62 protein-coding genes and 1 tRNA gene are annotated in these 53,521 nt (G+C 69.5%); 43 read left to right on the top strand and 20 right to left on the bottom strand.

Annotated elements, in window-relative coordinates:
* The first annotated feature begins 185 nt into the window (after positions 1–185).
* The gene (locus ACFXJ8_RS38320) at positions 186–611 is read left to right on the top strand and encodes a hypothetical protein (RefSeq protein WP_379649568.1); all 426 of its coding nucleotides are present in this window, start codon (positions 186–188) and stop codon (positions 609–611) included.
* A gap of 6 nt (positions 612–617) precedes the next feature.
* Here the strand turns inward: ACFXJ8_RS38320 and ACFXJ8_RS38325 are convergent, their stop codons facing one another.
* Both ACFXJ8_RS38325 and ACFXJ8_RS38330 read right to left on the bottom strand, forming a co-directional pair.
* A complete protein-coding gene (locus ACFXJ8_RS38325; protein WP_379649570.1) occupies positions 618–1,439 on the bottom strand; it encodes an inositol monophosphatase family protein in 822 nt (273 codons plus the stop codon).
* Entirely contained in the window at positions 1,436–2,308 is an 873-nt protein-coding gene (locus ACFXJ8_RS38330) for a DUF5919 domain-containing protein (protein ID WP_379649572.1), read from the bottom strand. Before ACFXJ8_RS38330 ends, ACFXJ8_RS38325 begins: the two co-directional genes overlap by 4 nt.
* Before the next feature lie 154 nt (positions 2,309–2,462).
* Between ACFXJ8_RS38330 and ACFXJ8_RS38335 the strand changes: the two genes are divergently transcribed.
* The 10 genes from ACFXJ8_RS38335 (at position 2,463) to ACFXJ8_RS38380 (ending at position 10,026) form a co-directional block, all read left to right on the top strand.
* Complete coding sequence (locus ACFXJ8_RS38335; RefSeq protein ID WP_379649574.1) at positions 2,463–2,621, top strand: hypothetical protein; 159 nt, start codon at positions 2,463–2,465, stop codon at positions 2,619–2,621.
* Positions 2,622–3,058: 437 nt separating this feature from the next.
* Positions 3,059–3,790, top strand: coding sequence for a GntR family transcriptional regulator (locus tag ACFXJ8_RS38340; protein WP_379649576.1), 732 nt, complete (start codon positions 3,059–3,061; stop codon positions 3,788–3,790).
* 505 nt (positions 3,791–4,295) lie between these two features.
* Positions 4,296–4,715, top strand: coding sequence for a plasmid replication, integration and excision activator (locus ACFXJ8_RS38345; protein ID WP_379649577.1), 420 nt, complete (start codon positions 4,296–4,298; stop codon positions 4,713–4,715).
* Positions 4,715–4,987, top strand: a complete 273-nt coding sequence (locus ACFXJ8_RS38350) for a hypothetical protein (RefSeq protein WP_379649579.1) — start codon at positions 4,715–4,717, stop codon at positions 4,985–4,987. Before ACFXJ8_RS38345 ends, ACFXJ8_RS38350 begins: the two co-directional genes overlap by 1 nt.
* Complete coding sequence (locus tag ACFXJ8_RS38355; protein WP_379649581.1) at positions 4,987–5,274, top strand: hypothetical protein; 288 nt, start codon at positions 4,987–4,989, stop codon at positions 5,272–5,274. The genes ACFXJ8_RS38350 and ACFXJ8_RS38355 overlap by 1 nt, the downstream gene beginning before the upstream one ends.
* A gap of 86 nt (positions 5,275–5,360) precedes the next feature.
* A complete protein-coding gene (locus tag ACFXJ8_RS38360) occupies positions 5,361–6,779 on the top strand; it encodes an FtsK/SpoIIIE domain-containing protein (RefSeq protein ID WP_379649583.1) in 1,419 nt (472 codons plus the stop codon).
* Positions 6,776–6,925 (top strand): hypothetical protein, encoded by a 150-nt coding sequence (locus tag ACFXJ8_RS38365; RefSeq protein ID WP_379649585.1) that lies wholly within the window; start codon positions 6,776–6,778, stop codon positions 6,923–6,925. Before ACFXJ8_RS38360 ends, ACFXJ8_RS38365 begins: the two co-directional genes overlap by 4 nt.
* Positions 6,922–8,472: a replication initiator gene (locus ACFXJ8_RS38370; protein ID WP_379649587.1), complete on the top strand. Its 1,551-nt coding sequence runs from the start codon at positions 6,922–6,924 to the stop codon at positions 8,470–8,472. The genes ACFXJ8_RS38365 and ACFXJ8_RS38370 overlap by 4 nt, the downstream gene beginning before the upstream one ends.
* 1 nt (position 8,473) lies before the next feature.
* Positions 8,474–8,662 carry an excisionase family DNA-binding protein gene (locus ACFXJ8_RS38375; protein ID WP_364035368.1) on the top strand — a complete coding sequence of 63 codons (189 nt, stop codon included), beginning with the start codon at positions 8,474–8,476 and terminating at the stop codon, positions 8,660–8,662.
* Positions 8,662–10,026 carry a tyrosine-type recombinase/integrase gene (locus tag ACFXJ8_RS38380; RefSeq protein WP_379649589.1) on the top strand — a complete coding sequence of 455 codons (1,365 nt, stop codon included), beginning with the start codon at positions 8,662–8,664 and terminating at the stop codon, positions 10,024–10,026. The genes ACFXJ8_RS38375 and ACFXJ8_RS38380 overlap by 1 nt, the downstream gene beginning before the upstream one ends.
* Before the next feature lie 103 nt (positions 10,027–10,129).
* Here the strand turns inward: ACFXJ8_RS38380 and ACFXJ8_RS38385 are convergent.
* A tRNA-Gly gene (locus ACFXJ8_RS38385) sits at positions 10,130–10,203 on the bottom strand.
* Positions 10,204–10,302: 99 nt separating this feature from the next.
* On the opposite strand from ACFXJ8_RS38385, the gene dcd reads away from it, so the two are divergent.
* The 3 genes from dcd to ACFXJ8_RS38400 all read left to right on the top strand — a co-directional run bounded on the left by dcd (position 10,303) and on the right by ACFXJ8_RS38400 (position 13,257).
* Positions 10,303–10,878 (top strand): dCTP deaminase, encoded by a 576-nt coding sequence (gene dcd / locus ACFXJ8_RS38390; RefSeq protein WP_379649591.1) that lies wholly within the window; start codon positions 10,303–10,305, stop codon positions 10,876–10,878.
* 753 nt (positions 10,879–11,631) lie between these two features.
* Positions 11,632–12,249 (top strand): DUF47 family protein, encoded by a 618-nt coding sequence (locus tag ACFXJ8_RS38395; protein WP_354914137.1) that lies wholly within the window; start codon positions 11,632–11,634, stop codon positions 12,247–12,249.
* Entirely contained in the window at positions 12,250–13,257 is a 1,008-nt protein-coding gene (locus ACFXJ8_RS38400; protein ID WP_379649593.1) for an anion permease, read from the top strand.
* Here ACFXJ8_RS38400 and mshD read toward each other — a convergent pair.
* A complete protein-coding gene (mshD, locus tag ACFXJ8_RS38405) occupies positions 13,244–14,164 on the bottom strand; it encodes a mycothiol synthase (RefSeq protein WP_379649595.1) in 921 nt (306 codons plus the stop codon). The two genes, ACFXJ8_RS38400 and mshD, sit on opposite strands and share 14 nt — an antisense overlap.
* A gap of 108 nt (positions 14,165–14,272) precedes the next feature.
* Here mshD and ACFXJ8_RS38410 point away from each other — a divergent pair, with 108 nt between their 5' ends.
* From ACFXJ8_RS38410 to ACFXJ8_RS38420, 3 genes are all read left to right on the top strand, one after another.
* Complete coding sequence (locus tag ACFXJ8_RS38410) at positions 14,273–16,030, top strand: bifunctional metallophosphatase/5'-nucleotidase (RefSeq protein WP_379649596.1); 1,758 nt, start codon at positions 14,273–14,275, stop codon at positions 16,028–16,030.
* 89 nt (positions 16,031–16,119) lie between these two features.
* On the top strand, positions 16,120–16,647 hold the full coding sequence (locus ACFXJ8_RS38415; RefSeq protein WP_379649598.1) for a GNAT family N-acetyltransferase: 528 nt from the start codon (positions 16,120–16,122) through the stop codon (positions 16,645–16,647).
* A complete protein-coding gene (locus ACFXJ8_RS38420; RefSeq protein WP_379649600.1) occupies positions 16,647–17,297 on the top strand; it encodes a 2'-5' RNA ligase family protein in 651 nt (216 codons plus the stop codon). The genes ACFXJ8_RS38415 and ACFXJ8_RS38420 overlap by 1 nt, the downstream gene beginning before the upstream one ends.
* A gap of 9 nt (positions 17,298–17,306) precedes the next feature.
* Here the strand turns inward: ACFXJ8_RS38420 and ACFXJ8_RS38425 are convergent, their stop codons facing one another.
* Entirely contained in the window at positions 17,307–18,014 is a 708-nt protein-coding gene (locus ACFXJ8_RS38425; protein WP_379649602.1) for a response regulator transcription factor, read from the bottom strand.
* A gap of 217 nt (positions 18,015–18,231) precedes the next feature.
* Here ACFXJ8_RS38425 and ACFXJ8_RS38430 point away from each other — a divergent pair, with 217 nt between their 5' ends.
* The 10 genes from ACFXJ8_RS38430 to ACFXJ8_RS38475 all read left to right on the top strand — a co-directional run bounded on the left by ACFXJ8_RS38430 (position 18,232) and on the right by ACFXJ8_RS38475 (position 24,108).
* Positions 18,232–18,483, top strand: a complete 252-nt coding sequence (locus tag ACFXJ8_RS38430; RefSeq protein WP_379649604.1) for a MoaD/ThiS family protein — start codon at positions 18,232–18,234, stop codon at positions 18,481–18,483.
* Between the two features lie 33 nt (positions 18,484–18,516).
* Positions 18,517–19,182 (top strand): DUF2993 domain-containing protein, encoded by a 666-nt coding sequence (locus ACFXJ8_RS38435; RefSeq protein WP_379649606.1) that lies wholly within the window; start codon positions 18,517–18,519, stop codon positions 19,180–19,182.
* A gap of 37 nt (positions 19,183–19,219) precedes the next feature.
* Positions 19,220–19,732 carry a sigma-70 family RNA polymerase sigma factor gene (locus ACFXJ8_RS38440; protein ID WP_354914188.1) on the top strand — a complete coding sequence of 171 codons (513 nt, stop codon included), beginning with the start codon at positions 19,220–19,222 and terminating at the stop codon, positions 19,730–19,732.
* Positions 19,732–20,520 (top strand): anti-sigma factor family protein, encoded by a 789-nt coding sequence (locus ACFXJ8_RS38445; RefSeq protein ID WP_379649680.1) that lies wholly within the window; start codon positions 19,732–19,734, stop codon positions 20,518–20,520. The genes ACFXJ8_RS38440 and ACFXJ8_RS38445 overlap by 1 nt, the downstream gene beginning before the upstream one ends.
* Positions 20,521–20,574: 54 nt before the next feature.
* The gene (locus tag ACFXJ8_RS38450; RefSeq protein WP_379649608.1) at positions 20,575–20,979 is read left to right on the top strand and encodes a TlpA family protein disulfide reductase; all 405 of its coding nucleotides are present in this window, start codon (positions 20,575–20,577) and stop codon (positions 20,977–20,979) included.
* A gap of 176 nt (positions 20,980–21,155) precedes the next feature.
* The gene (locus tag ACFXJ8_RS38455; protein ID WP_379649610.1) at positions 21,156–21,557 is read left to right on the top strand and encodes a DUF4395 domain-containing protein; all 402 of its coding nucleotides are present in this window, start codon (positions 21,156–21,158) and stop codon (positions 21,555–21,557) included.
* Complete coding sequence (locus ACFXJ8_RS38460; RefSeq protein WP_379649612.1) at positions 21,554–22,393, top strand: sulfurtransferase; 840 nt, start codon at positions 21,554–21,556, stop codon at positions 22,391–22,393. The genes ACFXJ8_RS38455 and ACFXJ8_RS38460 overlap by 4 nt, the downstream gene beginning before the upstream one ends.
* Positions 22,393–22,698 (top strand): DUF1416 domain-containing protein, encoded by a 306-nt coding sequence (locus ACFXJ8_RS38465; protein WP_379649614.1) that lies wholly within the window; start codon positions 22,393–22,395, stop codon positions 22,696–22,698. Before ACFXJ8_RS38460 ends, ACFXJ8_RS38465 begins: the two co-directional genes overlap by 1 nt.
* A gap of 97 nt (positions 22,699–22,795) precedes the next feature.
* Positions 22,796–23,350, top strand: a complete 555-nt coding sequence (locus tag ACFXJ8_RS38470) for an RNA polymerase sigma factor (protein ID WP_379649616.1) — start codon at positions 22,796–22,798, stop codon at positions 23,348–23,350.
* Positions 23,347–24,108, top strand: a complete 762-nt coding sequence (locus ACFXJ8_RS38475; protein WP_379649618.1) for a methylated-DNA--[protein]-cysteine S-methyltransferase — start codon at positions 23,347–23,349, stop codon at positions 24,106–24,108. Before ACFXJ8_RS38470 ends, ACFXJ8_RS38475 begins: the two co-directional genes overlap by 4 nt.
* Positions 24,109–24,129: 21 nt before the next feature.
* Here ACFXJ8_RS38475 and ACFXJ8_RS38480 read toward each other — a convergent pair whose 3' ends face one another.
* Positions 24,130–24,666, bottom strand: a complete 537-nt coding sequence (locus tag ACFXJ8_RS38480) for a helix-turn-helix domain-containing protein (RefSeq protein WP_379649619.1) — start codon at positions 24,664–24,666, stop codon at positions 24,130–24,132.
* A 35-nt stretch (positions 24,667–24,701) separates the two neighbouring features.
* Here ACFXJ8_RS38480 and ACFXJ8_RS38485 point away from each other — a divergent pair, with 35 nt between their 5' ends.
* Entirely contained in the window at positions 24,702–25,886 is a 1,185-nt protein-coding gene (locus tag ACFXJ8_RS38485) for a benzoate/H(+) symporter BenE family transporter (protein ID WP_379649620.1), read from the top strand.
* Here ACFXJ8_RS38485 and ACFXJ8_RS38490 read toward each other — a convergent pair.
* A complete protein-coding gene (locus ACFXJ8_RS38490) occupies positions 25,841–26,200 on the bottom strand; it encodes a tetratricopeptide repeat protein (RefSeq protein WP_379649622.1) in 360 nt (119 codons plus the stop codon). The two genes, ACFXJ8_RS38485 and ACFXJ8_RS38490, sit on opposite strands and share 46 nt — an antisense overlap.
* Before the next feature lie 68 nt (positions 26,201–26,268).
* On the opposite strand from ACFXJ8_RS38490, the gene ACFXJ8_RS38495 reads away from it, so the two are divergent.
* A complete protein-coding gene (locus ACFXJ8_RS38495) occupies positions 26,269–27,582 on the top strand; it encodes a hypothetical protein (protein WP_379649624.1) in 1,314 nt (437 codons plus the stop codon).
* Here ACFXJ8_RS38495 and ACFXJ8_RS38500 read toward each other — a convergent pair.
* The 3 genes from ACFXJ8_RS38500 to ACFXJ8_RS38510 all read right to left on the bottom strand — a co-directional run bounded on the left by ACFXJ8_RS38500 (position 27,572) and on the right by ACFXJ8_RS38510 (position 29,660).
* Entirely contained in the window at positions 27,572–28,402 is an 831-nt protein-coding gene (locus ACFXJ8_RS38500) for a hypothetical protein (protein WP_379649626.1), read from the bottom strand. The two genes, ACFXJ8_RS38495 and ACFXJ8_RS38500, sit on opposite strands and share 11 nt — an antisense overlap.
* Positions 28,399–28,959: a hypothetical protein gene (locus ACFXJ8_RS38505; protein WP_379649628.1), complete on the bottom strand. Its 561-nt coding sequence runs from the start codon at positions 28,957–28,959 to the stop codon at positions 28,399–28,401. The genes ACFXJ8_RS38500 and ACFXJ8_RS38505 overlap by 4 nt, the downstream gene beginning before the upstream one ends.
* Positions 28,960–29,033: 74 nt before the next feature.
* Positions 29,034–29,660 (bottom strand): hypothetical protein, encoded by a 627-nt coding sequence (locus ACFXJ8_RS38510; RefSeq protein WP_379649630.1) that lies wholly within the window; start codon positions 29,658–29,660, stop codon positions 29,034–29,036.
* Positions 29,661–29,804: 144 nt separating this feature from the next.
* Here ACFXJ8_RS38510 and ACFXJ8_RS38515 point away from each other — a divergent pair, with 144 nt between their 5' ends.
* The 4 genes from ACFXJ8_RS38515 (at position 29,805) to ACFXJ8_RS38530 (ending at position 36,778) form a co-directional block, all read left to right on the top strand.
* Positions 29,805–31,739, top strand: coding sequence for a hypothetical protein (locus tag ACFXJ8_RS38515; RefSeq protein ID WP_379649632.1), 1,935 nt, complete (start codon positions 29,805–29,807; stop codon positions 31,737–31,739).
* A gap of 127 nt (positions 31,740–31,866) precedes the next feature.
* Positions 31,867–34,728 (top strand): ATP-binding protein, encoded by a 2,862-nt coding sequence (locus ACFXJ8_RS38520; RefSeq protein WP_379649634.1) that lies wholly within the window; start codon positions 31,867–31,869, stop codon positions 34,726–34,728.
* 57 nt (positions 34,729–34,785) lie between these two features.
* Positions 34,786–36,072: a MurT ligase domain-containing protein gene (locus ACFXJ8_RS38525; protein WP_379649636.1), complete on the top strand. Its 1,287-nt coding sequence runs from the start codon at positions 34,786–34,788 to the stop codon at positions 36,070–36,072.
* On the top strand, positions 36,062–36,778 hold the full coding sequence (locus ACFXJ8_RS38530; RefSeq protein ID WP_379649638.1) for a type 1 glutamine amidotransferase: 717 nt from the start codon (positions 36,062–36,064) through the stop codon (positions 36,776–36,778). Before ACFXJ8_RS38525 ends, ACFXJ8_RS38530 begins: the two co-directional genes overlap by 11 nt.
* A gap of 8 nt (positions 36,779–36,786) precedes the next feature.
* Here the strand turns inward: ACFXJ8_RS38530 and ACFXJ8_RS38535 are convergent, their stop codons facing one another.
* Positions 36,787–37,149 carry a DsrE family protein gene (locus ACFXJ8_RS38535; RefSeq protein ID WP_379649640.1) on the bottom strand — a complete coding sequence of 121 codons (363 nt, stop codon included), beginning with the start codon at positions 37,147–37,149 and terminating at the stop codon, positions 36,787–36,789.
* A 226-nt stretch (positions 37,150–37,375) separates the two neighbouring features.
* On the opposite strand from ACFXJ8_RS38535, the gene ACFXJ8_RS38540 reads away from it, so the two are divergent.
* From ACFXJ8_RS38540 to ACFXJ8_RS38555, 4 genes are all read left to right on the top strand, one after another.
* Positions 37,376–37,864: an FABP family protein gene (locus tag ACFXJ8_RS38540; protein WP_379649642.1), complete on the top strand. Its 489-nt coding sequence runs from the start codon at positions 37,376–37,378 to the stop codon at positions 37,862–37,864.
* Complete coding sequence (locus ACFXJ8_RS38545) at positions 37,861–38,157, top strand: DUF2470 domain-containing protein (RefSeq protein ID WP_379649644.1); 297 nt, start codon at positions 37,861–37,863, stop codon at positions 38,155–38,157. Before ACFXJ8_RS38540 ends, ACFXJ8_RS38545 begins: the two co-directional genes overlap by 4 nt.
* A 539-nt stretch (positions 38,158–38,696) precedes the next feature.
* Positions 38,697–39,116, top strand: a complete 420-nt coding sequence (locus ACFXJ8_RS38550; RefSeq protein ID WP_379649646.1) for a Fur family transcriptional regulator — start codon at positions 38,697–38,699, stop codon at positions 39,114–39,116.
* 4 nt (positions 39,117–39,120) lie between these two features.
* Positions 39,121–40,059 carry a YgfZ/GcvT domain-containing protein gene (locus ACFXJ8_RS38555; protein WP_379649648.1) on the top strand — a complete coding sequence of 313 codons (939 nt, stop codon included), beginning with the start codon at positions 39,121–39,123 and terminating at the stop codon, positions 40,057–40,059.
* A 143-nt stretch (positions 40,060–40,202) separates the two neighbouring features.
* Here the strand turns inward: ACFXJ8_RS38555 and ACFXJ8_RS38560 are convergent, their stop codons facing one another.
* The 4 genes from ACFXJ8_RS38560 to dtd form a co-directional block, all read right to left on the bottom strand.
* Complete coding sequence (locus tag ACFXJ8_RS38560; protein WP_379649650.1) at positions 40,203–40,646, bottom strand: hypothetical protein; 444 nt, start codon at positions 40,644–40,646, stop codon at positions 40,203–40,205.
* Positions 40,647–40,659: 13 nt separating this feature from the next.
* Positions 40,660–41,304 carry a response regulator gene (locus ACFXJ8_RS38565; RefSeq protein WP_379649651.1) on the bottom strand — a complete coding sequence of 215 codons (645 nt, stop codon included), beginning with the start codon at positions 41,302–41,304 and terminating at the stop codon, positions 40,660–40,662.
* Complete coding sequence (locus ACFXJ8_RS38570) at positions 41,295–42,518, bottom strand: histidine kinase (RefSeq protein ID WP_379649653.1); 1,224 nt, start codon at positions 42,516–42,518, stop codon at positions 41,295–41,297. The genes ACFXJ8_RS38565 and ACFXJ8_RS38570 overlap by 10 nt, the downstream gene beginning before the upstream one ends.
* A 77-nt stretch (positions 42,519–42,595) precedes the next feature.
* Entirely contained in the window at positions 42,596–43,021 is a 426-nt protein-coding gene (dtd, locus tag ACFXJ8_RS38575) for a D-aminoacyl-tRNA deacylase (protein WP_379649655.1), read from the bottom strand.
* An 81-nt stretch (positions 43,022–43,102) separates the two neighbouring features.
* Between dtd and ACFXJ8_RS38580 the strand changes: the two genes are divergently transcribed.
* Positions 43,103–44,020 (top strand): asparaginase, encoded by a 918-nt coding sequence (locus ACFXJ8_RS38580; RefSeq protein ID WP_379649657.1) that lies wholly within the window; start codon positions 43,103–43,105, stop codon positions 44,018–44,020.
* Between the two features lie 8 nt (positions 44,021–44,028).
* On the opposite strand, the gene ACFXJ8_RS38585 is transcribed toward ACFXJ8_RS38580, so the two are convergent.
* Positions 44,029–44,613: an ankyrin repeat domain-containing protein gene (locus ACFXJ8_RS38585; RefSeq protein WP_379649658.1), complete on the bottom strand. Its 585-nt coding sequence runs from the start codon at positions 44,611–44,613 to the stop codon at positions 44,029–44,031.
* Between the two features lie 266 nt (positions 44,614–44,879).
* Between ACFXJ8_RS38585 and ACFXJ8_RS38590 the strand changes: the two genes are divergently transcribed.
* Both ACFXJ8_RS38590 and ACFXJ8_RS38595 read left to right on the top strand, forming a co-directional pair.
* A complete protein-coding gene (locus ACFXJ8_RS38590; protein ID WP_379649660.1) occupies positions 44,880–45,914 on the top strand; it encodes a sensor histidine kinase in 1,035 nt (344 codons plus the stop codon).
* The gene (locus ACFXJ8_RS38595) at positions 45,911–46,531 is read left to right on the top strand and encodes a response regulator (RefSeq protein ID WP_379649662.1); all 621 of its coding nucleotides are present in this window, start codon (positions 45,911–45,913) and stop codon (positions 46,529–46,531) included. Before ACFXJ8_RS38590 ends, ACFXJ8_RS38595 begins: the two co-directional genes overlap by 4 nt.
* Before the next feature lie 10 nt (positions 46,532–46,541).
* Here the strand turns inward: ACFXJ8_RS38595 and ligD are convergent, their stop codons facing one another.
* Positions 46,542–47,507 (bottom strand): non-homologous end-joining DNA ligase, encoded by a 966-nt coding sequence (gene ligD, locus ACFXJ8_RS38600; protein WP_379649664.1) that lies wholly within the window; start codon positions 47,505–47,507, stop codon positions 46,542–46,544.
* Positions 47,508–47,662: 155 nt separating this feature from the next.
* On the opposite strand from ligD, the gene ACFXJ8_RS38605 reads away from it, so the two are divergent.
* Complete coding sequence (locus ACFXJ8_RS38605; RefSeq protein WP_379649666.1) at positions 47,663–49,258, top strand: DUF2207 domain-containing protein; 1,596 nt, start codon at positions 47,663–47,665, stop codon at positions 49,256–49,258.
* 87 nt (positions 49,259–49,345) lie between these two features.
* Here ACFXJ8_RS38605 and ACFXJ8_RS38610 read toward each other — a convergent pair whose 3' ends face one another.
* Positions 49,346–50,431, bottom strand: coding sequence for an FAD-dependent monooxygenase (locus ACFXJ8_RS38610; RefSeq protein WP_379649669.1), 1,086 nt, complete (start codon positions 50,429–50,431; stop codon positions 49,346–49,348).
* 29 nt (positions 50,432–50,460) lie between these two features.
* On the opposite strand from ACFXJ8_RS38610, the gene ACFXJ8_RS38615 reads away from it, so the two are divergent.
* Complete coding sequence (locus tag ACFXJ8_RS38615) at positions 50,461–51,366, top strand: TetR/AcrR family transcriptional regulator C-terminal domain-containing protein (protein WP_379649671.1); 906 nt, start codon at positions 50,461–50,463, stop codon at positions 51,364–51,366.
* Here ACFXJ8_RS38615 and ACFXJ8_RS38620 read toward each other — a convergent pair.
* Positions 51,358–52,092, bottom strand: coding sequence for an alanyl-tRNA editing protein (locus tag ACFXJ8_RS38620; protein ID WP_379649673.1), 735 nt, complete (start codon positions 52,090–52,092; stop codon positions 51,358–51,360). The genes ACFXJ8_RS38615 and ACFXJ8_RS38620 overlap by 9 nt on opposite strands.
* A gap of 140 nt (positions 52,093–52,232) precedes the next feature.
* On the opposite strand from ACFXJ8_RS38620, the gene ACFXJ8_RS38625 reads away from it, so the two are divergent.
* Complete coding sequence (locus ACFXJ8_RS38625; RefSeq protein ID WP_379649675.1) at positions 52,233–52,823, top strand: SGNH/GDSL hydrolase family protein; 591 nt, start codon at positions 52,233–52,235, stop codon at positions 52,821–52,823.
* A gap of 213 nt (positions 52,824–53,036) precedes the next feature.
* On the opposite strand, the gene ACFXJ8_RS38630 is transcribed toward ACFXJ8_RS38625, so the two are convergent.
* Positions 53,037–53,372, bottom strand: a complete 336-nt coding sequence (locus ACFXJ8_RS38630) for a DUF2516 family protein (protein WP_379649676.1) — start codon at positions 53,370–53,372, stop codon at positions 53,037–53,039.
* Positions 53,373–53,521 lie beyond the last annotated feature (149 nt).

Genomic DNA, 53,521 nt, shown 5'->3' on the forward strand with positions numbered 1-53,521 from the left:
TCAAGTCCCAGGCGCATACTAAGAAGCGAAAGATCGGCTAGGAGTGTCAAGCATCATCCGAGGCCAAAGCGTCAAGCATCAAGTGAGTTCAGACACTGGCCCAATGCCCGTGTGACCTGTGTTGGAGAGATCAGATGCATTTGGTGCTTGAGCCGCCGCATTCGGCTGGGCCGATCAGGATCGGTATGCCGATCGACGAAGCGGAGTCGATCCTCTACGGCATGCAGGGCTTTCTCTCCACCGGCAACTCGGTGGTTCCTACCAGGGGATTCGCTCACTTCGCTTCCGGGATGACGATCTCAGCAGCTCCAAGTACGCGCGGGCTTGTCGAGGCCGTAGAGATCTGGCGCCCCGAACCAGGTGCCGACGATGTTGTGACCTGCCTCGGCGTTGACATCTTCACCACCGCAGCCGACGACCTCATCGAGCTTTTCAGGCAGCGGACGCGCGTGGAGATCGAAGACGGTGGAGGGTCCATGATCGCCCCCGATCTCGTGGTCGGGCTCTGGCGGCCTTTCGTCCCAGAGTCCCCAGATGACGAGGACGGCCGTTACTTTCATTCGATCCTCATAGCCGCCCCTGGCTACTACTCCACTCCCGGGGACTTGTAGGGAGACTTACCGGGCGTGGCCATACCTCCGTGCGTCCTTTTGCGCCTCGGCGATGAGCTCGACGAGATCAGCCACGAGCTTCGGTGCGGTTGCGATCGTCGCTCTGGCGCCCATCGAGTGCAGTGACCCGTCGATGTCAACGACTGCGGCCCCGGCTTCACGGGCGATGAGCACACCCGCAGCGGTGTCCCACGGGTTGTTGCTGAGCATGATGCATGCGTCTGTCTTGCCGTGCGCGACCCACGCCAGATCGACCGCGGCTGAGCCGTACATTCGGACTCGTTGGACACGGGCGGCAAGCTCGTGGGTGAGGGCGAGACGAGGGCGGTTTCGCTCCTCCGCGTTGTTGCCCACGGCGTAATCGCCGATGGACACGATGGCTGCGTCAAGATCGCGGGTGTCGCTGACGCGGATCTCGGTCCCGTTGGCTTGGGCGCCTACTCCTTCGGCGGCGGTGTAGCGGGTGCTGAGGAACGGCAGGTCGATCACTCCGAGGATGGGCATGTCCTTGTCGACCAGGCCCAGGGAGACGCCGCAGAGCGGGATGCCGTGAAGGAAGTTCGCCGTCCCGTCCACGGGGTCCACTGCCCACATCAGACCCTTGCCGGTACGGCTGACGCCCTCCTCCTCCCCGAGAAATCCGATGTCGGGCGTTTCACTGGACAGAAACTCTCGTAGGGCGTGTTCGACGGCGTAGTCCACTTCGGTGGCCATATCCCGATCACCCTTGGTGGTGACGACGCCGGGGGCCTTGGTGCGGATGATCTCGCTGGCGATGGAGGCGGCGTGTTCGGCGATCGGGAGGAGGGTCCGGGTGTCGATGGTCATACGGGTCTGCTCCGCTCCCACATCGAGGTGAACACCTGGTCGAAGACAGGAAACAACCCGTCCGCGGCAGTGTTGTCGGTGATCACGAGCGTAGGCGAGTCGACTCCGCGCGCCTGCGGCAGGTACGGCTGGACGACGCAGAGCCCCCGATCGACGAGAAGGATGTTGAAGCGAATCGTCTCGTCGTAGACGTGCAGCTCAAGACGCTGAGCTGACTCGGGATCGAGCCGGTGACGCAGCCTGGTCAACATGCTGATGTTGAGCGCTGTCAACGTCGTCAGCGTTCCGTCTGTGTAGCACTCCTCGGCCTCACGATCACGGATGGCCTTGCCTTGCGGATCGAGGAACAGACAGCGAATCCTGGTGCCGGTCTCCAACAAGCGCTTGAGCTGGTGGTCCGGGTAGCTCTGGCAGATCACGTTGAGCGACAGCCCTGCGGCGTTGATCTCCTTCGCGCGGTCGAACAGCGTCGAGGCCGGGTAGGCGGAGGAGAAGGCGGCCCTGCTGCTGAACACGGCGCACACGTCGGCCAACTGCGGCACGGCGCAGACCTCGGGCAAGGGGCCGGCGCTTCTGGTTGGCTCCGGTTCGGTCCGGGGCGCGGGCACCTCGACACCGTTCGCCGAGAACAACTCGTGCGCGGAACGGCCGGGGAACATCGCCTCCAACACGCGGCAGTGATCGGAGTAGGGCAGGCCCTTGAGCTCCCCGGTCAACCAGCGGTGGAGCTGTGCGCGGCTGGGCCATCCACCTTGCAACGAGGGATCGACCTTCTTGGCCGCCTTGTCGTACTCCTTGCAGAACGTGCTGTACGTCTGCCAGTGGCGTTGCTTCAAGAGCGTCTTCAACAGGATCTGCTGGTCGGTCATGATCCGCGCCTCGGGCTGGGGTGCCTTGTTCCCCCAGGTTAGCGACGGAGACGGGCTCGGAGGAGACAAAGACGAGACGAACAGAGACCAGATGATCAGAGACGGCACTCATGGGTGGTCGAGACGTGACACCCGACCGGGCAATCCTCGCTGCATGACTGCGCGATGTGTCTCCTGCTCGGGGCGGGGCTGGAAGTACGTGAGCCTTCGCCGTTCCGTGGTGGCCGCTGAGAATCCCGGCGACACGAAGGCCGACGAGCGGCAGCGGGCTGCCTGCTGGCGCTGCGACGGCACGGGACGGGCGGCGTTGTGACAGTGATCTCCTGGTGCTTGAGCCCACACGTGTCCGCACCCCATCCCGATCACATGTGCCTCGTGTGGCGTCCGCCGTACCGCGCTGAAGACCGGGTTCGCGTGGTCGCCTGGACCTGCGATTGCCGCAGGCCGTTCTACGAGCTGTGCCATGCGGCGGGCGTCGCCTACATCAGGCGAACCCGCGGCAACGAGGTTCACGAGACCTATAGGTGGTCGGTCAGGGAGGCGGAATCCGTCTGGAGGGCACTTCTCGACGGCCAGGCCCGATAGGCGGGCGCGGCGGCGTGATCGACTCCGGGTGTCTCATGTCGTCGCGCCTCGGGACCGGCGGCGGACATGGTGAAGCGCAGTCACCATGTCCGCCGTCTCTTCCCTTCCGGGTAGCAGACAGAAGCGTCATCCCCAACTAGGCTTGCCGACAAGTCGAGTTGTTGGATGGTCGTCATGTCGTCTGAAGAGTTCGCACCCCCGAAGTACGCCCAGATCGTCACGGCGATTCGCCAGAAGATCGCGGACGGTACCTATCCGCCTGGGTCGCTGCTGCCGTCAGAGACGCAGCTAGTCCGCGACTTCCACGTCAGCCGTCCCACCGTGGTCAGAGCACTCCAGGTCCTTCAGCTCCGCGGCTTCATCGAGCGCGAACACGGCAAGGGATCCTTCGTGAAGTCGGCTCCTCCCGCGACAGAGCAGGAGAGCACCCGTCCGGGCCGCGCCGTCCTGGACCGCGTTGAGGCCGACGAGAACGCCTCACTCTTCTTCGCCGGTACGGCCCCCGCCCCCGCCCCAATCGCGAAGCTGCTCGACGTCCCCGAGGGCACTGAGGTGGTACGGCGAAGCGTCCTCTTCCGCGACGCCGACCGGCCAACCGACCTCGTGACCATCTGGGCAGCGGTTTCAGGCTCCGGCCTGGAGTCCCCTGAACTCCTCACCACAGGCATCCGCCAGCAGCTTCACCGTGCCAAGAGCGTCAAGCTGCAACACGTTGTTGAACGGCTGAGCGCTAGGCAACCCTCGACCGACGAGGCCAAGGCGCTCGAACTGCGCAAGACCTCGCCGGTTCTCGGCGTGCTCGCAAGCGTCTTCAATGGCGGCGGAAACCCGGTCCTCGTGGTGGACCTGGTGCTCCCCGGAGACCTTCACGAGCTGGAAGACGCCTACTCGCTATAAACCGTTTCGACGGTATTCCTCCGCTTTTCTCCTGGCTTGTTCCCGATAGCGGTTCTGGAGGAGTTGGCGTTCCTCCTTCTGGGTGAGCCGGTGCCTTGCCATTGCCCTGCTTCGTGCTCTGGCCCGGGCGAGGTTGTCGCTGTAACCGCCTGAGCTGCGGGGCGGTTCGATGGGCGGGTCTTCCTGTCCGCTGGGGCGGATTGCCATGTCGCGAGCGTGGTTCAGGTCAAAGCGGCGTTTTGAGATCTCGCACTCCTTGCACGGTCCCATTCGGCATGACTGCCACGTGATCCCCTGCACGCGATGGAGATCACGAGAAGTTAGCGGCATTAAATCCGATTGCCCGCTTTGTGGCAATGCCGTTTTTATGCATTTGCCCAGATTGCTAAAAGATCTTGAAATTACCTCGCCAACTTGTGTTGTCGAGTGCTCGAAAGGTGGGTACCTTCATGGCAACTCGACAAGACGAGTTAGCGACAAGACAACAGATTAAGGAGTGTGCCTCATGGCACTGCAAGGACCCATCCCCGTCACGTTCGACATGGTCTTCCCGCACGGCTGCTACATCGTCGGGGAGGTCGAGCCCGTCAAGGACTTCGACGCCTCGACGAACGGGCGCTTCGTCCAGGCACGCGACAAGCAGACGAGTGAGCTCGTCTGGCAGGTCTCGGTCATGGACGCCGACCCGACCGTCAAGGCCGCGCAGAAGACCGTCTCGGTCAAGATCCTCAGTCCGGTGCAGCCGGTTCCTCCGGCTCCGATGCCGGGGCTGCCGTTCACCCCGGTCGAGTTCGACCACGTCACCGCCACGCCGTACGTCAACGGAAGCGGACGGCTGGCCTACTCGATCAAGGTCCGTGAGATGCGGGCTCCCCGTACGGCTGGCCCTGGCAAGCCCGCTCCGGTCGCGAAGGATGCGGCCTGATGGCGCGGCGCAAGGCTCATCCCGCCAGCATGATCAACCTCAGGGTCGGGACCGGTGCGGAGGTGCTCAACCATCCGTACCCGCAGCGGTCGCCGGTCCTGGGGCTGATCTTCGGCGGTACTCAGGTGCTCGTCACCACCTCGGCGGGCGATCACGTGACGCTCGACGACGTCGAGTTCGCGCGGTCTCTGGCCCGTGAGGCGGAGAAGTTCGCTCAGGCGGTGGAGCGCATGTTCCACGGTCTGCCCAACGGGCTGGGGGTGGCGGGCTGATGGCCCTCGACCCGTACACCTACCTCACGCTCTCGATGCGTCCCGGCGAACCGTCGCGGGTGGGCGTCTCGTTCCACACGGTCGAGCTGCGCGCTCACTCCTGTGTGGGCGAGAACGGCAAGCCGTACTTCGACCTGTCCACCTCGGAGGCGACGGTCACCGTCTCGACGGCGGGGCCGGTTACCGACCAGGACCTCACGATCGCCCGAGACCTCTTCAACGCCGCCGCTCGCTACCTGGCCGACTGCGAGCGACTGCACTCCGCCGCCAAGAACGAGGCGGCCTGATGTACGGCGGGGCCGCCGGAAGCGCCAACTTCCCGCGGCCCCTTGATCTCCCGCGCACACCACATGCTTGGAAGGAATCCAGCCTAATGTTCAAGAGGATGCCCGGCGACGAGCCGCACCGCATCGTCTCGACCACCCCCGACACGGCGGTGGTCTTCAAACCGGCCGTGGTCCAGACCCCGGCCCTCATCACCTTCATCGTGTACGGCTGGCGCTTCGCCGCGGCGCTGGTCCGCACCACCTACCGTCACCCGGTCGCGGTCGCCTTTCCGGTCGCCCTCGGTGTGATCTGGACTCTGTACGGCTGGCCGCTCGCAGCGAGTGTGTTCGGCGTCGTGCTCCTGGCCCTCACCGGCTGGGCCTTCGTCGACCGCGACTCGTTCCAGAAGATCGCCGGGTTCCGGCTGCTGGCTTGGTGGCGGCTCATGTCCACCTACCGGCGTCACTGGCAGTCGGTCATGGATGTGTCCGGACTGGCCAAGCGCGTGCATGGCCGCGAGTACCTGCCCCGGCTGGTCAAGGTCACCTGCGACGGCTGGGCCGACCGCATCACGGTGAAGATGCTCAAGGGCCAGGCGGTCAAGGACTGGACCGACAAGACCGACAACCTCGCCCACGGCTTCGGCGTGACGAGCTGCCGCGTGGTGCTCGTGAAGGGCGGTCGGCTCGTGCTGACCTTCCCGCGCTCCGACCCGCTCGCCGCCCCGATCCCGGCCCTCCCCATCCCCATCACACCGACTGTCGGACCGGTCGAGATCGGCAAGCAGGAGGACGGCAAGCCCCTCAAGCTCAAGGTCCACGGCACCCATGTCCTGATCGCCGGGGCGACAGGGGCCGGCAAGGGCTCCTTCCTCTGGGACACCATCCGTGGCCTGCTCCCCGCGATGCAAGCGGGCCTGGTTGAGATCTGGGCGCTGGACCCCAAGCTGATGGAGCTCTCGTTCGGGCGAGAGCTGTTCCAGGGCCGGTACGCCGCTGACCCTGCGGACTGCGCCGACCTGCTCGACGAGGCCGTCAGCGTTATGCAGAAGCGCGCGGCTCGGTTCTCCGGGCTCCAGCGCTCCCATGTCCCGACCGTGGAAGACCCGTTCGTCCTGGTACTCGTCGACGAGGTGGCGTTCCTGACCGCCTACCAACCCGACAAGCAACTCCGGCAACGCATCTCCGCCGCCCTGGCCACCCTCGCCACCCAGGGCCGTTCGGTCGGTGTCGGCGTGATGGCCGCGCTTCAGGACCCTCGCAAGGAGGTCATGAACATTCGCAATCTCTTTCCGGACAAGATCGCTCTCCGTCTCGACGAATCCGAACAGGTGGACATGGTCCTCGGCGACGGCGCACGGGACCGGGGCGCACTCGCCGACCACATCTCGCCTATCCCGGAGCTGGGAGCTGGCATCGCGTACATGCGCCTCGAAACCAGCCCCGAACCCATCCGCGTCCGAGCCGCCTACGTCACCGATGCCGACATCCGCGACATGGTCGCCCAGTTCAAGGAGGCCGCGTGAGCCTCGCCCACTTCCTCGACGGGCTCCGCTGCTCCGACTGCGGCGCGTTCGACGCCCTATGGCTCGACCCCGTCCGCGCCCTGGTCGAGTGCATCGAATGCGGCTCGGCCGCTCTCACCGTCCCCGACGAAAGGAGGTCCGCATGACCGACCGCAAGACTCCACGCGCCATCCGCATGGCTCAGCCGCTCGCTCGCGACGTGGCCGAAGAGATCGCCAAGCTTCACGGCGTCTGCATCCGGCCCATCGCCCTCAAGCGGCTCGACACGACCACCGGCAAGACCGAGGTCGTTGATGTGCCCTGCGGCTCACCGCTGGAGAGCAAGTGCCCGAGCTGCGCCAAGCGGAACAAGCAGCTCCGCATGGCCCAGTGCCGGGAAGGCTGGCACCTCGACCACGAACCGATCATCACGCCCGACGAGGCCACCGACGAACAGACCTGGCTTGTCGAGTTCCGGGCTGACATGCAGGCGCAGCGGGACCAAGCGGTGAAGGCCGGTAAGGACACCGCCGATTTGGACGCGATCCTGACCGGGCTCGACATCGAGATCAACGAGGCTGGAATGCGGGGCAACGTTCTCGGCCGGACCTCCGCGCGGCGGTCCCGCTCGACCAAACGCCGCCAGGACGCTCCCGACCTGCCCAGGCGCAAGATGGAGAACACCACGCTCGGGCGGACCTACAACGGCTACCGGCCCTCGCTCTTCGTCACCCTCACCCTCCCGTCCTACGGCAAGGTCAACAACGGGTCTCCGGTCGATCCGGAGTCCTACGACTACGCAAGGGCTGCTCGTGATGCCCTGCACTTCTCCAAGCTCGTGGATCGGTTCGTGCAGAACCTTCGCCGGGTGGCGGGCTATGACGTGCAGTACTTCGCGACCGTGGAGCCGCAGAAGAGGCTCGCTCCGCACCTGCACATGGCGATCCGTGGAACGCTCCCGCGCGCGGAGATCAAGCAGATAGCCGCCGCGACCTACCACCAGGTGTGGTGGCCCTCGGCTGACGAGCCGGTGGACTTCGAGCCGGTCTGGGCCGAAGACGGCTACCTCGACCCGAACACCGGGGAGTACCTGCCCACCTGGGATGAGGCGATCGACCAGCTTGACGAGCCCTCGCACGTGATCAGGTTCGGCGACCAGGTGGACGTCAAGGGCGTGCTCGCGGGCTCCAAGGATGCCGACCAGTGCATCCGCTACCTGTCCAAATACCTGACCAAGAGTCTCGGCGATACCGCCGAAGGACGCTCCACCCACGCGGCCCGCTTCGCCGACGCCCTCCGCTACGAACCCTGCTCACCCACCTGCCCGAACTGGCTCCGGTACGGCGTGCAGCCCAAGGGCGCCAAGGCAGGCATGGTCCCCGGCTGCTGCCGCTCCAAGGCCCACAAGCCCGAACACCTCGGCTACGCCGGTCGCCGCGTCCTGGTCTCCCGCAAGTGGTCGAACAAGACGCTGGCAGAGCACAAGGCCGACCGCCGCACCTGGGTCATGGAGGCCCTCGGCGAACCCGACGAGATCCCGGACCCGCACCGCTTCGTCTGGCGACCAGTACGAGCCGGTGACCCCGACATCGACCCGATCGGCGTCCGCCTCCTCCGCTCCGTGGCCGAACGTCAGCGCTGGCGGGCGCACCTCCGCGAGCTGGAAGCCAGAGCCAGCGGCCAAGATCTTTCGGCAACTGGAGAGGCGGCCTGACATGGATCAACTCTTCACCGTCGATGAGGCCGCCGAGTCGCTCCACACCTCCACCCGCTTCGTCCGCCGACTGATCGCCGAACGCCGTATCGAGTTCGTGAAGGTCGGGCGGCACGTCCGCATCCGTGAAACCGCCCTGGTCGCCTTCGTCATCGATGGCACCGTCCCACCCATGAGAAGGGCCTCCTGATGGCTAACAAGGACAACCACCGCCGTTTCGGCAACATCCGTCAGCTTCCCTCGGGGCGATACCAGATCCGCTATCCCGGACCCGATGGACGCATGCGCACGGGGGAGGAGACTTACGAACGCAAGGGCGACGCGGACAGAGCGCTCACGCTCGTGGAAGGAAAGATCCTCTCCGGCACCTGGACCGATCCCGAGCGCGCCAAGATCAAGCTCGCCGAGTATTCGGCAACCTGGATCGACCAGCGTGCGGGCCTCCGTCCTCGGACAATCGATCTCTACAAATGGCTGCTCAAGAAGCACATCACGCCGTACCTCGGAAAGGTCCAGCTCGGGAAGCTCTCGACGGCGATGATTCGGCAGTGGCGGGCCGACCTGCTCGCCAATGGTGTTTCAGTGAGCATGGCGGCCAAGGCGTACCGGCTGCTGCGGGCCGTACTGATGACCGCGACCGAAGATGACCACATTCTCCAGCGCAACCCCTGCCGCATCCGTGGGGCCGGTGACGAGAAGTCGGAGGAACGGCCCGTGCTCTCCGTGGGGCAGGTCTTCGAGTTGGCCGACAAGGTCGGACGTCGTCCAATCGGCAACATCCGGGGCCTCAAGAAGGGGGAGGGGTACCGTGTTCGATTCCGGCGTCATGGGGAGATGCGCACCCACCCGGAGGTCTTCCCGACGAGGGCTGAGGCTGAGCGGGCACTGTGGCGCATGATCGACGAGGGAAAGTCCGACTGCCTCCATGATCGGCGCTACCGGGCCTTCATCCTCCTCGCGACCTTCGCGAGCCTGCGGTGGGGCGAGATCACCGCGCTGACCCGAGATGACCTCGACCTCGATGCGGGAACGGTCCGCGTCCGGGTCGCCTTCGTAGAGCGCTCGACGGGCGAACTCGTTCTCGGGCCGCCCAAGTCCAAGGCGGGCAAGCGTGTGGTCGGCATACCGCAGGCGATCATCCCGGCACTCCGCGAGCACCTCAAGATCTACGTGAAGCCCGAGTCAACCGCCCTGCTCTTCGCGGGAATCAAGGGCGGTCCCATGAGGCGGAGTGGCTTCAACCGGCTCGCGGGCTGGGCGGAAGCCGTACGGTCCATCGGGGTTCCGAACCTGCATGTCCATGACCTTCGGCACACCGGCAACATGTTCGCGGCGGGCTCCGGCGCTGGCCTCAAGGACCTGATGACCAGGATGGGGCACGACAACGTCAGAGCGGCGATGATCTATCAGCACGCGGTCAGAGGTGCCGACAAGGTCATCACCGAAGCGATCGACAAGCACCTGATCGGGCACGAACGGGCACGCGATCTGGCACGTGATCAAGACGAGAGCGACGAGGATGACCCGCCCGACCTGCTGATACCCACCGGATGATCCACAAGCCTAATGGCACACTAATGGCACGGGAAGATCAACCAGCCTTAACAAGATCAAAGCCCAGGTTCCGGAAACCGCTTCCGACCTGGGCTTTCGTGTGTGGAGCGGGTGACGGGAATCGAACCCGCGCTGTCAGCTTGGGAAGCTGATGTTCTGCCATTGAACTACACCCGCATCGGCCGGAGCCGCGCCAACCACTGTAGCGGAAATCCGGCGCACTTCAGCAACCCCGAGCCCACCGAGTTTCCCGTGGCACAAGGTAAGTTGCTCAGCGTGCTGCTTTCTGACAGAGACATCCTTGCCGAGATCGAGTCCGGGCGTGTCAAGCTTGACCCGTTCGACAAGGAGATGATCCAACCGTCCAGCGTCGACGTGCGGCTCGACCGGTACTTCAGGGTGTTCGAGAACCACCGGTACCCGCACATCGATCCCGCGGTCGAGCAGCCTGATCTTACTCGGCAGGTGGAGCCGGAGGGGGATGAGCCGTTCATCCTGCACCCGGGGGAGTTCGTGCTGGCCAGCACGTATGAGGTGATCACGCTGCCCGACGATCTGGCGAGCCGGCTGGAGGGGAAGAGCTCGCTGGGCAGGCTGGGGTTGCTGACGCATTCGACGGCGGGGTTCATCGATCCCGGCTTCTCGGGGCACGTGACGTTGGAGCTGTCCAATGTGGCCACGTTGCCGATCAAGTTGTGGCCGGGGATGAAGATCGGGCAGTTGTGCATGTTCCGGTTGAGCTCGCCGGCGGAGCATCCGTATGGGTCGTCGAAGTACGGCTCCCGCTACCAGGGGCAGCGTGGGCCGACGCCCTCTCGGTCGTTCAGGAACTTTCACCGGACGGCCGTCTGACGGCAGAGGTCGGCCTTCGCGTGGCCGATCTCTCGTGGGGGGCGGCCCGGCCTTGAGCGGGCCCGGGTGCCGAGCGGGCCTGGGTGCTGAGCGGGCCTGGGGGCCGAGCGGGCCTCGGGGTGGAGCGAGCGCTGCGTGGAGGGAGCCCTCGGTGTGGAGGGGGCGTCGGGCGCAGGGGCGGAAACGGCGTGTCCCCGTGAGGGCAGTGGAGTGGTCGGCCCGTATCGGGTGCGTCGTTCCAGCGGGGCCAGCGGGCCAGCGGAGCCAGCGGAGCCAGCGGAGCCAGCGGAGCCAGTCGGCCTCCGCTGAGAAGGTGCAGACGGGAGCGAGGCGGGGGGACGGGTCTGTGTCGACCCCCGGTTGAGTCGCGCGGCGCGGGCAGGCGAGGGCTCTGTCGACCTCCATCTAAGGGAAGGCGCGGGCGGTTTCGGTCACCGCTTGAGAGGCACGGGAACGGGCACCGATGCCGCATCCGTGCCCCACGGTCCGAAAATCTACCTGGGCGCCCCCGGCAGGCGCGACACCCCCCGCGACGCCCCCCCGACAACCCGCCGCACCCCCAGAAAACGCCGCCAACCACGGCAAAGCGGTCATGAGGAAAATGGGCTCCAAACTACCCCCGAAGCCGGTGTCGCAGATCAAACGGGGGGTAGCGAGAAGGAGAAGAGTGGGTTTGCGCACCATGAAGTTCGCATTTCCGCTGGTAACCCGTACCCTTCTCTGCGGACCATCCCCGCACATCTGGAGAACGACGTGCGCCTGCGTCTCACGCCTCGTGAGGACAGCTACTACGACCTGTTCGCGGACTCCGCGAACAACCTGGTCACGGCATCACGTTTGCTGGTGGAGATCATCAGTGACGGCTCGGACAGGGAAGCGCTGGCCGAGAAGATGCGCGCCTGCGAGCACGCCGGTGACGAACGCACTCATGCGATCATGAACCGGCTGAATGAGAGCTTCATCACGCCTTTCGACCGCGAGGACATCTACCGTCTCGCCTCGAACCTTGACGACGTGATGGACGCCATGGAAGAGGCTTCCGACCTCATCGTCCTTTACAAGATCGACCACCTGCCGAAGGACGTCGTGCGTCAGGTGGAGGTGTTGGAGCGGGCGGCGGAGCTGACCGCGGAGGCGATGCCGCGGCTGCGCTCGATGAAGAACCTCAACGAGTACTGGATCGAGGTCAACCGCCTGGAGAACCAGGGTGACCAGGTCTACAGGAAGCTGCTGGCCAAGCTCTTCAGCGGTGAGTACGACGCGCTCACCGTCATGAAGATGAAGGAGGTCATCGACCGCCTGGAGGAGGCCGCGGACGCGTTCGAGCACGTGGCGAACACGGTCGAGTCGATCGCGGTCAAGGAAAGCTAAGTGGACCTCACGCTCGCCCTCGTCATCGGCGTGGTGGTCGTGGCGTTGGTGTTCGACTACACCAACGGCTTCCACGACGCGGCGAACGCCATCGCGACGTCGGTGTCAACCCGCGCGCTCACCCCACGCGCGGCGCTGTTCCTGGCTGCGGCGATGAACTTCATCGGCGCGCACCTGGGCACCCAGGTCGCGCAGACCGTCGGCAAGGGCATCATCGACGCCCCTGAGGGGACGCACGGCCTGGTCATCGTGGCCGCCGGACTCATCGGCGCGATCACCTGGAACCTCGTCACCTGGTATTTCGGTCTGCCTTCCTCGTCGAGTCACGCGCTCATCGGCGGCCTGGTCGGGTCCGCGCTCGCCTCGGCCAGCGTGGTCCACTGGGACGGGGTGATGGAGAAGGTCGTCATCCCGATGATCCTGTCGCCCCTGGTCGGCTTCTCGCTCGCCGCCGGAATCATGATCGCAATCTACTGGATCTTCAGGAACGCGCAACCGGGACGCACCAACAGGGGCTTCCGTTACGCGCAGACCGTCTCGGCCGCCGCGATGGCGCTCGGGCACGGCCTGCAGGACGCGCAGAAGACCATGGGCGTGATCTTCCTGGCGCTGGTGGTCGGCGGCTACGCCAGTCCCACGGACTCGATCCCGCAGTGGGTGATCCTGGCGGCGGCCGGTGCGATCTCGCTGGGCACGTACGCCGGAGGCTGGCGCATCATGCGCACGCTGGGCCGCCGGATCATCGCTCTCGACCCGCCGCAGGGTTTCGCGGCGGAGTCCGCCGCCTCGACCGTGCTGTACGTCGCGGCGATCGGCTTCGGCGCCCCCATCTCCACCACGCACACGATCACCAGCGCGATCATGGGTGTGGGCGCCACCAAGCGGCTGTCGGCCGTGCGGTGGGGCGTGGCCGGCAACATCGTGACCGCGTGGATCCTCACGATCCCCGCGGCCGCGCTGGTGGCCGCGCTGTCCTACTACGGGCTGCACGCCCTCATCGAGCGGTAGCCGCGTACATCACGTCGACGTCCCACCGGTTGAACCCGAGGGACTCGTACAGCCTGATGGCCGCCGTGTTGGCCTCGTCCACGTAGAGCATCGCCTGGGCGAGGCCATGCGAGCGCAGGTGCCGCAGGCCGGCGATGGTGAGCGCCTTGCCCAGGCCGGTGCCCTGCTGGGAGGGGTCGACGCCCACGACGTAGACCTCGCCGAGCGGCTCGTGGCCGTGTTCCTCCTGTGCGGAGGATCCGTGGATCTTCGTCCAGTGGAAGCCCACCAGCCGCGCATCACGAAAAGCCAGGAAAAATCCGGACGGGTCGAACCACGGCTCGCCCTCCCGCCGCCGTACGTCCTCCAGCGTCCACGCGCCCTGCTCGGGGTGGTTTGCGAACGCGGCGGCGTTCACCTTGAGCCACGCCTCCTCGTCCTGGTCCGGCACGAACGTGCGCAGCCGTACCCCGCCGGGCATGGGGGAGTCAGCGAGGGGCGCGAACAGGGAGCGGCGCATCTGCCACAGCGACCGCATCCGCTCGAAGCCGAGCGAGGCCGCCAGGGCGGCCGCTCCCGTGTGGTCACCGTGGGCCCACAGCCGCAGCCGCCCCCCCGCGGCATCCAGTACGGCACGCAGCAACGTCCTGCCGTACCCCTTGCGGCGGAAGGCCGGGTGGACGACCAGTTCGCCGCTCGGCCCCTCGACCTCGTCCGTCGGGTCCACGTGGGCGTAGCCGACCAGCGTGCCGTCCGCGTAGAGCAGCAGCGAGCGGGCCCGTTCGTCGCCGCCGTAGCGGAGGTGGAGCATCACGTGCTCGTTGAGCGGCCGGACCCCGTCGGCCTCGGTCGCCGCCTCAACGACTGCCAACACATCGGCTATTTCCTGGTCATCGAGCCGTCCCCGCTCGACCACGCGCACAGTCATAGATCGAACTCTAGGCGGCGTACTGGCAAATAACGCCATGCGGGGGTCCGACGAATCGTTACCTTTCAGACGTCTCCTGCATAGTTTGCCGCCGTAACGTCTGCAGGCATGACCTCTCGCTCCTTCCTCCCGCTCGTCGTCGCGGGCGCCGTCGGCCTGGGCGGGTTAACGCTCGTGGCGGGGCCCGCCGACGCGGCCAGGCCCGAGCGGACGGTTCCCGTCCGCCTGCTGACGATCAACGACCTCCACGGCAACCTGGAGCCGCCGAGCGGGTCCAGCAGCCGCATCCTCGACCCGAACGGTCCCCTGGTCGACGCCGACGGCAAGCTGACCGGCGTCGTCGGCGGCAAGTACTCCATCGCAGGAGGCGCCGCCTACCTGGCCGCCCACCTCAAGCAGCGCTCCGACCGCAACACCATGCTGGTGGCGGCCGGTGACCTGATCGGCGCCTCGCCGCTGATCTCGGCCGCCTACCACGACGAGCCGACCCTCCAGGTGCTCGGCCAGATGGGGCTGAAGGCCTCCTCCGCGGGCAACCACGAGTTCGACGAGGGCTACACCGAGCTGAAGCGCCTGATGCGGGGCGGCTGCCACCCGGTCGACGGCTGCTCTCCCGACGGCCCGTGGCGCGGCACCGACTTCGACTTCCTCGGCGCGAACGTGCTGAAGGAGCGCAACGACAGGTACGCGCTCCCGCCGTACTTCATCAAGCGGATCAACGGCGTCAAGGTCGGCTTCATCGGGCTGGTGACGGCCACCACGCCGACGATCGTCTCCTCCAGCGGCATCCAGGGCCTGAAGTTCACCGAAGAGGTCGCCGCGGCCAACAAGGTGTCCAGGCAACTGGCCCGCCGGGGCGTCAAGGCGCAGGTCGTGCTGGTGCACGAGGGCGACCAGATCAAGCCGAACCAGGACCCGAGCGCCTGCTCGGTCACCCCCGGCAACGGCTCGCGCATCGCCAACGGCCTCGACCCGCAGATCGACATGATCGTCAGCGGCCACTCCCACCAGGCCTACATCTGCAAGGCCGACGACCCCGCGGGCCAGCCGCGCGTCTACACGCAGGGCTCCTCCTTCGGCCGCGTCGTCACCCAGATCGACTTCCAGGTCGACCGGCGCTCGGGTGACGTCGTCCGGTCCTCCGTCGTGGCGGGCAACCACGTCGTCACCCGCGACATCGCCGAGGACCGGCAGGTCGCGGACACGGTGAAGAAGTGGAAGGAGGCCAGCGCGGCGATCGCGAACAAGCAGGTCGGCACGATCAGCGCGGAGATCGGCAACGTCGCCGCCCCCTCGGGCGAGCTGCCGCTCGGCAACCTGATCGCCGACAGCCAGCTCGAGGCCACCAGGACCGGCGGCAACGCGCAGATCGCGTTCATGAACCCCGGCGGCGTGCGCGCTCCGCTGAACTACCCGAGCTCCCCGGCGGGTGAGGGTGACGGGAAGGTCACTTACGGTGAAGCCTTCACGGTGCAGCCTTTCAACAACCTCACCCAGGTGATCACGCTGACCGGCGCCCAGCTCAAGACGGCTCTGGAGCAGCAGTTCGTCGGCGGGCCAAACAACCAGGCGTTCACCAAGATCCTCCAGCCGTCGTCGAACTTCACCTACACCTACAGCAAGAGCGCCGCGTGGGGCTCGAAGGTGTCGGACATGAAGATCGACGGCGTGCCGGTGACCGACACCCAGTCGATCCGCGTCGCGGTGAACAACTTCCTCGTCGGCGGCGGTGACGCCTTCGCCGAGTTCAAGAACGGCACGGACCTGTGGAGCGGCCCGCTCGACATCGACGCCTTCGTCGACTACCTGGGCAGGCACAGCCCCGTCGCCCCGCCCGCGACCAACCGCATCACGGTCGTGGACTGACGCCCCACCTCCCGCCGAGGGCCCGCCCAATAATCCCGCCCGGTTTATTCGGTTGCGGGCCCTCGGTCCGACCTGATCGGCTACCCCTCATGCTCAACGGAACCCGCGTCCGCCTCCGTCCCATGGAGCCGGGCGACGCCGAGGCGCTCTGGCGATGGAACAGCGACCCTGAGGTGATGCGCTGGCTGGACAGCGGCTATCCCGAGTCGCTCGCCCAGCTCGTCGCCCGCCACGAGGCCCGCGACCGCAACTCCTTCGAGAGGGTGCTGCTCGGCGTGGAGACGCTCGACGAGGGCAGGCTCATCGGTCTCGTAGGGCTCCGCGACGCCGAGCCGGAGACCGGCGACGCCGAGCTCGACATCTACCTCGGCGAGAAGGACACGTGGGGCCGCGGGTACGCCACCGAGGCCACGCGGCTGATCTGCAGGTACGGGTTCGACCAGATGCGCCTGCACCGGATCACGCTGTGGGTGGTGGAGGCGAACGCCGGAGCGCGGCGGGTCTACGAGAAGGTGGGCTTCGTCGAGGAGGGCAAGGCCCGCGAGGCCTTCCGCCGCGACGGCACGTGGCACGACGTGATCATGATGGGCCTGCTCGAATCCGACCTGCTCGACTGATGTCGCGGTTCCCGGCGTTCTTCGCGAAGGGCCGGGCGGCGCTGCTCGGCGGCAGGACCACCTACGACCAGCCTCCCGTGGAGGGCTCCAGGCGGTGGGGCGCGACGGCGGTCCTGCGGCCCGCGGGCCCGGTGCTCGAACGGCTGGCCGAGCTGGCGGGCGAGCTCGCGTCCGTGGTGGGCCAGGGTCACTGGGTCCACGGCACGGACGCGCTGCACGTGACGCTGCGCGCGCTCGAGCCGTACCGGCTGGAGGTCACCGACCGCGGCCGCTACGGGGCGGCGCTCGCGGCGGCGGCCGAGGGCCTGCCGCCCGTGCGGCTGGAGCTGCGCGGGGTGAGCCCGCACCACGGCGGGGTGCTGGCCTGGGGCGTCCCGGCCGACGACACGCTCGTCACGCTGCAGAAGCGCTTCGCGCACGAGCTGGGGGAGCTGGGCGCCTTCGAGGGCTGGGAGCGTGACATCTGGTACGTCAGCCTTGCCCATTTCGCGAGCCCGGTGCGGGCGCCGGAGAGGATCGCCGCCTGGTGCGACGAGCGGGTGGACCTGACGGTCGGGTTCGCGGAGCTCACCTGCGCCGAGATCGCGCAGGCCGTGCACACCGGCGAGGGCATCCGCCTGACGACGCTCGAAAGCGTCAGCCTCGGCTGAGAGCTCGGGTCAGACGTGGGCCGGGCTGTCGGTGTCGGCCGCGCCGCGGTCGGGAACGAAGCGGTAGCCGACGTTGCGCACGGTGCCGATCAGCGCCTCGTACTCGGGGCCCAGTTTCGCGCGCAGGCGCCGCACGTGGACGTCCACGGTCCTGGTGCCGCCGAAGTAGTCGTACCCCCACACCTCCTGCAGTAGCTGCGCCCTGGTGAAGACCCTGCCGGGGTGCTGCGCGAGGTACTTCAGCAGCTCGAACTCCTTGAACGTCAGGTCGAGCGCGCGCCCCCGCAGCCTGGCGGTGTAGGTGGCCTCGTCGATGGCCAGGTCGCCGCTGCGGATCTCGTCGGGGACCTCGTCGGCCCCCGCCATGTTCAGCCGCCCGGTGGCCAGGCGCAGGCGGGCCTCCACCTCGGCCGGGCCCGCGCTGTCGAGCACGACGTCGTCGACGCCCCACTCGGCGCTCATCGCCGCCAGGCCGCCCTCGGTGACGATCACCAGGAGTGGACAGTCGATGCCCGTGGTGCGGATCAGCCTGCACAGGCTCTTGGCGTGGACCAGTTCGCGTCTGGCGTCGACGAGCACGGCGTCGGCCGGTGGCGCGTCGATGAGGGCGGAGGCCTCGGCCGGAGCGACGCGGACGGAGTGGAGCAGCAGGCCGAGCGCGGGGAGGACCTCGGCGGACGGTTCGAGGGCGTTGGTCAGCAGGAGCAGGTTGCTCATTACGACTCCTCCGGTAGGGCCTGTGCGTCTGCCGACCGTGGCGTGCCGTACAAACACGTGTGGGACCCGGGGGCTGCATCGCCCGGATCCCGTGTAGGTGAGGATAACCCACGTGAATGAACCGTCCAGGTGGCGTCCACCTGGTGAACAGGCGGGCACATGAAACATCTTCGTTAACGAACCCGCACAATGGAACGGAATTGATTGTGAGGTAGCTATGGCCACCGGAAAAGTTCGCTATTGGGCAGCGGCCAAGGAGGCGGCCGGTGTGGCCGAGGAGGCTTTCGAGGCCGACACGCTGGACCGGCTCATGGGGAAAATCACGGCGAATCGTGAGGAACTCGCCGCAGTGGTGCGTCGCTCGTCATTCCTGGTGAACGGCGACCCGGTCGGCAAACGGGAGCATTCCTCGGTGATCCTTCCCGAAGGCGCCGTCGTGGAGATCCTTCCCCCCTTCGCCGGAGGATAAAGTAACGCCAGGCACCGCCCCCGAAGGAGCCCGATGCGCAAGCTGATCATCTTCCTGATCGTGCTGATCGTTCTGCTCGTAGCCGTGGACAGGGTGGCGGTGTCGGGAGTGCAACGCGACATCGCCAACAGGATCGCCGCCGCCTCCGACCTGTCCGGCACACCGACCGTGACGATCGAGGGCATCCCGTTCCTCACCCAGGCGATCGCGGGCCGCTATCCGGAGGTCCGCTTCGACCTGGGCACGCTGACCTACAACTCTGTCGAGGTGAAGAACCTGAGGGGCGCCGCCTACGACGTCACGGCGCCGCTGGCCGACGTCATCCAGAACAGGGCGCGGATCGTCGCGGGCCGGGTGCGCGTCCAGGGCACGCTGTCGCGCGCGACCGTCGACAAATTCGCGCCGCGCGGGGTGAAGGTCGGCGGGACGGGCGACACGATCACCGCCTCCGGCGAGGTCAACCTCGGCGTGACCAAGGTGAAGTTCGACGCCGAGATGCGGGTCGAGGTCGTCGACGGCGGCATCAAAGTGACGGCCGAGAAGGTCAACGGCATCCCGGCCAGGGCCTCCGGCATGCTGTCCTACACGATCCCGTTCAAGGGCAAGCTCCCGTTCGGCGCGAAGGTGACGTCCGTGAAGGTCGTCCCGGCCGGGCTGGAGATCACCGCCGAGGCAAGTGACGTACCTCTCCGTGGCTGACTTTGAACCGGTACGGCGTGCCGCACGTGATGAGGGGGTGAGCCCAGCAGGCACGGCCGACGAGGAACTCGTCAGAACCCTCTTCGACGAGCACGCGGGGCCGCTCTACGGTTACGTGCTGCGACTGACCGGGGACCCTGGCCGAGCGGAGGATGTCGTGCAGGAGACGCTGCTGCGGGCGTGGCGGCATCCTGAGGCGGTCTCAGGGCGTCCGATCAGGGCATGGCTGTTCACAGTGGCTCGCAATCTCGTGGTCGACCAGCACCGCGCCAGGAAGGCCAGGCCCCAGGAGACGGGCGACGAGGCCCTGGCCGTCATCCCCGCCGACGACGAGCTCGAGAAGGCGGTCGAGTCGTGGGCGGTGGCCGAGGCGCTGGCCGCGCTGCGGCCCGAGCACCGTGACGTGCTGCTGGAGGTCTACTATCGGGGGCGATCGGTGAAGGAGGCGGCGGAGACGCTCGGCATCCCTGCCGGAACCGTCAAGTCACGGACGTACTACGCGCTGCGGGCGCTGAAGCTCGCCCTGGAAGAGCGGGGGCTGGCGCCGTGATGACGTGCGAGGAGGTACGGCTGTCGCTGGGCGCCTACACGCTCGGGGCGCTCGACCCCGACGAGGCGCTGGAGGTCGAGGTTCACCTGGCCTCGTGCGAGGCGTGCACCGACGAGCTGATGGAGCTCGAAGGGGTGTCCTCGTTCCTGGCGAAGGTGTCGGAGAAGGACGTGGCGCTGGTCGCCAGCCCCCCTCGGGAGGTGCTCGACCGGCTGCTGAACGACCGGGTGAAGCGCCACAGGCGCGGGCGGATCCTGCTGGCGCTCGCGGCATCGGTCGCCGTGCTGGCGGTGGGCGGCACGGTCTGGACCTCAACGCAGCAGGTGGGGCCGACGACAACCGCCGCTCGGGAGGCGCCCGCCAAGGAGCAGTCGAACGAGGGAGGCGGGGCCCCGGCTGAGGCCCGAAACAAGGTCTTCGACGCCCCCTCGGCCAGCCCCGACGCCTCGGCCAGCGGGCAGGATTCGCTGGCGGCCAAGGCCCAGGGAAGGGCGTTCAACGGCAGCTCCAACGGGGTCGACGCCACCGTCACCGTGACGCCGGGTATGCCGCTCCAGGTGCAGGTCAGCGGCGTCCCGTCGGGCACGGAGTGCACGCTGGTCGTGGTGAGCAAGGGTGGCGAGCGCGAGCGCACCAAGCCGTGGGAGTTCACCGAGAGCCACTACGAGGAGGGCGCGGCCGTCTTCGCCGTGGAGAGCAGGACCCCCCAAGCCTCCATCCGCGCCTTCGAGATCAGGGATGACCGCGACAGGCTGCTGGTCACGATCCCGGTCCAGGCCGCCAAGTAGGGAAGAATCTTCGCGCGGCCGCGGTTGCACCTGGCGATGACAGGCTGGTGGGTGGTGCTGGCGACGCTGGCGCTCGGCACGGTGATCGGGGTGGTGAAGCTGCGCCGCGACGGACGCATGCGTGAAGCAGGGCAGACGCTCACGGCCGACACGCTCGGCGCCGAGCTGGGCGAGCGCGCCACCCTGGTGCAGTTCTCGACGGCGTTCTGCCAGCCGTGCCGGGCGACCCGCCGCGTGCTCGAGGACGTCAGCGGCCTGGTGCCAGGCGTCGCGCACGTGGAGATCGATGCCGAGTCGCGGCTCGACCTGGTCCGCGAGCTCGACATCATGCGCACGCCCACCGTCCTGGTTCTCGACCGGGCGGGAAACGTCGTGAAGAAGGCGTCGGGGCAACCCAGAAAGGCCGACGTGATCGCGGTTCTGGCACCGATCGTGTCTCACGACCCGGACGAGAAGTGACAGACGGCGAGACGACAGGTAATGTCGTCGCCATGAACCCCACGACAGAGCTGCTGACGAAGCGGCGCGCGGTTGATTTCTGCCGCGTGACCACCGCGCTCTGTCGCGCTGCCTGAGGACGGTCTCGCGCGGACATTCAGGTCCGCCCCCATCCGACCCTTCAGGAGCATCCTGCGATGCGTGCCGATCCCAGAGTCCTGCGCCTCGGCGCGGCCATCACCACCCTTGTGCTCGCTCTCGTCCTGGTGACGGGTAGCGCCTGGCTGCTCGCGGCCCAGGCGGTGGTGTTCGTTCTCGGTGTGGCCGGTCGCTCGCCGTACAAGCTGCTCTTCAGGAGTCCGCCGACGAAGACGGAGGACGCCCGCCCACCGCGGTTCGCGCAGGCGGTCGGTCTGGTCTTCGCGGTCGCGGGGCTGATCGGATTCGTCACCGGGATCATGCCGCTCGCCCTCGGGGCGACGGCGGCGGCTCTCCTCGCCGCCTTCCTCAACGCAGCCTTCGGTCTCTGCCTCGGCTGCGAGATGTACTTGATGATTCGCCGTCTTCTGCCCGCTGCCACAATGGAGGTTCACCAATGAGCCGCTCCGCCGCCCTGGTGGATGCTGACTGGGTCGAGGCCAACCTCGACTCGCCCAATGTCGTGCTCGTCGAGGTCGACGAGGACACCAGCGCCTACGCCAAGGGCCACATCCGTAACGCTGTCAGGATCGACTGGCAGGCCGATCTGCAGGACCCCGTCCGTCGTGACTTCGTCGACAAGGCGGGTTTCGAGGCGCTGCTGTCCGAGCGTGGCATCTCGAACGACGACCTCGTGGTGCTCTACGGGGGTAACAACAACTGGTTCGCCGCTTACGCGTACTGGTATTTCAAGCTCTACGGTCACTCCAACGTCAAGCTGCTGGACGGCGGTCGTAAGAAGTGGGAGCTCGACTCGCGTGAGCTGGTGACCGACGTCCCCGCTCGCCCGGCGACCAGCTACGTGGCGCAGGAGCAGGACACCGCCATCCGCGCCTTCCGCGATGACGTGGTCGCGGCGATCGGCAAGCTCAACCTGGTCGACGTGCGCTCGCCCGACGAGTTCACCGGCAAGCTGCTCGCCCCCGCGCACCTTCCGCAGGAGCAGGCGCAGCGCGCCGGCCACGTGCCGACGGCTCGCAACATCCCGTGGTCGAAGGCGGCCAACGACGACGGCACGTTCAAGTCCGACGACGACCTCAAGACCCTCTACGCGGGCGCGGGCGTCGACTTCGGCAAGGACACGATCGCCTACTGCAGGATCGGCGAGCGCTCGGCGCACACGTGGTTCGTGCTGCACGAGATTCTCGACCAGGCCAATGTGAAGAACTACGACGGTTCATGGACCGAGTACGGCTCGCTCGTGGGCGTGCCGATCGAGCTGGGGGAGGCCCGCTAATGTCTGTTACTACTCAGGGTTGCGCCGCTCCGGAGCAGACCGTCGCCCTTCCCGCGGGGATCGACCTGTCGACGCAGGCCGTGATCCAGGGCGTGGTGACCGGCGCCGGCACCGCCTACGCGCGGCTGCTCGACCACTCCGGCGAGTTCACCGGCGAGGTCGTCGTCTCCGACGAGGGCATCTTCCGCTTCTTCGCTGCTCCCGGTGACTGGACCGTCCGCATCATCGCGGGTGGCGGTGTCACCAGGGACGTCTCCGTGCAGGCCAAGCTGGGTGAGGTCGCCCAGCTCGCCGTCGCGGTCTGACCGCGCTGACACCCGTGAAGGGGGTCGCGTCCTACGGGACGTGACCCCCTTCTGGTGTTTTCGCAACGTTCTATGGCATGTCGGTGTTATAGGAGGCGTGAACCAACTCGACTGCCTGGACCCGGTGCGGAAGGCGCTGCTCGACGACGTCGACGGCGGCTTCGCCGAGCTGTACGGGGCCTATCGCGGCCTGGTCTTCTCCACCGCCCTGCGGTTGAGCGGGCGGTGGGCCGATGCCGAGGATCTGACCGCGGAGGCGTTCCTTCGCGCCTACCGGGCGGTGGCGGGTTACGATCGCGAGCGCATCGCCGCGCTGCAGCCGCGTCCGTGGTTGATGACGATCCTCATGAACGTGTGGCGCAACTGCGTCCGGTCGAGGGTCCGTCACCCGCCGCCTGAACTGCTGGAGGAGCCGGTGGACGAGGTGGACACCGGCGAGGGCGTGGAGGCCGCCGCCGAGCGGCACGAGACCGGTGGCGAGCTGGCCGACCTGCTGCGCCTCCTGCCGGAGGACCAGCGGGCCGCGGTCGTGCTCAGACACGTCGTGGACCTGCCGGTCAGCGAGGTGGCCACGGTGCTCGGCCTCCCGCAGGGCACCGTCAAGTCGCACGTGTCGCGGGGGCTCAAGCGTCTGAGGGAGATGGCCAGATGAACCATGATCCGTTGCTCGCGGGGCTCGCCGCACTGTCCGCCGACGCGCCCGCTGGACTGCTCGACAGGATCGCCGCCCGCTGGGTGCGGGTGCCGAGCCCGCTCGGCGAGGTGACCGTCGCCAGCACCGACCACGGCATCGCCTTCCTGCGCTGGAACGAGGACCCCGGCGCGGGCGAGGGCTTCGCCGCCGAGTTCAGGGCCCGCTTCGGCAGGCCGCTGCTGCCGGGCGCCCGCCCGCCCGCGGGCCTGATGCCCGCGCTCCGCACCGGGAAGGCCGCGGGGCTCCGGCTCGACCTGCGGGAGCTGAGCGACTTCCATCGAGATGTGCTGACCACGGCCCAGCGGATCCCGCGCGGCGAGGTACGGCCCTACGCGTGGATCGCCCGCCAGATCGGCAGGCCGGGCGCCGTGCGCGCGGTCGGCACCGCGCTGGCCCGCAACCCGGTGCCGTTGCTGGTGCCCTGCCACCGGGTGATCAGGTCGGACGGCGTGGTCGGCGAGTACGTGTTCGGCGGCGCGGCCAAGGAACGGCTGCTGCGGGAGGAGGGCGTGGACCTCGACGGGCTGCGCCGGATGGCGGGGGAGAACGTCTTCTACCTGGCCAGCGACACCACGGGCATCGTGTGCTTCCCCACCTGCCACAACGCCAGGCGCATCACGCCCCGGCACCGGCACGGCTTCCGCAGCGTCGCCCAGGCGGAGTCGGCGGGCTACCGCGCGTGCCGTACGTGCAGGCCGGGCGAGATGGCGGCGTGAACGCGGAGCTGGGCGGGGTGTCTACGTGGCGGGGTAGCGGATCAGCAGGGAGGCGAGGACCGGCTCCTCGCCCACGGCTGTGTAGCCGTGCGGCACGTCGGAGCGCCAGGTGAGGTAGCCGCCCGGCCCGGCCACCAGCGGCGCGTCGGCGGGGCCCGCGCTGAGCGTGCCGGAGAAGACGGTGATGTGCTCGGTCACGCCCGCGTGGTGGGCGGGCGAGGTCTGCGTGGCGCCGGGCGGCACCCGCATCCGGTAGAGCTCGTAGGTGACGCCCGTGTCCTCGAACACCTCCAGCAGCGTGGCCTCGACCGCCTCCCCGCGCACCACCACCTCGTCGATGGCTGACCCGACGACCGCCGCGATGGGCACGCCGAGCTGCGCGGTGACGGCCCACAGCGTGTCGAGGGTCGGGTTGCGGGTGCCGGTCTCCAGGCCGGACAGCGTCGCCTTGCCCACGCCCGCCCGCCTGGCCAGCTCCGACAGCGAGATCCCGCGTTCCTCGCGCAGGCTGCGCACCTTCCTGCCGACCTCGCGCGGGTCGCCGCTCACCGCTGCCATGAGACCATCTTGCCCGAGCTGGTACCGTTCCGTATATGGAACGCACGCAACCCATCGTCGCCGGTGTGGTGACGGCGTTGGTCGGATTCGCCAGCTCGTTCACGGTCGTCCTCGCCGGGTTGCGCGCGGTCGGCGCCGACGAGCGGCAGGCCGCCTCGGGGCTGATGGCGCTCTGCGTCGCCGTCGGCGTGGTCTCCGTGGTGCTCGGGCTGCGCTACCGGATGCCCATCGCCATCGCGTGGTCCACTCCCGGCGCGGCGCTCCTGCTGACCGCCGGCGGCGGGTTCGCCGAGGCGGTGGGCGCGTTCGTCGTGTGCGGTCTGCTCATCATGGCGGCCGGGCTGGTGCCGTGGCTGGGCCGCGCCATCGCCGCCATCCCCGGGCCGATCGCCGCCGCGATGCTCGCGGGCGTGCTGCTCAAGCTCTGCCTCGCGCCGGTGCACGCCATGGTGGCCGTGCCGTACCTGGCGGGGCCGGTGATCGTCGTCTGGGCGCTGCTCTACCGTTTCGCCCGCACCTGGGCGGTGCCGGGCGCGCTCGCCACCGCGGTGGCGGCCATCGCGCTCACCGCCACCCCCGCGAACCTCAGTCTGGTGCCGGTGGTCGAGTTGACCGCCCCCGTCTTCACGCTGCCCGCGGTGGTCGGCATCGCCGTGCCGCTGTTCCTGGTCACGATGGCGGCTCAGAACGTGCCGGGAATGGCAGTTCTTTCCGGGTACGGCTACCGCCCGCCGCTGCGCGGCGTCCTGCTGGCGACGGGGGCGGCCTCGGCGCTCGGCGCACCGTTCGGCGGGCACGCGGTCAACCTGGCCGCCATCACCGCCGCCCTGGCCGCCTCGCCCGAGGCCGCGCCCGACCCGGCGCGCCGCTGGATCGCCTCGGTCACCGCGGGCGTGTCGATGATCGGGCTCGGCCTGCTGTCCAGCGTGGCCGCCGCCTTCGTCCTGCTGTCACCGCCCGTCCTGGTGGAGGCGGTGGCCGGGCTCGCCCTGTTCGGCGCGCTCGGCTCGGCGCTCTCCTCGGCCTTCACCGAGCCCCACGGCAGGCCCCACGGCAGGGAGGGCGCGGTCGTCACGTTCGCGGTCACCGCCTCGGGGGTGAGCTGGCTCGGTGTCGGCTCGGCCTTCTGGGGCCTGGTCGCGGGCGGCCTCATGCACCTGCTGGTACGGCGGGCTCAGGCGGCCAGCTTGCGCTCCACCCTGCCGACCGAGTCGAGGTAGTCGTGGTCGGCGAGCATGGCCGCGGCCATGCGCAGGTGCGGCAGCGCCTCGTCCGGCCTGCTCGCGCGCTCCAGTGTCCTGCCGAGCAGGAAGCGGGCGTAGTGGTCGCTCGGGTCGCGCTCCAGCAGCCTGTCGAGGGTCTGCTGCGCCCTGCCCAGCTGGGCGGAGTGGTAGTAGGCGCGCGCGGCGAGCAGCTGCAGGCCGTGGTCGTCGCCGTGCTCGTCGAGCAGCGGCTCCAGCATCATCAGGGCGCCGAGGGGGTCTCGCATCCCCAGGAGACGCTCGGCGAAGCGGTAGCGCTCGATCTCGTTCATGGGTGATTGAACACTCAACTACATCGTCGCATTCCCGGTGTTGTTCCTGTGACGCTACGATTCACCAGATGTCAGGATCGTCAGGTGTGGCGGCACCACCCCGACCTGCGCCCACGCCGGCCCAGCGGATGCCGTCGCCGTTCTCGTTGCCCCTGCACGCGCTACGCCTCGCGGGTAAGTGCGCGCTGCCCTTGATCTTGTGGTTCTCCGTGGGGGAGGCCGTCAGGTTCGGCCTGCTCTACCTCGGCACCGAGATCTCCCACGGCGACTTCCGCCAGGCACGCCTGGTGGCGACCATCGCGGTGATGACGCTCGTGGTCATGCTGGCCATGGTGACGACCGCGGGGATGCTCTACAGCCTGCGCGGCGCGCTATGGGAGACGGCGGCGCGAGGAGGAGAACCCGAACGGTTCTGGGCGGCCCTCGACCGGATCGCCCCCGCCTTCGCCGCCATTTATCTGACGTGGGGCTTCGTCAGGCGCGACGCCCAGGACTTCGTCCAGATGGACTGGTTGCACAACCAGGACGAGAACTTCTGGCGGCCGATCTGGGCCGCCACGGCCGAGGGGAAGGAAGCGGTCACCACAGCCGGGATCGGGCTGACCGACCTCGACTGGCGAGTGTCGCTGGCCGCGATGGTCGTGGCGATCGGCCTCAGGTGGCTCTTCAACCGCATGGTCGAGCGCGGCGAGGGCAAGGCCGCGGGCGTGGCGTCGGCGCTGTCGGAGTTCGCGCTCTTCTTCTTCGGCCTGAACGCGACAGTGACCCTCGCCGCGCTGCGCGCCGACTGGGTGGGGCACCGGAAGATCGTGGCCGACTCGGGCGAGCTGTGGAAGCAGGCCAAGGAGAACGTGCCCGGCTGGGAAGTCTTCTGGCGCACCGTCGGCGAGATCTGGCCGTACCTGGTGGACGCCCTGCTGGTGCCGCTGACCTGGCTGACCATCGCCATCCTCGTCTTCGGCGCCTTCCGCGAGGACACCCGTTCGGCGGTGCTCGGCCTCCGTCGACTCGAACAGGGCGTCGACCGGCTGGAGCAGTCGCACGATGTCACCCAGCGCTCGTTCAACCGCGTGACAGGCGGTTTCACGGGGCGCTGGATCCCGCTCATCAATACCTTCAGGCTGACCATCAAGGGCGGCGCTCCGCTCTTCGGCCTCATGTGCGTCCTGTACGTGAGCCTGCGACTGGGCGCCGACTACGCCGACAGGGGCGTCCGCACGCTGATCGACCCGGCTACGCCCTACTCGTGGATGGTCATCGGGCAGCCGATCCTCTTCGTGAAGAACCTGCTGGTGACCACGCTGACGATGTGCCTGCTGGCCGCGACCTTCGACATCGCGGCTACCAGGGCCAGGATCAGCGGTCAGGCGATCAACGCCTGAACCTCAGGATGTCGTCGTCGGCGGCGGGGTCCGTGGGCTTCATGAGGTCCTTGATCGACGTGTCCGAGCGGTAGGAGTTGGGGCGCAGCTCCAGCTCCACCTCCTTGGCCACGACCGACGGCACGATGGCGACCTTCGTCGTCACGTAGCTCTCGCCGACCACGTGGTCGGCCGGCGACTTGTCGTCGAGCGTCTCCAACTCCCAGGCCCTGCCCGCGCTGTCCTTGAGCAGCACCTCCGGCTGGCCCGTCAGCTGCGCGCCGTCCTTGTCGACGGCCTTCCTGGTGATGTCGATCCTGAGCCACTGCTTGTCGGGCGTGTTGTGCTTGGTGCCCGCAGGTGCCTGCATGGTCGCGTAGGACACCTTCCACGTGACGTGCTCGAAGGTGATCTCCTGGCCTGCCGCGACCGCGTGGATGGTGCTGTCGCGCTGAATGGTCTTGTACTCCAGGTAGTGGTCGAAGGTGGGTGCGCCGATGGCGACGGCGAGCGCCGCGACCGCGCCAATGCCCTGGAGGAGCAGGCGGGGGCGCTTGGGCGGTGGAGCTTGGGGGGCCTCCGTCGCGCCGGTGGGCGGCTCGGACGGGGGAACGGGAGGCTGCGGAGGGCGCTGGGGCAGTGGACCGGCGCTGGGAACAACGGGCAGCGGCTGCGTCGAGCTGCCAACCGGGTCGTGGTTCGGCGGCACGGGCGGCCACACCTGGTGGTCAGGGGGGACGGGCCGCTGCTGCGGAGCGGGAGGCTGTCGGCGCTGGGGGCGCGGAGGCATCGGCTGCTGGGGGCGCTGCTGCCCGGAAGAGGGGGAGAACCAGTCGGTCATCGCTTGTCTCCCAACTGGTAGACGTCCTCGGGCGCGGTGAAGAGCCGCTGAGCCGCCGCGTCGTCCAGCCCGAGATCGATCTCGACCTCCGGCGGGTGCGGCTCATAGATGGGGAGGGAGAAGACGGCTCTCGCTCCGGGAAGGGCGGAGGCGGGCACTTCGAACACGAACAGGCCCGACATCCACCAGCCGGGCTGGATCCACGGGTGGGCCAGCGTCTTCGACTTCTCGATCCGGTCCGAGGCGGTGAAGCGCTTGCCGTCGTCCGTGATCAGTTCGGCCGGTTTGAGGTGCTGCGGTTCCTTCGGCACGGTGGCCGCCGCCCGCACCACGAGGAAGACCTGATCCTTGCCCGCCTCGATCGTCTTGTCTTTCGTCTGGATGGCGCGGGCGGAGGAGACCCCGTCGACCCTGGCGGAGAAACGAGCCGTCTCGACGTCGTCCTTGACACTGCCCGTGTAGGTCAGCGGGGCGTCGAGCTCCCTCGAGCCGAGCATGAGGGTCTGGATGCCAATGGCGCCGCCTGCCAGGGCCAGGCCTATGACGGCATTGAGCACCTTGGAGCCACCTCTGCGGGCGGCCCGACGCGACTGACGTGGAGCCGCCGGGGACCTGCGCTGGTCGGTGGCGGTCATGACCGGGCCTCCGGCTTCACGGGCAGCGTGATCTGACCCAGGACGACGGGCACCTGCTTGTCGTCCTTCTCCTCCTTGGCGGTCACCCAGCCGTAGGCGGGGGCCCAGTCGGCCTTCAGATAATCACGTCTCCCGACGTCGATCGTGATCGTGTCCGGTGGCTTGACGCCTGGCTCCAGCTCGTAGCGGACCAGGACCTTCGTCGGGACCCCTGGCTGGAGTAGCTCGCTCGGCCCGCTCTGCGTGGGCACGATGGTGATCACGCCGTACTTCGGCTTGATCTCCGGTGTCATCTTCAGCAGCGTGGACGTGAACGCCGATCCCACCATGGCGGTCTCGTCGCCCTCGTTCGTCACCTTCGCCTCGACCTCGAGGAAACGCTTGGGGTCGCCGAAGGACGTGTCAGGCTGCACGACAGTCACCCTGCTCTCCACGAACTGCGTCTTGAACTGCCCCTGGTCGATGTCGGTGGCGAGCTTGAGCGCCGGCGGTTTCGGGTCGGGAGCCTCGTTCAGGCCGCCGAGCAGGGCGGTGATGCCCAGTCCGGTGGCCAGGACCAAACCCACCGCGGGCACCAGGATCGGGCGTCGTGGCCTGTCGTCCTCGGAGGAGGGTTCCGTCATGGGCAACGATGGTAATAGGTCACGTCTGTACCATCCGCCGCAATACTCCCATCCGCCGGTGGAATTGGCGGGAACCCTGCCGGAATCGGCCGCCGAACTCGTAGGCTGGGGCACTACTAACGAATAGGGCGGCCGGAGGGTCACGTGGCGGACGTGCATCCCGAGCAGGCGCAGCTGCAGGCGGATCGCATCTACCTGGGCTGGCAGTACGTCCTGCTGCACCCAGATCCGGGACCGCCGCCCAAACGCCCCTCGCCCGTCGTGGAGCCGCCGCAGGCGGCCACGCCTGATCCCGAGCTGGTGCGCAGGGAGCGGATGCAGGAAGACCTGCTCAACCGCCCGGTGAAGATCTTCCGGACGTTCATGGCGGTGCTGGCCGTCGTCATTCTGGCCGCCGCGATCGCGGGCGCGCTCAAGTGGTCGTTCGCGATCATCGGCCTGGTCGCGGCGGGCGGGGTCGCGGGCATCTGCAGCTACGCCGTGCTCCAGGGCGACAGGGCCGTCCGCTACCGGGTGCGGGAGCAGCAGGCCAGGGACGACCGGCTCCGGCAGGAACGTGACAAGGAGCTGTTCAGGGCCCAGGAGGAGCACGCCGAGCGCTACCGCGGCTGGCAGGAGCTCAAGGACCGCCACGACAGGCAGCTGACCTGGTACGCGGTTGCCGTACCCGACGAGATCGACCGGGTCGACGTGGCGGGCGGCACGCTGCCCGGCTGGTCGGCGCTGGTGACGTTGCTCGGGGCCACGCGCCTCTACAGCGGTGGCCACCTGACCGTGCTCGACCTGTCGGAGGGCGCGATCGCCAAGGACCTGATCGAGCTGGCCCGCAGGGGCGGCGACGACCCGCTGGTGTGGGTGCTGCCCGTCGACCTGCCCAAACTCGACCTGGGCGCGACGCTCAAGCCCGAGGCGTTCGCCGACGTGCTGGCGCACGTGGTGAGCGTGAGCGAGGAGCACCGCACGACGCGCGACCTCAGCTTCGACAACGCGATCCTCGAGCGGGTGCTCGACGTGCTCGGCGAGAACGCCACGATCGCCCAGGTGACGGCCGCGCTGCGGGCGCTGGCCCAGGTGGGCGATCCGCGCGACGACCTCGAGTTCGGGCTGATCACCGCCGAGCAACTGGAGCGCATCGGCACCATGTTCGGGCGCGGCGTCAGCGACCGCGTGGTCATCGAGCGGGCGTGGGCGCTGGAGTCGCAGCTGCGCAAGCTCGAAACCCTCGGCACCGAGGCGGTACGGCTGCCGCCCGCGCGCCTGCGGGTGGTGAGCATGGACCGCCAGGCGGGCGTGTTCGGCAACCGCGTGCTCGGCACGTACGTGGCCACCGCGCTGACCCACATCCTGCGCCAGTCGCCCGCCTCCGACCGGCCCTGGTACCACACGATCATCGTCGCGGGCGCCGACAAGCTGCGCGGCGACGTGCTCGACCGGCTCATGGACGCGTGCGAGACGTCGAGGACGGGGCTGGTGCTCACCTACAGGTCGCTGACGCCGACCGTGCGCGAGCGGCTGGGGCGCGGGCACGCGGCCGTGGCGTTCATGCGGCTGGGCAACGCCGAGGACGCCCGCGTGGCCAGCGAGCACGTCGGCACCGAACACCGCCTGGAGCTCGCCCAGCTCACCGAGACGATCAGCGCCTCCGTGGCCGGGCTCAACGGCACCCCCTACACCTCCACGATCGACCAGGTGGAGGAGGACAGCACCGAGGAGCGCGGCGAGAGCCGTACGGACCTGAAGGAAGACATCACCGAGTCCACCGAGTGGGGCAGAACCGCCGACCAGCTCGGCGAGAAGGAGCGCGTCCTGCAGCGCTCGCGCGAGTTCCTCGTCGAGCCGCACCGGCTGCAGCAGCTTCCGACCACGTCGGTGATCGTCACCGACGCCACCGCCGACGGCCGCCGCGTACGGCTGGCCGACGCCAACCCGGCGATCCTCACCTTCCCCAGAACGACGCTCGGCGAGCTCGAAGAGGTCCGCGAGGCGGTGCTCGGCATGGGCGGCACGGTCGAGCCGGAGGAGCCGCCGCCCAACCTCGGCCCACCCCCGCCACGCCTCGACTGGCGGAAGAAGGGGTAATGGGATGGTCAATTCGGGGGTGGCACCTTGATCATCGGCGGACTTTCCTAAGAGGAACGTGTGCCGCAGACCCTCCTCCACCTCTGTCGTCCACACGCACACGTTTCCCACCCCAGGAGGTAACGACGTGCTGAGTGGTCCGTGGTATCGCATCCAGTCCATCGCCGCGCCCGCCCGCAGCTCGTCGGCGGAGTCCGACTTCGTCGCCGTGCTGCCCGCTGTCCTGTCCGCCGCGCAGCGTGACAGCTCCTTCGTCATCGGCTGGGTGTCGCGCGGCGGCGGCGCCCCCCTCGAACTGATCACCAACGCGGGGCCGCTGTCGCCGCGCGACCCCGTCGAGCCGCTGCTGTTCCCCGGAGGGGCGCGGGGCGAGCGGCTGGCCGACGACTATCTGGCCGACCTCGACGACCTGGTGTGGGTGCCGTGCCCGGGACGGCAGGCCCCTCCGCTGAACAACAGGAGGGAGAGCGGCCCGTCCGAGCCGACCCTGTTCGAGTCGACGCTCGTCACGCTGATGGCGCGGCCGTTCGCCTGGCTGGTGGTCGCCGAGCCGACCGGCCTGCTCGACACCGAGGTGGCGCACCTGCGCACCCAGCTCAACGTGCTCAGACAGTACGGCGAGGCCTCCGAACGCTCCAGGTTCGACGTCGAGCGCGCCGAGCGGCGCATGCAGGAGCTCGACGCCTTCCGCGAGGCCGGGCTGTGGAACGTCAGGGTGCTGGCAGGCGCGGCCGGTCACGAGGACCTGCGGCAGATCGCACCCGTTCTGGTCGGCTCGGTGGAGCTGGGCCACCACCCCTACCGGCTGCGCAGCGCCCTGCCCGCCGCCTGCTCCCTGCGGGAGGCCCTCGGTGCGAGCATGCACGACGCGGGTGACGGCGCTTCGGTGCCGTTCGCGGCGACGGCGGGGACCCTGGCCGCGCTGGCCGGGCTGCCCAGGCGCGAGGTGCCGGGCGTGCGGGTGCTCGACGCCGGGTACTTCGACGTCACGTCGGAGGCGTCGGGCGAGCTCGACCTGGGCGCCGTCCTCGACGGGCAGGACCGGGCGGTGGGCTCGTTCGGGGTGCCGCTGGCCACGCTCAACCGGCACGCCTTCGTCACCGGCGCGACCGGCTCGGGCAAGTCGCAGACCGTACGGCACCTGCTCGAACGGCTCAGCGCGGTCAAGATCCCCTGGCTGGCCATCGAGCCCGCCAAGTCGGAGTACGCCGCCATGGCGGGCCGCGTCGCCGAGCCGGTGACGGTGATCAACCCGTCGGCGCCCGACGCGGTGCCGTTCAGCGTCAACCCGCTCGAACCCGAGCCCGGCTACCCCGTGCAGGCGCACATCGACATGGTGCGGGCGCTGTTCATGGCGGCCTTCGACGCCGAGGAGCCGTTCCCGCAGATCATGTCCATGGCCCTGCAGCGCGTCTACGAGGCCAACGGCTGGGACGTCGTCACCGGCGGCGCCGTGCCGGGGTCGAAGGTGCCGCCGTCGGTGCCGACGCTGGAGCAGCTCCAGCAGCACGCCATGGCCGTCATCCAGGAGATCGGCTACGGGCGCGAGGTCCAGGCCGACGTCGAGGGGTTCATCTCGCTGCGGCTGCGGTCGCTGCGGGTGGGCTCGGCCGGACGCTTCTTCGAGGGCGGCCACCCCGCCGACATCGGCGGGCTCCTCCAGCGCAACGTCGTGCTGGCGATCGAGGACGTGGCCAACGACGAGGACAAGGCATTCCTCATGGGGACGCTGATCATCAGAATCGTCGAACACCTCCGGATGCGGGCACGTCACGAAAAATCCGGAGACCTCCGGCACGTGATCGTGATCGAGGAGGCGCACCGGCTGCTGCGCGACAGGGGCGCGGGACGGGCCTCCACCCACGCCGTCGAACTGCTGGCGGGCATGCTCGCCGAGATCAGGGCCTACGGCTCGGGCCTGGTCGTGGCCGAGCAGATCCCCACCAAGCTCATCCCCGACGTGGTCAAGAACACCGCGCTCAAGGTCGTCCACCGGCTGCCCGCCGCCGACGACAGGGCGCTGGTCGGCGCGGCCATGAACCTCGACGACGAGCAGTCGCGCCAGGTCGTCTCCCTGCGGCCGGGCGTCGCCGCCGTCTTCGCCGACGGGATGGACCGGCCGCTGCGGATCCAGGTGCCGCTGGGCGAGGACAGGGAGGCCGCCGTCTCAGGGCCGCCGCCGCCGATCAGGGGGCGCAGGTCGGCGGCGTGCGGGGCGCAGTGCCGTACCGGACAGGCCTGCACGCTGGTCGAGCTGCGGGAGGCCGACCTGCTGGCGGACGCGCCCGAATGGGCGTGGCTGCGCATCTGGAGCGACACCGTCGTGCTCGCCTACGTCAGCAACCGTCCGCTGCCCGGAGTGCCGCGCCACCTGGCGGCGACGTGGAACGAGCTGCCCGCGCGGCGCAGGGAGTGCCTGCTGGCGACGCTCATCGAGCGGGCCGTCACCCGGCGCGCGTGGTCGCTGCGCAGCTGGTTCGACCCCGCGCTGCTGACCGAGAAGGCGGCCGAGAGCGCCGGCCGGCTGCTCGGCGCGGTCGAGCCGGGCGGCGAACGTCCCGGGCCCTCGTGGGTGATCCCGCAGGTGCGCTGGCTGCACGAGGTCGACAGGCTCTTCCCGTACGGCAGGCCCGCGCCCGACCTGCGCAGCCCCGCACCGCCGATGGAGTACGCGCTGTTCGGCGGGACGGCGTCGAGCGAACTGCTCGGTCACAGGGCCAAGGCGCTGCGGCACCATCCGCTGTCGATGGAGATGGACCACAACAGGGCGCTGGCCTGGCGGGTCATCCTCGGCGACGACGAGAACTCGGGCGTGCAGCGCGACATCGGCAGGGTCGCGGTCGGCGTCGAACCCTCGGCCAGGATCAGGCACGTGGGGCAGACCATGGGGGCGGGCTGGCTGGAAGGGGTGCTGTCGTGGCCGCGCCGCTTCGTCCTGCCGTTCGACGGCGAGGGCCCCGCCGAGATCGCCTTCCCCGACCTGGTCTAGCCGCCGGGTGGCGGTGCCCACCCGTTTGGGCACCGCCACCCACTAGGATCGGTCAGCATGACCCAGCTTCCGCTGCGGGCCCAGCTCGCGAGTGCTCTGGGGCGCACCGCCGCCACCTTGTCGAGGGTCACCGGGCGTGGTGACGGGTCCGTGATCGGCGGGCGCGTCGGCCTGGTGCTGGAGCCTGACCTGCTCAAGCAGCTGGCCAGGGACCGCAAGCTCGCGCTCGTCAGCGCGACCAACGGCAAGACGACCACGACCCGCCTCATCACCTCGGCGCTGACCGAGCTGGGCGAGGTGGCCACCAACGCGTTCGGCGCCAACATGCCCGCCGGCCACGTCTCGGCGCTGTCGGCCAACAAGGCCGCGCCGTACGGCGTGCTCGAGGTCGACGAGAAATACCTGCCCGAGGTCCTGGAGACCACCGGCGCGAGCGTCGTCTGCCTGATGAACCTCAGCCGCGACCAGATGGACAGAGCGGCCGAGATCTGGCTGCTGGCCCAGAAGTGGCGCAGGGCGCTGTCGGGCAAGCCCACCCACGTGATCGCCAACTGCGACGACCCGCTGGTCACCTGGGGCGCCTCCACCGCCGCCAAGGTCACCTGGGTCGCGGGCGGTCAGCGCTGGAAGGAAGACTCCTGGAGCTGCCCCGAGTGCGGCGGCCCGCTCGACCGGCCGGGGCAGAAAAGCGCGTGGGGGGACGGCGGGCCCGCGGGCCAGGCGACCGTCCGCGACGCCGCCGACTGGGCGTGCCGCGAGTGCACCTTCCACCGGCCCGAGCCCCACTGGGTGCTCGACGACGACGCGGTGATCGACCCGCGCGGCCACCGCTGGGTGCTCGACCTGCAACTGCCGGGCCTGGCCAACCGGTCCAACGGCGCGATGGCGCTGGCGGTGGCCGAGGCGTTCGGGCTGCACGTGCAGTCGGCGCTGCCGCGGCTGCGTGAGGTCACCTCGGTCGCCGGCCGCTACACCACCGTCCAGCGGGACGGCAGGGCGGCGCGGCTGCTGCTGTCGAAGAACCCGGCGGGCTGGCTGGAGGCGTTCGACGTCTCCGACCCCTCGCTGCCGATCATCCTGTCGGTCAACGCGCAGGGCCCCGACGGGCGCGACACCTCGTGGCTGTGGGACGTCGACTACCGCATCCTGCGCGGCCGTCCCGTCTACATCACCGGCGAACGCCGCCTCGACCTGGCCCTCCGGCTCGACGTCGCCGAGGTGCCGTTCCAGCTGTGCGGCACCTTCGCCGAGGCGTTCAACGCGATCCCGCCAGGGCGGCTCGACGTGATCGCCAACTACACCGCCTTCCAGCAGATCCGATCGGAGTTCGGCCGTGCCGTCTGACAGCGCCCTGCGCCTGGTCTGGATCTACCCCGACCTGCTCAGCACGTACGGTGACCAGGGCAACGTGCTCGTCCTGGAGCAGCGGGCCCGCAAGAGGGGCATCGCGGTCGAGACGATCCACGTGCGCTCGTCCGACCCCGTCCCCGACAGCGGCGACATCTACCTGATCGGCGGCGGCGAGGACCGGCCGCAGATCCTCGCGGCCCAGCGGCTGCGCAAGGACGGCGGCCTGCACCGGGCGATCGCCCGCGGCGCGGCCATGCTGGCGGTCTGCGCGGGCTACCAGATCATGGGCAGCACGTTCGGCGGCGAGGAGGGGCAGCCCGTCGACGGCATCGGCCTGCTCGACATCGCCAGCTCACGCGGCCCCGCCCGGGCGGTGGGCGAGCTGGTGGCGGAGGTCGACACCGCGCTCAACCTGCCGACGCTGACCGGGTTCGAGAACCACATGGGCGTCACCCACCTGGGCCCTGGTGTCAAGCCGCTGTCGCGGACGCTGGCCGGGGTCGGCAACGGCGACGGGTTCGAGGGGTGCTACGCCGGGCACGTCATCGGCACCTACCTGCACGGGCCGGCGCTGGCCCGCAACCCCGCGCTGGCCGACCTGCTGCTCGGCTGGGCGACGGGCGGCCCGCTCTCGCCGATCGACGACGGCTGGTACGACAGGCTCCGCAAGGAACGGCTCGACGCGGTCATGTCCAGCTGACGCCGCCGCTAGTAGACGAGGGCCTGCGCGTTCTCGGCCACGGCCTCCTCGACGAACGCGGGCGCTCCCGCGATGCGCACGCCCTCGATGAGGTCGTCGACGGTGATCTCCCGCCGGGCCGCGCACTGGGTGCAGACCGTGACGCGGCCCGCGGCTAGCACGGCGTCGAGCAGGTCCTGCAGGGGGGCGGCGTGCGGCAGGCTGAACTCCTTGGCCCTGCCGGGAAGGGCGAACCACGAGGCCTCGCCCGTCAGCCACAGCGAGACGGGCACACCGCTCGCCAGCGCGGCGGCGGCGACCGTGAACGCCTGGTTGCATCGCTCGGGGGCGTCGGCCCCCGCGGTCACCTTGATGACCAGTGATCGTGCCATATTCGTCAGCCTAGACCGATCCGCGCCGGACGTCCGCATCCGGCCGGTCTTCGGTACCGCCTCGGGCCTGACGTCCGCCTCCGGCCCGTGTTCCGCACCGCCTCGGCGCACCGGACCCGGCCGGGTTCTGTGCTGCCTCGGTGCACCGGAGCACGTTGCTCGCGGGCCTATCCAGAGGGTGAGGTCCTCTCCAGGGAGGTGCCGGGACGGCCTAGGCTTGCTTGACATGGAAGAACCTGAAGTGCATCCCGACCTCGAGCCGATCGCCTGGCTGCTCGGCAGGTGGGAAGGCGCGGGAGTCGGCGGCTACCCGACGATCGACAGCTTCAACTTCGGCCAGGAGATCGAGTTCGGCCACAACGGCAAGCCGTTCCTGACCTACGTCAGCCGCACCTGGCTGCTGGACGAGTCCGGCGCGAAGGTGCGCCCGCTGGCCACCGAGACCGGCTACTGGCGGCAGCAGCCCGACCGCCAGCTGGAGGTCCTGCTCGCCCACCCGACGGGCATCGTCGAGATCTACGTCGGAGAGGTGGTGTTCCACAAGATCGAGCTGCGCACCGACGTGGTCGCCCGCACGACGACCTCGAAGGAGTACTCGGCGGGGCACCGCCTCTACGGCCTGGTCAACGGCAACCTCATGTGGGCCTACGACATGGCCGCCGAGGGGGTTGAGCTGACGTCCCACATGTCCGCTGAGCTGAAGAAGGTGGCATGAGCAACCCGTTCACGCCCGACGTCGTCGAGGCGATCAAGCGGCACATGAACGACGACCACGCCGACGACGGCCTGCTGATCGTGCGGGCGCTCGGCGGGCGCCCAGCGGCGACGACCGCGACGACCAGCGACGTGGACGCCGAGGCGATCGAGTTCACGATCGACGGCGGCGAGCGCGTGCGCGTGCCGTGGGGCGAGACGCTGACCGAGCGGCCCCAGGTACGACTCGCGGTGGTCCGCCTCTACAACGAGGCGTGCGCCGAACTCGGCATCGAGCCGCGCGGCGCGCACTGAAACCACAGCGCCCCCAGCCGTGCCGTGCTCCTGTACGGCACGCGCGGGCGCGCGCTCACACCGCGATGCTCCGATCGTGCCGTGTTCTCCCGCGCCATGCCGGGCTCCTGCGTGGCGGGCACGTACCCACACCGCGGCGCTCCGACCGTGCCGTGTTCTCCTGCGTCATGCCGGGCTCCTGCCCGGCGGGCGCGACACACGCGGGCGGGCGCGGCGCCGTACCGGCTCGACGTTGGGAACGTCGGGAAATGGGAAGGGCCCCGAGCCTTCTCCGCTTGGAACAAGCGGGCCGGATGGACCACAGCCAGGGTCGAACCCTGACCTCCGGCTGCTCGGAGCCCCGGTGGCTGCCTCAAATTCGCCTCTGCGGCGGGAGACCTCCAGACCTGGTCCGGATGGTTCCGCGCTAGCGGACAGCCACCTCGCTAGCCCAACTATGAATCACCATTGTTAGGACCACCTCCTTTCCGCGTGCCTTCAAGCTATGTGGCGCGCTCGGTAACGGGCAAGCGATTATTCGGCGGTCGTAGACTCGGTACATGACCGAGACGGCATGGCACGAGGAACTGCGCGCCAAGGGCTACCGCGTGACCCCGCAACGGCAGCTGGTTCTCGAAGCGGTCAAGACACTGGGGCACGGCACGCCCGAGGAGATCTGCGCGAAGGTCCAGCAGACGGCCCGCGGCGTCAACATCTCCACCGTCTACCGCACTCTCGAACTGCTCGAAGAGCTCGGTATGGTCACCCACACGCACCTCAACCATGGCGCGCCGACCTACCACCTGGCCACCGAGGCCGACCACGTCCACCTGGTGTGCAGGCACTGCGGTGAGGTCAGCGAGGTGCGCCTGGAGCTGGCCGACGGGCTGGTCAAGGGGCTCGATGACGAGATGGGTTTCGAGACCGACGTGCGACACCTGACCGTCTTCGGCCGTTGCCGTAACTGCCGGGTAGCCTGACGGCATGCGTAGCCCTCTGCTGGATCTCCCCGGCGCCGTCGCGGCCGAGGCCCCCGACGCCGACGTCGCCGCACATTACGGTGACCTGTTCGCCGAGCAGCGCGCGCTGCTGAAGGGCGAGGCGGTCGTCGACCGCAGCAATCGTGAGATCGTGCGGATCGCCGGGGCCGACCGGCTGCAATGGCTCAACGACCTCACCTCGCAGAAGCTCGACAACCTCCAGCCGGGCGGGTGGGCCCAGACGCTGATCCTCGACCTGCAGGGCAGGGTGGAGCACCATCTGACGCTCATCGACGACGGCGAGGCCGTGCTTGCCCACGTGGAGCCCGGCGCGTCGGCCGCGTTGATCGACTACCTCGACCGCATGCGGTTCATGCTCAGGGTGGAGGTGTCGCTCGTCGAGGAGCTGGCCGTGCTGTCGACCGCCGAGGGCGACGTGCTCGTGCCCCGCGCCGAGCTGGCCGAGCACCTGGGCAAGCCCCTGGCCGGGCTGTGGGCCTACGAGGCGCTGCGCATCGAGGGGCACCGGCCGCGGCTCGGGCTCGACACCGACCACAAGACGATCCCCCACGAGGTGGGCTGGATCGGCGAGGCCGTCCACCTCTCCAAGGGCTGCTACCGCGGCCAGGAGACGGTCGCCCGCGTCCACAATCTGGGTCACCCGCCGCGCCGCCTGGTGTTCCTGCACCTCGACGGCAGCGTCGACACCCTGCCTCCGCACGGCGCGCCGGTGGTGCTCGACGGGCAGGAGGTGGGCTTCGTCGGTTCGTCGGCTCGCCACCACGAGCTGGGGCCGATCGCGCTGGCGCTGGTCAAGCGGACCGTGCCGGTCGACGTGCCGCTGCTGGCCGGGGGAGTCGCGGCCGGTCAGGAGGTCATCGTGCCGCCCGACGCGGGCCGCAACGTCGCCATCGACCCGGCTTTGCGCCGCCGCATCCGCTGACGCGGGCCGCAAACGTCACCATCCGACCCCGGCCCGCGCCGCCGCATGGCTGCTGACCGGACCGGCCCCATCCCGTCGCCGCGCCACGGAATGGGGCCGGTGCCGTCAGAGGCCGGTGCTCCGCGCCGCGGGACGAGGCGCCGTCAGAGGTCGGTGCAGGTCCTGGGCGGGCAGGTGAGCGAGCGGGGCTTGCCCACCAGCACCACCGTGGTGCCCTCGGGGACCGCGAGCGTGTAGACGGCGCCACACCCCGGCGTCTCGCAGAAGAAGCCGACCCGCAACCACCGGCCGTTCCATGACTCTTCCTGATGGCGGGGGCCGGTGGCCCACGTGGACTCCCGCCTGATCGCCAGCCGGCCGTCCCGGCCCTGGACGACCTTGATATCGACCTCGCCCGCCGCGTCGACGGTCACCTCGGGGACGGTGAGATCGTAGACGCTTTCGGCGGTCTCCTTCGTGCTGGTGGAGATCAGGGAAGTGTTCGCCGACTCGTCGGGGGTGGGGACGTTGAGGCCGAACGCCAGACCCGTGCCGACGGCGGTGACGAACGCGAACACGCCGCCGACGATGAGCCACACTCTGCGCATGGTCGCAATCCCTTCAGACCTTGAGGAACCGCAGGACGGCGAGCACCCGCCGGTGGTCCTTGTCGTCGGCGCCGGACAGGCCGAGCTTGGCGAAGATGTTGTTGATGTGCTTGCCGACCGCGCCCTCCGAGACGACCAGGGCTCCGGCGATGCCGGTGTTGGAGCGGCCCTCCGCGATGAGCGCCAGCACCTCGCGCTCCCTGCGGGTGAGCTGGTCGAGCGGATCGCTGCGGCCGCGCAGCAGGAGCTGGGCGACCACCTCGGGGTCGAGCGCGGTGCCGCCCGCCCCGACCCTGCGCAGCGCGTCGACGAACTCGGTGACGTCGGCCACCCGGTCCTTCAGCAGGTAGCCGACCCCGGTGGTCTCGGTGGACAGCAGTTGGCTGGCGTAGCGTTCCTCGACGTACTGCGACAGCACCACGATCGGCAGGCCGGGCCGCTGGCGGCGCAGCACGAGCGCCGCGCGCAGCCCCTCGTCCTTGTGCGACGGCGGCATCCGCACGTCGGTGATCACCAGGTCGGGCCGGTGCTCCTCGACGGCGCGCAGCAACTCCTCGGCGTCGGCCACCGCCGCCACGACCTCCATCCCCGCCGAGCCGAGCACCCACGTCAGGCCCTCTCGCAGCAGGACGGAGTCCTCGGCCAGCACTACTCGCATGGAAGCTCCACTTCGATCGTCGTCGGCCCGCCTGCGGGGCTGTCGATGCGCAGCCGGCCGTCCACCGAGCCGACCCGCTGGGCCAGCCCGCGCAGGCCGGTGCCGCGCTCGGGCGCGGCCCCGCCTTTCCCGTTATCCTGTACGGTCACCCGCAACACCTCGCCTCTGCGGGTGGCCGTGATCGAGGCGTTGGCGGCCTCGGCGTGCTTGGCGATGTTGGCCAGCGCCTCCGAGACGACGAAGAACGCCACGGCCTCGATCGTGGGTGAGACCCGGTCCTTGACGTCGACGCTGAGCCGTACCGGAAGGGGGGCGCGGGCCGCGAGCCCGGACAGGGCCGCGTCGAGGCCCTCGTCGGTGAGGACGGCGGGATGCAGGCCGCGAACGAGGTCGCGCAGCTCCTTCAGCGCCTGCTTGGCCTCCTCGTGGGCCTGGGCGATCACCCGGCCGGCGGGTTCGGGCAGGTCGGTGAGGGTGGCGCGGGCCATGCCGAGGTTCATGGCCAGCCAGACCAGGCGCTGCTGGGTGCCGTCGTGCAGGTCGCGCTCGATGCGGCGGCGTTCGGCGTCGGCGGCGTCGATCACCTCGGCGCGGCTCTCCCGCAGGGTCTCCACCCGTAGGGCGAGCTCGTCGCTGATGCTCGGGCCGAGCAGCGCCTTGCCCGCGATGACGTCCACCCAGGTGAACGCCCTGGCCACCAGCGGCCCGGCGAGGAACAACCCGATTGCCATCACCGCGAACAGCAGGCCGTACGCCTTGCTGGGCGACCAGTCGAGGGTGCGGACCGACAGCACGGCCAGGCCGACGGTGCCGCCCCAGGTGAGGAGCAGGGCGCTCGCGCCGAGGCCGTTGAGCAGCGGGCACAGCAGGTGGTAGGCGAGCTGCCGCCAGAGGCTGAGCGTCCTGGCCTGGTTGACCAGCCAGGTCAGCGGGTTGCGGACGGAGCGGTCGCGCGGCAGCCGCGGGATCTTGAGGCCCAGGTAGGCGGAGAAGCGAGCGCGTTGCAGGGCCGTGAGGTGGGGCACCACCCAGAACAGCAGGCCGACCGCGATCACCGGCACGACGACGGTCCAGACCAGCAGCACCGCCGCGGCCACGAGGGCGGCGATCACACCTGCCGTGAGGAGCCCGGTCACCAGGCCCATCGCCACGTGAAGCGTGCGCAGCCAGGTCTCCGCACCCCAGTAGGCGCGGATCCGATGCCAGATGGTCATGCGTCAACCGTAGAGAGGCGGGTGCCGGGCGGGAATGGCCGGATCATCCGGGAAAGTGGTGAGGCTGGCACCACCATTCAGAGGTCGATGACCAGCGTGATCGGACCGTCGTTGAGGAGGGAGACCTTCATCTCGGCGCCGAAGCTGCCGGTCTCCACGTGCGCGCCGAGCGCCCTGAGCTCGTCGACGACCGCCTGGACGAGCGGCTCGGCGACCGGGCCTGGCGCGGCGGCCTGCCAGGTGGGGCGGCGGCCCTTGCGCGTGTCGCCGTACAGGGTGAACTGGCTGATGACCAGGAGCGGGGCGCCGACGTCGGAGCAGGACTTCTCGCCGTCGAGGATGCGCAGGCCCCACAGTTTGGCGGCCAGCTTGCGGGCCTCGGCAGGGGTGTCGGTGTGGGTGGCGCCGACCAGCACCATGAGTCCGGGCTCGTCGATCGCGCCGACCGTCCGGCCCTCGACGACGACGGAGGCGTGGCTGACCCGCTGTACGACTGCTCGCATGACACCCCATTCTGGCCCACCTCACGGGCTCGGGATGACGGGGTGCGGCCGCCGTTAGACTCATCGCGAAAGGGAGGGGAAATGTCGCTCATTGTGGAGGTTGTCCGTTCCGGGTTCGTGGAGTCCACGCACCAGGCTCGGATGCTGGCGGTCACCGCCGACGGAACACCGGTCCGCACGCACGGTGCCGTCGACGCGCTGGCCTCGCCGCGTTCCTCGATGAAGCCGCTCCAGGCGCTCGGCATGCTGCGCAGCGGCCTCGACCTGGACGGCGAGCTGCTGGCACTGGCCTGCGCCTCCCATTCGGGCGAGCCGTACCACGTCGACGGTGCCAGGAAGATCCTCGCCGGCGCCGGACTCGACGAGAGTGCGCTGCGCTGTCCCGAGGACTACCCGGAGGACCGGTCCGTGCCCACCAAGGCGCGGATCTTCATGAACTGCTCGGGCAAGCACGCGGCCATGCTCGCCACCTGCGCCGTCAACAACTGGCCGCTGGACACCTACCTGGAGCCCACGCATCCGCTGCAGCGGGCGATCAGGGAGACGGTCGAGGAGCTGACCGGCGAGCGCGTGGCCGCCACCGGTGTGGACGGCTGCGGCGCACCGCTGTTCTTCGTCTCGATGGTCGGCGTGGCGCGCGCGTTCAGGGCGTTCCCGCTGGGTGCGCAGGGCTCGCCCGAACGGCGTGTCTACGAGGCCTTCACCGCCCACCCGGAGTGGACCTCTGGCACCACCAGGCCGGAGGCGGCGCTGATGCGGGCCGTACCCGGACTGATGGTGAAGGTGGGCGCCGAGGGGTTCGACGCCTTCGCCTACGCCGACGGGCGCGCGGGGACCGTCAAGATCGAGGACGGGGCGTCGCGGGCGCGCGTCCCCGTCACCGTGGCCGCGCTGCGGGCGCTCGGTTTCGACGCGCCCGAGTTCGACGCGCTGGCCGTCACGCCGCTGCTCGGCGGTGGCCACCCGGTCGGAGAGGTACGGCTGCGCCCCCTCGCTTGAGACGGGGCTCAGGCCCGGCGGAGGATCTCGGCGACCTCCCGCTGCCCCTTCTCCTCGGCGTGCCGCAGCGCGGTCACCCCGTTGCCGTCGGCCAGGTCGGGGTCCGCGCCGGCGGCCAGCAGCAGCCTGACGATCTCCTGGTACGGCCGGCCGCCGTCGCCGAGGATGACCGCCTCCAGCAGCCCCGTCCACCCCAGGTTGTTGACGTGGTTGACGTTGATGTCGGTCTTGAGCACCTCGCGCACGTAGTCGACGTGACCCCGCTCGCAGGCGGGGATGAGCGAGGTGCCGCCGTAGCGGTTCGTGATCGTCAGGTCGGGGTTGGCGGGCAGGAGGGCGCGCATCATGGCCACGCTGCCCGTCACGCCGGTGACCAGCCACGGGGTGTCGTGCTGGGCGTCGAGGGCGTTGGGGTCGGCGCCCGCGGAGACCAGGATCCCGGCGACCTCCACGTGGTCGGCGGCGCTGGCCAGCAGCAGGGCGGTGCGTCGCTGGCCGTCACGCGCCTCCAGGTCGGCGCCTTCGGTGACGGCTTCCCTGACGGCGGCGGCGTCTCCCGCGGCGGCGGCTGTGAGCAGTTGTCCGTTGAGCACACTTGATCCTTTCATGCCTGGTTGCGACGGCGACGGACGGGCTCCCGTGGGCGGGGGCGTGCGTGGGGGCTCTGTGGCGCAGGCGGCCAGGCCGAGGTGAAGCGCCGCGACCAGGACCATCCTGCGGCTCAACTGCGAGAACGGGTCCATACCCCGAGCTTGCCTCACCTGACGTGCCAGGCCATCGCACAGGCGGTGGAGACTGGAGGAAGAAAACGGCTGAGCCGTACGTCAACCGAACGGTTGATGTGCTGACAGGAGGAGCGGTGGAGCGCGTCTGGCTGAACAGGGCCATGCACGTGGGGTTCTTCCTGCTGCTCGGCGCCTCGGCCTCCAGGCTGCTGTTCAGGCACGGGCTCAACCCCGAGAGCGTACGCAACGTGAGCCTGGCCGCGGGTCTCGGCCTCGTCTACGCGGCGGGTGTGGTGTTCTGGCGGCCTCTCGGTCACCGTGGACGGCTGGCGTGGCTCGTCACGGTGCTCCTGCTGTGGCTGGTGCTGGTCGAGCTGGCGCCGTCCTTCTCGTTCTGCGCGATCCCGCTGTTCTTCGTGTGCCTGCGCCTGCTCTCGCCGCCGCTGGCGATCGTGGCGGCGACCGTGCTGACGAGCGCGGTGATCGTCGCCCAGCTCTCCCTGGCCGACAGCTTCGACCCGAGCCTGGTTCTCGCGCCCGTCGCGATCGCGGCGATGACCGTGGTCATCTTCTGGGAGCTGCGCCGCGCCGGCATCCTGGAGGAGCGGGAACGGCTCAGCCGCGAGATCCACGACACGATCGCCCAAGGGCTGACCAGCCAGCGCATGCTGCTGCAGGCCGCCGACCGGTCCTGGGAGTCCGACCCCGGCAGGGCCCGCTCCTACCTGCGCCAGGCCATGGAGCTGACCGGCGACAACCTGGAGGAGGCGCGCCGCTTCGTCAGGGACCTCGGGCCCGCCGACCTGGCCGAGCGGTCGCTGCCCGAGGCGCTCAAGGTGATCAGCGACGAGTTCCGCCAGGAGGGCACCGAGTACCCCCTCGACCCGAAGACGCAGGCCGTCCTGCTGCGCGTGGCGCAGGGAGCGCTCGCCAACGCCCGCGAGCACGCCCACGCGGGCCGGGTCGTCGTCACGCTGTCGTACCTGGAGGGCGAGGTCACGCTGGACGTGTTCGACGACGGCGTAGGCTTCGACCAGGCGGTCTCGGGCCCCGGCCGCGGGTACGGCCTGCGCGGCATGCGCGACAGGCTGGCCGAGGTCGGTGGCACCCTGGTCGTGGAGAGTGTGCCTGGCGAGGGCACGGCCGTGGCTGCGAGGATTCCGTCGTGAAGCTTTTCCTGGTGGACGATCACCCTGTGGTGCGGGCGGGGATCGCGGCGCTGGTGGGCGGCGAGCCCGACATGGAGATCGTCGGGGAGGCCGGCACGTCGCAGGACGCGGTGCGCGGGATCGCCCTCAAGCAGCCCGACGTCGTGCTGATGGACCTGCAGCTCGGCGACGGGCCCGACGGCGTGGAGACCACGCGGCTCGTGCGTGCGCTGCCGCACGCTCCCCAAGTGCTGGTGCTGACCACCTACGAGACCGACGCGGACATCGTCAGGGCCATCGACGCGGGCGCCACCGGTTACGTGCTCAAGGCCTGCCCTCCCGACGAGCTCTTCCAGGCGATCAAGGCGGCGGCCAGGGGAGAGACCGTCCTGTCGCCGAAGGTGGCGACGCGGATGATGCGCCGCATGCGCGACCCAGGGCCGGCGCTGACCGCCAGGGAGATCGAGATCCTCGAACTGCTGGCCAAGGGCGCGGGCAACAAGGAGATCGCCAAGGCGCTGTTCATCACCGAGGCGACCGTCAAGACCCACCTCGTGCACGTGTACGGCAAGCTCGGCGTCGACACCCGCACCGCGGCCGTCACGGCGGCGGTCGAACGCGGCCTGATCCGGCTGTGATCGCCACCCGCTATGACGCCTGGGAGATCCGCACGTCCTCGGGGCCCTTGTCCTCGCGCAGCCCCCGCCACGAGGCGTGCCTGATGCGCCCGTCCTGCGTCCACTCGGCGTAGCGGACCTCCCCGACCAGCAGCGGCTCCACCCAGTGCGCGTTGCGTGATTGCTCGCGCGGCACCCCGGCGACCGGCGGGTCCGGCCGCTCCAGCGGGGTCAGCCGGGCGCCGAGATCGGCCAGCACGCGCTCGGTGAAGCCGGTCCCCACGTGTCCCGCGAAGACCAGCCGCCCGCTCGCGTCATGGACGCCCAGCAGCAGCGAGCCGATCATGCCCGCCCTGCGCCCCTCGCCCGGCTGCCAGCCGCAGATGACGAACTCGCGCGTCCTGAAATTCTTCACCTTGGTCCAGTCGGCCGAGCGCTGCCCCGGCCGGTAGGGCGAGTCGAGGCGTTTGGCGACCACCCCTTCGAGACCGAGTGACTTGCTCGCCTCCACCGCGTCCGTGCCCGCCCCGTGGAAGTACACCGGCACCTGCCAGCGCGCGCCCGGCGTGACCAGCTCCTCCAGCAGCTGCCTTCTCTCCCGGTACGGCAGGCCGACCGCGCTGACCGCGTTGACGTGCAGCAGGTCGAACAGCATGAACGTCACGGGCACCGACCGGACCAGTTCGGCGATCTTCGCCGGGTTGCGCTGGTGCATCCGCGGCTGCAGCGCGCCGAACGAGGGCCTGCCCGCGGCGTCGAAGGCGACGATCTCGCCGTCGAGGACCAGGTCGTGGCCGCCCACCGCGCCGCCGAGCATGCGCAGCTCGGTGTAGGCGACGGTGACGTCCTTGCCGTTGCGCGAGACCAGCCTGACCGCCCGGTCCTCGACGTAGGCCAGCGCCCTGACGCCGTCCCACTTCATCTCGTAGGCCCACTCGCCGGCGACCGGCAGCGATCCCGCCTTGGCGAGCATCGGGGCGTAGGACGGGAGTGTCATGAGGGCACCTCCTGCGTGGGCGCTCCTGCCGTACCGACGATGAAACCCCGTCCGCGCCCGCGCGTACAGGACGACACTCCCCGAACCATCACATTCCCCCTGGTCAGGGCCTACCCAATTCAGAGCGTCTGTGCCAACCGCTACGATCTGCCGCCATGACGGGTATCAGGGTCGCCTTGGCCGCTCTCCTGCTTGGCGCACTCCCCTTGACCGCACCATCGGGGGCGATCACCGACGAGGTGACGATGGAGCTCGGCAAGGGCGGGGTGCTCCACGTGACGGAGAAGATCAGCGGCGCGGGCGGCGAGGTCAAGCGGACCTTCCTGAGCCGCACCCGCTTCGACGACTCCTTCGACCGGCGCTACCGGATCTCCAACGTCAAGGGCGGCACGCTCGCGGGCGACGTGCTCACCATGAAGGGCGACGGCACCGTCACCTACGACGTCACCGGCGCCGTCACCCAGGCGGGCGGCAACGAGGAGCTGCGCTGGTTCGCCGTCGGCGGCTGGAACGCCCCGGTGGAGAAGGCCACGGTCAGGGTCACCGGCCCCGCCTCGATCCAGAACCTCTCGTGCTTCGCGGGCGAGCTGACCTCGGCGATCGGCTGCACGTCCGCCTCCATGGACCACACGGGGGCGCGGGCCGACTTCGAGCAGCAGCGGCTCAACGAGGGGCAGGCGCTGACCGTCGTCGTCGGCTTCCCCAAGGGCGCCAGCGGTGGCGCGCCCATCCTGGAGCGGCGCTGGACACTGGCCTCCGCGTTCACGATCGACCTGGTCACCGGCGGTGCGCTGGCGGGTCTGCTGGTCCTGCTGCTGGGCGGGGTGGGCCTGCTGTGGTGGACCCGAGGCCGCGACGCCCGCGTCGTCGGCCACGAGCAGGGCGCGGTCGCCGCCGTCCAGGACGGCCACTTCACCCCACCCGACGGGGTACGGCCCGGCCAGATCGGCACGCTGCTCGACGAGCAGGCCGACGTGATCGACGTGACGGCCACCATCGTCGACCTGGCGGTGCGCGGCTACCTCCGCATCGACGAGCAGCCCCGCCAGACCTACGACGCGCCCGACTGGCTGCTGGTCAGGCTGCCGAACGCGCCCGTCGGCTCGCTCCTGCCGTACGAGCGGGCGCTGTACGAGGCCATCTTCGACGGGCGCGACATGGTGCTGCTGTCGCAGCTTTCCGGCTCCTTCCAGGCCCATCTGGGCAAGGTGCGCGACGCCCTCTACACCGACGTCGTACGGCAGGGCTGGTTCGCCCGCCGCCCCGACGCGGTGCGCACCAGGTGGACCACGATCGGCGTCGTGCTCTGCTTCGCCGGCGTGGCGGCCACGGTGGCACTGGCCTGGTTCACCACCTACGGCCTGCTCGGGCTCGCCGTCATCATCGCGGGCGCAGCCCTGGCGGTGGGCGGCCAGTCGATGCCGGCCAAGACCGCCAAGGGGTCGGCGGCCCTGGCCCACACGCTCGGGTTCCGGCAGTACCTCCTGGCGGGCGATCTCGGCAACGTGCCCGAGCAGCACAGGGTGGAGCTGTTCTCCCGCTACCTGCCGTACGCGGTGATCTTCGACGGGGTGGAGCACTGGTCGCGGGTGGTCGCCTCGGTGACGGGCAACGGGCAGGAGGCCGACAACCTCTACTGGTACCACGGGCCGGCCGAGTGGGACCTGTCGAAGTTCGCGGGGTCGATGCGCACGTTCACGACCACGACGTCGGGCGCGATCTCCTCGACCCGCCAGTTCCGCTCCCTCTGACGCGCCCCGGCCTCCCGCCCGGCCTTCTCAGGGGGTGCGGCCGTGGCCGTCATGTGGTGGCCGGGGGTTTCTTGGCGGGTGGGTCGGTCACAGGGTGATGGCGTTCTTGGCCTTCTCCACCGACTCGTCCGCGGCGGGGCCGCCGGGGTTCTCCAGGGCGAGCGCCTGGTTGAGCTCGACGAAGGGGCGCATCCGCGCCTCGTACCGGTCGAAGGCCCCGTCCACCGACCTGCCCAGCTCCTCCGCCAGGACGTAGGCCCCCACCATGGCCAGGCTGGTGCCCTGGCCGGACAGCGGCGAGGCGCAGTAGCCCGCGTCGCCCACCAGTGCGACGCGCCCCCGCGACCACCGGTCCATCCGGATCTGCGCCATCGCGTCGAAGTAGAAGTCCGTCGCCTTCCACATGGCCTCCAGCAGCCGCGGCGCCTCCCATCGCAGGCCGCCGCAGCGCTCGGCCACCAGCCGCTTCTGCTGGTCGAGGTCACGGTGGTCGTAGTCGACCGGCTCGCCGCCGAAGCCCAGGTTGACCTTCAGTTCGGTGTTGCCGCGCACGGGGAACAGGCCGAGGCCCGCCTCGCCGTCCCTGAGCCAGACCTGCCAGTCCTCCAGGCCGAGGAAGTTGCCGGTGGTGAAGATGCACAGGTGCATCCCCAGGTGGTGGACGAACTGCGACTCCTCGCCGAAGGCCAGGCGGCGGACGTTGGAGTGCAGGCCATCGGCCCCGATCACCAGGTCGAACCGGCGGGTCGCGCCGCTTTCGAAGGCGACCTCTCCGTCGGAGCCGATGGAGGTGATCGAGTCGCCGAACACGAACTCGACGCCGTCCCCGAGCCTGTCGTGGACGATCCTGGTCAGGTCCTCCTTGAGCAGTTCGACGTCGCCGCTGCCGAACCGGCCGCCGCTGTAGGTGCCCTCGGTGTCGCGCATGATCTCGGTGCCGTCGCCGTCCAGCACCGACATGCCCTTCCAGGTGGTGCGGACCTGGCGCAGCTCGTCGGCGATGCCCATCCGCTCGGCGACCGTGAGCGCGGCGCCGCGCACGTCGATGGCCTGGCCGCCGGGGCGCAGGCCGGGGGCGCGCTCGACGACGGTGGGGCGGAGGCCGTGGTGACGCAGCCAGTAGGCGAGGGTGAGGCCTGCGATGCTCGATCCGGAGATCAGGATGTTCGTCATGGTCTGAATGTACGATGTACTGTGTACTAGTGCAGTCGCCGTATCTGGAGATCGTCGAAGACATCAAGCGCCGCGTCGCCGAGGGGAAGCTGAAGCCGGGCGACCGGCTGCCGCCCGTCAGGCAGGTCGCCAAGCGATGGGGAGTGGCCCTGGCCACCGCGACCAAGGCCATGAACACCCTGCAGCAGCAGGGGATCGTCCAGGCCAAGCCCCGCGTGGGCACGGTCGTGGCCGTGCCGGGCCGTACCCCCGAGCCCTCCGCCGAGCTGACCCGCGAGGCGGTCGTGCGCGCCGCGATCGAGATCGCCGACGCCGAGGGGCTGGGCGCGCTGACCATGAGGGGAGTCGCGGGCAAGCTGGGCGTGGCGCCGATGTCGCCCTACAAGCACGTCGAGAGCAAGGAGGATCTGATCCTGCTCATGGCCGACACCGTCTACGGCTCGCTGACCTACCCCGAAAAGCGTCCTGACGGCTGGCGGGCGGGGCTGGAGGAGGTCGCCCGCACGATGTGGACGCTGCACCGGCGCCACTCGTGGCTGGGCCTGATCACCTCGCTCAACCGGCCGGTGGCGCTGCCCAACCTGGCCGTCCACGCCGACCGGGTGCTCGGCGCGCTCGAACGGCTCGGCCTCGACCCGGTGACGACGCTCACCCTGCACGTGCTGTTCTACTCCTACGTCCAGGGGCTGGCGGTCAACCTGGAGCGCGAGGCCCAGGCCGAGGAGGCCAGCGGGATGTCGGAGGAGGAGTGGATGGACCTCCAGGAGCCGCGACTGGCGGAGCTGGTCGCCACGGGCGCCTATCCCGCGTACGCGAGGGTGCTGGAGGGCCTGACCGACGGCTACGACCTCGACCTGGACGAGGTGTTCGAGCTCGGCCTGCGGCTGCAGCTCGACGGGCTGGCCGCGATGATCGAGAGCGGCCGCTCAGTCTGAGATCGTGATGCGCAGGCGGCGGAAGCCCTTGCCCTTGCTCTCGATCTTCGCCACCTTGATCCGGCCGATCTGCTTGGTGGAGGCGACGTGGGTGCCGCCGTCGGCCTGGGTGTCGAGGCCGACGATGTCGACGATGCGGACGTCCTGCACGGTCTCCGGCACCAGGTTGGTGGCGGTGCGGATGATGTCGGGGATCGCGAACGCCTCCGAGCGCGGCAGCACGCGCACGTCGATGCGCCGGTCGGCGGCGATCTCGGCGTTGCAGGCGTCCTCGACGGCCTCCTTGAAGCCGGGCGGCACCTCGGGCAGGTTGAAGTCCATCCGGGCGGAGAACTCCTCCATGTTGCCGCCGGTGACCAGCGAGCCGTAGTCGCGGAAGACCACCCCGCACAGCACGTGGAGCCCCGAGTGGGTGCGCATGAGCGCCGAACGCCGCTCGTCGGCCACGGCCGCGGCCACGACCGTGCCGACCGGGGGAACGGGATCGCCTTCTGCCGGGATCAGGTGGAGATCGTCGCCTTTGCGCACACCGACGATCCGGGTTTCGACGCCCTGCCAGAGGAGAACTCCGTGATCCGCCGGCTGACCGCCGCCACCTGGATAGAATGCCGACTTGCTCAAGACGATCCCCTCTGGCGTCGCGTCCAGGACGACCGCCTCGAAGGAGCGCAGGTTCTGGTCGGAGAGTTCGAGCCGCTGTGTGCGCCCGTGGAGATCGAAGGTCATGTCGGCAGCTTAAAACCCCCGAGGTGGTCATGCGCGGCCTGCTGCGTCGTCGTCTGCTCGCATCGGCCGCCACAATAATCGGGATTTGTCCCGCTATAGCGGGGTGCAACAGCGCTGCCGCGTCGCGACCGCTCGCGCGCGTGCCCGCCGTACAGAAGGCCGCGCCGGTGATGATGTTCGTCGGCGACAGCTTCACCGTCGGCTCGGGCCCGGTGCGCACGTGGGAGACCTACGCCACCGAGACCGCCCGGCGGCTCGGCTGGCAGCCGGTGGTCGCGGGCGCGGGCGGCACCGGCTTCGTCAACAGGGGCAGGGTGGGCCGCAGCTTCGAGCAGTCGTTCCTGGCGGAGCTGGCCTGGCGGCCCGCTCCCGACCTGCTGGTCATCTCGGGCGGCCACAACGACCGCAGGTCCACCGAGTCGCGGGTACGGCAGGCCGCCGCGCGGCTCGTCTGGTCGGTCAAGGCCCACTGGCCCCGCACCAGGATCGTCATGGTCGGGCCCATCTGGATCGACAGGGCCCCGCGCCAGGCCTACGTCGTCCGCGACGCCCTGGCCGAGGTGGCCCTGCGTGAGCGGATCACCTTCCTCGACCCGCTCGGGCAGCGCTGGATCTCCGGCAGGCGGGCCGACGTGCTGCTGCCCGACGGCGTCCACCCCACGGTCGAGGGGCACGCCCGGCTGGCGCAATGGCTGGTCAGCGCGCTGCGGGCCGCTCCCGCGCCCGCTTGATCTGACGCCCCTAGAGCTCGCGCGACTCCCGCGGGACGCCTCAACCTGGTCGTCGGTGTACTGCGACAGGATCGCCCCGCCCTCGACGGCGAAGGGGCCGTAGAGCTCCCGGCGATGATCTGCCCAGGTCGGGCGGACGATGACCTTGCGGCGGTCGTCGGGGTCGGGGGAGCGGGTCAGGTAGCCGAGTTTCTCCAGCCGGTCTACCAGGGTTTACCAGGGCCCGTAGGGGCCGTTGCTGCCGCCCTTGCCCATGCCCTGGACGGCGGGCTTGACGTCGGCGAGGTAGACGCCCGCCGCGATGACCGAGGCGATCGCGAAGATGTTGAGCCTGGCCAGGCCGCTGGCGCCGAAGTAGCCCCAGGCGGTGGCGAACGCGAACAGCGTGCCGAGGCCGAGGATCAGCAGCCACCACTTCTTCTGCAGCTTGCCCGCCGCGATGAAGGCGTTGGCGGGGGTGCGTAGGGCGTGGACGAGCGCCCAAACCGACATGCCGAACGCGATGATCGCGAGGATCGCGAAGATGAGGTCAAGGCCAAAGGTGATCATGTCCGCTCCGCCCAATGCCGCGATGTCGTCCCCCACCCTAATCCATACACCCTGAAACCAACCCGATTCCGGTACGGCACGCCCCCTTGAAGGGCATGGCCCCTCACGGTGGCGCGCTCCGCGCGTTCGGGCTCGGGACTGTTCTTCCC

This window comes from Nonomuraea sp. NPDC059194, from assembly GCF_042754765.1.
Lineage (GTDB): Bacteria > Actinomycetota > Actinomycetes > Streptosporangiales > Streptosporangiaceae > Nonomuraea.

Coding starts and splice junctions, on each gene's coding strand:
- ACFXJ8_RS38320 (WP_379649568.1), top strand. CDS start 186: ATGCCGATCGACGAAGCGGAGTCGATCCTCTACGGCATGCAGGGCTTT.
- ACFXJ8_RS38325 (WP_379649570.1), bottom strand. CDS start 1,439: ATGACCATCGACACCCGGACCCTCCTCCCGATCGCCGAACACGCCGCC.
- ACFXJ8_RS38330 (WP_379649572.1), bottom strand. CDS start 2,308: ATGACCGACCAGCAGATCCTGTTGAAGACGCTCTTGAAGCAACGCCAC.
- ACFXJ8_RS38335 (WP_379649574.1), top strand. CDS start 2,463: ATGACTGCGCGATGTGTCTCCTGCTCGGGGCGGGGCTGGAAGTACGTG.
- ACFXJ8_RS38340 (WP_379649576.1), top strand. CDS start 3,059: ATGGTCGTCATGTCGTCTGAAGAGTTCGCACCCCCGAAGTACGCCCAG.
- ACFXJ8_RS38345 (WP_379649577.1), top strand. CDS start 4,296: ATGGCACTGCAAGGACCCATCCCCGTCACGTTCGACATGGTCTTCCCG.
- ACFXJ8_RS38350 (WP_379649579.1), top strand. CDS start 4,715: ATGGCGCGGCGCAAGGCTCATCCCGCCAGCATGATCAACCTCAGGGTC.
- ACFXJ8_RS38355 (WP_379649581.1), top strand. CDS start 4,987: ATGGCCCTCGACCCGTACACCTACCTCACGCTCTCGATGCGTCCCGGC.
- ACFXJ8_RS38360 (WP_379649583.1), top strand. CDS start 5,361: ATGTTCAAGAGGATGCCCGGCGACGAGCCGCACCGCATCGTCTCGACC.
- ACFXJ8_RS38370 (WP_379649587.1), top strand. CDS start 6,922: ATGACCGACCGCAAGACTCCACGCGCCATCCGCATGGCTCAGCCGCTC.
- ACFXJ8_RS38375 (WP_364035368.1), top strand. CDS start 8,474: ATGGATCAACTCTTCACCGTCGATGAGGCCGCCGAGTCGCTCCACACC.
- ACFXJ8_RS38380 (WP_379649589.1), top strand. CDS start 8,662: ATGGCTAACAAGGACAACCACCGCCGTTTCGGCAACATCCGTCAGCTT.
- mshD (WP_379649595.1), bottom strand. CDS start 14,164: ATGACTGTGCGCGTGGTCGAGCGGGGACGGCTCGATGACCAGGAAATA.
- ACFXJ8_RS38410 (WP_379649596.1), top strand. CDS start 14,273: ATGACCTCTCGCTCCTTCCTCCCGCTCGTCGTCGCGGGCGCCGTCGGC.
- ACFXJ8_RS38415 (WP_379649598.1), top strand. CDS start 16,120: ATGCTCAACGGAACCCGCGTCCGCCTCCGTCCCATGGAGCCGGGCGAC.
- ACFXJ8_RS38420 (WP_379649600.1), top strand. CDS start 16,647: ATGTCGCGGTTCCCGGCGTTCTTCGCGAAGGGCCGGGCGGCGCTGCTC.
- ACFXJ8_RS38425 (WP_379649602.1), bottom strand. CDS start 18,014: ATGAGCAACCTGCTCCTGCTGACCAACGCCCTCGAACCGTCCGCCGAG.
- ACFXJ8_RS38430 (WP_379649604.1), top strand. CDS start 18,232: ATGGCCACCGGAAAAGTTCGCTATTGGGCAGCGGCCAAGGAGGCGGCC.
- ACFXJ8_RS38435 (WP_379649606.1), top strand. CDS start 18,517: ATGCGCAAGCTGATCATCTTCCTGATCGTGCTGATCGTTCTGCTCGTA.
- ACFXJ8_RS38445 (WP_379649680.1), top strand. CDS start 19,732: ATGACGTGCGAGGAGGTACGGCTGTCGCTGGGCGCCTACACGCTCGGG.
- ACFXJ8_RS38455 (WP_379649610.1), top strand. CDS start 21,156: ATGCGTGCCGATCCCAGAGTCCTGCGCCTCGGCGCGGCCATCACCACC.
- ACFXJ8_RS38460 (WP_379649612.1), top strand. CDS start 21,554: ATGAGCCGCTCCGCCGCCCTGGTGGATGCTGACTGGGTCGAGGCCAAC.
- ACFXJ8_RS38465 (WP_379649614.1), top strand. CDS start 22,393: ATGTCTGTTACTACTCAGGGTTGCGCCGCTCCGGAGCAGACCGTCGCC.
- ACFXJ8_RS38475 (WP_379649618.1), top strand. CDS start 23,347: ATGAACCATGATCCGTTGCTCGCGGGGCTCGCCGCACTGTCCGCCGAC.
- ACFXJ8_RS38480 (WP_379649619.1), bottom strand. CDS start 24,666: ATGGCAGCGGTGAGCGGCGACCCGCGCGAGGTCGGCAGGAAGGTGCGC.
- ACFXJ8_RS38485 (WP_379649620.1), top strand. CDS start 24,702: ATGGAACGCACGCAACCCATCGTCGCCGGTGTGGTGACGGCGTTGGTC.
- ACFXJ8_RS38490 (WP_379649622.1), bottom strand. CDS start 26,200: ATGAACGAGATCGAGCGCTACCGCTTCGCCGAGCGTCTCCTGGGGATG.
- ACFXJ8_RS38495 (WP_379649624.1), top strand. CDS start 26,269: ATGTCAGGATCGTCAGGTGTGGCGGCACCACCCCGACCTGCGCCCACG.
- ACFXJ8_RS38500 (WP_379649626.1), bottom strand. CDS start 28,402: ATGACCGACTGGTTCTCCCCCTCTTCCGGGCAGCAGCGCCCCCAGCAG.
- ACFXJ8_RS38510 (WP_379649630.1), bottom strand. CDS start 29,660: ATGACGGAACCCTCCTCCGAGGACGACAGGCCACGACGCCCGATCCTG.
- ACFXJ8_RS38525 (WP_379649636.1), top strand. CDS start 34,786: ATGACCCAGCTTCCGCTGCGGGCCCAGCTCGCGAGTGCTCTGGGGCGC.
- ACFXJ8_RS38535 (WP_379649640.1), bottom strand. CDS start 37,149: ATGGCACGATCACTGGTCATCAAGGTGACCGCGGGGGCCGACGCCCCC.
- ACFXJ8_RS38540 (WP_379649642.1), top strand. CDS start 37,376: ATGGAAGAACCTGAAGTGCATCCCGACCTCGAGCCGATCGCCTGGCTG.
- ACFXJ8_RS38545 (WP_379649644.1), top strand. CDS start 37,861: ATGAGCAACCCGTTCACGCCCGACGTCGTCGAGGCGATCAAGCGGCAC.
- ACFXJ8_RS38550 (WP_379649646.1), top strand. CDS start 38,697: ATGACCGAGACGGCATGGCACGAGGAACTGCGCGCCAAGGGCTACCGC.
- ACFXJ8_RS38555 (WP_379649648.1), top strand. CDS start 39,121: ATGCGTAGCCCTCTGCTGGATCTCCCCGGCGCCGTCGCGGCCGAGGCC.
- ACFXJ8_RS38560 (WP_379649650.1), bottom strand. CDS start 40,646: ATGCGCAGAGTGTGGCTCATCGTCGGCGGCGTGTTCGCGTTCGTCACC.
- ACFXJ8_RS38565 (WP_379649651.1), bottom strand. CDS start 41,304: ATGCGAGTAGTGCTGGCCGAGGACTCCGTCCTGCTGCGAGAGGGCCTG.
- ACFXJ8_RS38570 (WP_379649653.1), bottom strand. CDS start 42,518: ATGACCATCTGGCATCGGATCCGCGCCTACTGGGGTGCGGAGACCTGG.
- dtd (WP_379649655.1), bottom strand. CDS start 43,021: ATGCGAGCAGTCGTACAGCGGGTCAGCCACGCCTCCGTCGTCGTCGAG.
- ACFXJ8_RS38580 (WP_379649657.1), top strand. CDS start 43,103: ATGTCGCTCATTGTGGAGGTTGTCCGTTCCGGGTTCGTGGAGTCCACG.
- ligD (WP_379649664.1), bottom strand. CDS start 47,507: ATGACACTCCCGTCCTACGCCCCGATGCTCGCCAAGGCGGGATCGCTG.
- ACFXJ8_RS38605 (WP_379649666.1), top strand. CDS start 47,663: ATGACGGGTATCAGGGTCGCCTTGGCCGCTCTCCTGCTTGGCGCACTC.
- ACFXJ8_RS38610 (WP_379649669.1), bottom strand. CDS start 50,431: ATGACGAACATCCTGATCTCCGGATCGAGCATCGCAGGCCTCACCCTC.
- ACFXJ8_RS38620 (WP_379649673.1), bottom strand. CDS start 52,092: ATGACCTTCGATCTCCACGGGCGCACACAGCGGCTCGAACTCTCCGAC.
- ACFXJ8_RS38630 (WP_379649676.1), bottom strand. CDS start 53,372: ATGATCACCTTTGGCCTTGACCTCATCTTCGCGATCCTCGCGATCATC.